This is a genomic window from Verrucosispora sioxanthis, from assembly GCF_010560025.1.
Taxonomy (GTDB): Bacteria; Actinomycetota; Actinomycetes; order Mycobacteriales; family Micromonosporaceae; genus Micromonospora; species Micromonospora palythoicola.
Genome location: NZ_SAIY01000010.1, coordinates 1 through 57118, shown reverse-complemented (window position 1 = coordinate 57118; position 57118 = coordinate 1). Strand labels below are relative to the sequence as shown.

Below are 57118 nucleotides of genomic sequence, written 5' to 3'. Positions count from 1 at the left end.
GTGTAAGGAAGAAATCCTCGGCGCCGTCGGTGCGCCGCTCACCAACGGAGCAGGCGGGTGGCGAGGACCGCCAGGGCGGCCACGCCCGCGGTGGAGGTGCGCAGCACCGCCGGGCCGAGCCGCACCGGGCGGGCACCGGCTTCCTGGAAGGCCGACAGCTCGGTCGGGGTGATGCCGCCCTCCGGGCCCACCACCAGCACGATCTCGCCGTGGTCGGGCAGCTCGACGGTGGTGAGTCGGTCGGTCGCCTCCTCGTGCAGCACGTACCCGGCCGCCGCCCCGGCGATCCGGCGCGTCACCGACGCGGTGCTCTCGTCCGGCGCGCCCGCCACCACCGGCAGCCACGCCCGCCGGGCCTGCTTCGTCGCCTCCCGGGTGGTGGCGAGCCACCTGTCCCGGGCCCGTACGCCCCGGTCGCCGCGCCACTGCACCACCGAGCGGCCCGCCGCCCAGGGGACTATCTCGTCCACGCCCGCCTCGGTCATCGCCTGCACGGCCAGCTCACCCCGGTCGCCCTTGGCGATGCCCTGGACCACCACCAGCCGGGGGTTCGCCGCGTCGACGTACCCCCGGTCGGTGACGTCGAGGTCGAGGGTGCCCCGGCCGACGGCGGTGACCACGGCGGTGGCCGTGCCGCCCCGGCCGTCGCCGAGCAGCACCTGCTCGCCGACGCGCAGCCGTTGCACGGTGGCGGCGTGGTGGCCCTCCGGGCCGTCGAGCACCAGCGAGGCGGCGGTGGGCAGCGACTCGACCAGGAACAGCGGGGCGGACACGTCAGGCGTGGCCGTTGAAGGCGTCGCGCATCCGGGAGAAGAAGCCACCCTGCTTGGTCAGCTCGGCGACCTCCTCGCCGCGGGTCTTGGCGAACTCGCGCAGCATCCGCTCCTGATCGGCGTCGAGCTTGGTGGGGGTACGCACGTCCAGGTGGACGTAGAGGTCGCCCCGCCCGGTGCCGCGCAGGTGCGGTACGCCCCGGGCCCGCAGCCGCAGGGTGCTGCCCGGCTGGGTGCCCGGCTTGACGTCGACCGGTTCCTCGCTGTCGAGCGTCTTGATGGTCAGCCGGGTGCCGAGCGCGGCGGCGGTCATCGGCACGGTGACCCGGCAGTGCAGGTCGTCGCCCTTGCGGGAGAAGACGTCGTGCGGCCGTTCGTGGATCTCCACGTAGAGGTCCCCGGCGGTGCCGCCGCCCGGGCCGACCTCGCCCTGCTGGGCCAGGCGGATCCGCATGCCGTCCTCCACCCCGGCGGGGATCTTGACGGTCAGCGACCGGCGGGTGCGGACCCGGCCGTCACCGGCGCAGGTCGGGCAGGGGCTCGGGATGGTGGTGCCGTAGCCCTGGCAGACGGTGCAGGGCCGGGCGGAGACCACCTGGCCGAGGAAGGTGCGCTGCACCGACTGCACCTCGCCCCGCCCGCCGCACGCCTCGCAGGTGGCCAGGTGGGTGCCGGCGGCGGTGCCGGCACCGGAGCAGGTGGTGCAGAGCACGGCCGTGTCGACGGTGATCGGCGCCTCGACGCCGAAGGCCGTCTCCTGGAGGTCCAGCTCCAGTCGCAGGATCGCGTCGGCACCGGGGCGGGTACGCGGACGCGGACCGCGCCCGGCACCGGTGGCACCGCCGAAGAAGGCGTCCATGATGTCCTGGAAACCGACGAACGGGCCGGCCCCGCCGGGGCCACCCGGACCGCCGGGCCCGCCCCCACCGGGTGCCAGCGGATCCCCGCCCAGGTCGACAATCTGCCGTTTCCGATCGTCCGAGAGGACCTCGTACGCGGCGTTGATGTCCTTGAACTTCTCCTGTGCCTCCGGGTCCGGATTCACGTCCGGATGGAACTGGCGCGCCAGCTTGCGGTAGGCGCGCTTGATCTCGTCATCGGAGGCACCCTTGCTCACGCCGAGAATGCCGTAGTAGTCCCTGGCCACTGCGTTCCGTGTCCTCGTGTTCGTCTCGAGTTACGCCGTTCGGCGGCGGCAGCCTGCCGTCGGCCCTGACTTGTCAGTTCTGGGCCAGCAGCTCGCCCACGTAGCGTGCCACGGCCCTCACCGTGGCGATGGTTCCGGGGTAGTCCATCCGGGTCGGTCCGAGCACGCCCATCCCCCCGACGATGATCGCGCCCGGGCCGTACCCGGTGCTGACCACGGAAGCCGCCCGCAGGTTGTCGTACTCGTTCTCGTCGCCGATGCGCACCCGCAGTGTGCTCGGCTCCACCTCGCCGATGAGCTTGAGCAGCACGACCTCCTCCTCAAGCGCTTCGAGGATCGGCCGCAACGAGCCCTGGAAGTCGAGCAGGCCGCCCCGGGCGAGGTTGGCGGTGCCGGCGAGGGCGAGCCGTTCCTCGTGCCGTTCGACGAGTGTCTCCAGCAGCACCGTGGACAGGGTGGTCATCGCCGGGCGCAGGTGCGGCGCGCAGTCGTCGATGAGGGTCTGCACCAGCGGCGGGGTCTCCGACAGGCGGACACCCACCAGTTTCTCGTTCACCAGCCGGCGCAGGTCCAGCACGTCGTCGGCGGGGACCGGTGCGGGCAGCTCGACCAGTCGCTGCTCGACCCGGCCGGTGTCGGCGATCATCACAAGCATCAGCCGGGTGGTGGAGATCGGCACCAGTTCCAGGTGACGCACCCGGGACCGGGCCAGGCTCGGGTACTGCACGACGGCGACCTGCCGGGTCAGTTGCGCCAGCAGCCGCACCGTGCGGTGCACCACGTCGTCGAGATCCACGGCGCCGGCCAGGAAGCGCTCGATCGCCCGGCGTTCGGCCGGGCTGAGCGGCTTGACCCGGCTCAACCGGTCGACGAAGAGTCGGTAGCCACGGTCGGTGGGCACCCGCCCCGCGCTGGTGTGCGGCTGGCGGATGTAGCCCTCCTCCTCCAGCACGGCCATGTCGTTGCGCACGGTGGCCGGCGAGACGCCGAGCTGGTGCCGCTCGACGAGCGACTTGCTGCCGACCGGCTCCTGGGTGGCGACGTAGTCCTCGACGATCGCCCGGAGCACGGCGAGCTTCCGGTCGTCAAGACCCATCCTTGCCACCTCCTGTCGCAGGTCAGCTCGCGGCGTCACGGCCGCCAGAGGAACACTCTGGCACTCGACTGTAGCGAGTGCCAGTCTACGTCGGCGCCCCCGTCCACGCGATGATCAAGTCAGCACCGGCGTCATCGAGCCGATCGGCGGGTTGACACTCGCCGGTGTCGCTCTGGTGCGCCGTTGCCGCTGGCACCTACCGTGGCCTCCATGACTGAACCACCTCGTCCCCCGGACTCCGGCGACGAACCCACGACACCACTGTCCGGTTCGCCTGGCCAGGGCGGCTATCCTCCGCCCGGCGGCTATCCACCCCCCACCGGCGACCAGCCGCCACCGGCCGGCTACCCCCCACCCGGCGGCTATCCGCCGCCGGGATCACCCGGTGTCGGCTACCCGACCGGCGGCTACGGCGCTCCCGGCGGTGGCTACGCCAACAACGAGGACAAGACCTGGGTGCTGATCGCGCACTTCGGCGGCCCGCTCGGCGTGGTCGTCGGTGGCGGGCTCTTCGGCTGGGTCGCGCCGCTGATCGCGATGATGACCCGTGGCCAGCAGTCGCCGATCGCCCGGGCGCACTCGGTGGCCGCGCTGAACTTCCAGCTCACCTGGGCCATCGTCGGCGTGCTGAGCTGGGTGCTCACCGCGATCACCTGCGGCGTCCTGTTCTTCATCCCGATGCTCGTCTGGATCGTGCCGGTGATCTTCGGCATCATCGGCGGGGTCAAGGCCAACGACGGGACGCTGTACCGCTACCCGATGAGCTACTCGTTCGTGAAGCGCTGACCGCGCCGGCCGGTCTGATGACGGGGATCAGGGCAGCAGGTCGCGGACCACGGCGTCGGCGAGCAATCGGCCGCGCAGGGTGAGCACGGCGCGGCCGGCGGCGTGGGCGGGCTGGTCGAGCAGGCCCTCGGCCAGTGCCCGGGCCGCGCCCGCCCGCCCAGCGTCGGTCAGCACGTCGAGCGGCAGGCCGGCGGCCAGTCGCAAGCGGAGCATGACGTCCTCCATGTGCGCCTCGTCGCCGGTGAGCACCTCCCGGGCCTGCCCGGGCGACTCCCCGGCGGCGAGGCGTTGGGCGTACGCGGCGGGATGTTTGACGTTCCACCAGCGCACTCCGCCGACGTGGCTGTGCGCCCCCGGCCCGAGGCCCCACCAGTCACCGCCGGTCCAGTAGAGCAGGTTGTGCCGGCAGCGCGCCTGCGGCGTGCGGGCCCAGTTGGAGACCTCGTACCAGGAGAAGCCGGCCGCGCCGAGGGCCGACTCGGCGGCCAGGTAACGGTCCGCGGCCACGTCCTCGTCCGGGTACGGAAGCTCGCCCCGGCGCATCCGGGCGGCCAGTCGGGTGCCGTCCTCGACGATCAGGGCGTACGCGCTGACGTGGTCCACGCCCGCGGTCACCACCTGGTCCAGTGAGGCGGCGAAGTCCTCGGCCCGCTCCCCCGGCGTGCCGTAGATCAGGTCGAGATTGACGTGGTCGAAGCCGGCGTCGCGGGCCTCCAGGGCGGCGGCGGTGGCCCGGCCGGCGCTGTGCCGGCGGTCCAGCACGGCGAGCACCCCGGGCGCGGCCGACTGCATGCCCAGCGAGATCCGGGTGAACCCGGCCGCGCGCAGCTCCTTCAGTGAGGTGGGCGTCACCGACTCCGGGTTCGCCTCGGTGGTCACCTCCGCGTCGGCGGCCAGCCCCCAGGTCCGGTCGATCGCGTCGAGGATGCGGGCCAGGTCGTCGGCGGGCAGCAGGGTGGGGGTGCCGCCGCCGACGAAGACCGTCTCCACCCGGGGCGGCGGTGCGTCCGCCAGCACCCGGGCGGCGAGTGCCAGCTCCGCCAGCACGGTGTCGGTGTAGCCCTCCCGGCTCGTGCCACCGCCCAGCTCGTCGGCGGTGTACGTGTTGAAGTCGCAGTAGCCGCACCGGCTCGCGCAGAAGGGCACGTGCACGTACACCCCGAAACCCCGGGCGCCCACGGACGCGCGGGCGGACGCGGGCAGCGACCCGTCGGCCGGGACGGGCTCGCCTGCTGGAAGGACGCCGGGCATGGCCACTAGTGTGCCCTGGCATGACCTCTCCCGACGCGCTCGTGCGGGTCGCCACGGCCCACGGGGTGACCACGCTCACCCTGGACAGTCCGCACAACCGCAACGCGCTCTCCACGCCGCTGATGACCGAACTGCTGGCGGGGCTGGCCGCCGCGGTCGCCGACGACGCGGTCCGGGTGATCGTGCTCGACCACACCGGGCCGGTCTTCTGCTCCGGAGCCGACCTGAAGGAGACCGCGGCGGCGTACGCCAGCGGCACGGTGCCCGCCGGGATGCTGGGTGACGTGCTCGCGGCGGTCCGGGAGTGCCCGAAGCCGGTGCTGGCCAGGGTCGCCGGCCCGGCTCGGGCCGGCGGTCTGGGCCTGATCGCGGCGGCCGACCTGGCGGTCTGCGCGGCCGAGGCCACGTTCGCCTTCACCGAGGTGCGGATCGGGGTGATCCCGGCGGTGATCTCCGCGACGGTGCTGCCCCACCTGACGACCCGGGCGGCAGCCGAGCTGTACCTGACCGGCGACACCTTCGACGGCCGGCGGGCGGCCGAGATCGGCCTGGTCACCGCCGCGGTGCCGACCGAGGAACTGGACGCCGCGGTGCGGCGGTACTGCGACTCGTTGGTGCGTGGCGCCCCGGCGGCGTTGGCCGGCGCGAAGCGACTGCTGCGCCGTCCGCCCGCCGTCGACCTGCGCGCCGAACTTGCCGAACTGGCCGAGCTGTCCACCGCTTACTTCCTGTCGGCCGACGGGGTCGAGGGGGTCACCGCATTCCGGGAGAAGCGGGCACCACGCTGGGTGGCGGAACTCGGTAGGTGAGGTACGGCCGGGACGGGGAACCTCGGGTTGCGCGTGGGTGCCGCGCGAGGACGGAACCGGTCGGACGACACGTACGGGTCGATGCGGGACGTACGCTTGGCGGACCTTGACACAGGAGGTGCGGGTGCGAACTCGGGCTGCCGCGACGGGCTTCGTGGTCCTCGTCCTGATCGCCGCGATCGGGATCATCGTGGTGCTCAGGCAGGCCGGTGACGGGCTACGGCTCCCGCTGGCCGGCCGGGCCTGCACGGTGCAGGCCGACGGCCAGGTGACGCTCGACTCGCAGCAGATGGCGAACGCGGCGACCATCGCGGCGATCGGCGTGCAGCGCGAGATGCCCGAGCGGGCGGTGGTGGTGGCGCTCGCCACCGCGTACCAGGAGTCCGGGCTGCGCAACCTGACCGGCGGTGACCGCGACTCCGTGGGGCTGTTCCAGCAGCGGCCGAGCCAGGGGTGGGGCACAGCGACCCAGATCCGCGACCCACGGTACGCGGCGGGGAAGTTCTACGCGGCGTTGAAGAAGGTGCGCGGCTGGCAGGACATGCGGGTCACCGACGCGGCGCAGAAGGTGCAGCGCTCGGCCTTCCCGGAGGCGTACGAGAAGTGGGCCGACGAGTCGCAGGTGCTCACCCGGGCGCTGCTCGGGCACGCCACCACGGCGGTCACCTGCTCGGTGGGCGGTGATCCGGTGATGCGCGGTGCCGCCGCCATCGCCGCCCTGACCGAGGGGCTGTCGCTCGACTGGGGCCTGGTGGCCCTCACCTCCGACGGCGACCGGCGGGCGGGCCGGGGTTACCTCAGCTCCGCCGTCGACAGCTACGGCAACCCGACCCTGTTGAAGGTGGGGATCAACGACTTCGAGCGGAGCCCCGCCGGCAGCCTGACGACCTCCGCCGAGGGCGTGCGGGCCGGCTGGCGGTACACGCACTGGCTGGTCTCCCACGCGAAGGAGCACGGGGTGAAGCGGGTCGTCTTCGACGGCCGGGAGTGGACCGCCAAGCGCGGCGACTGGAAGCGGTTGCCGGACAGCGACCGGGGTGACACCGAGGTTCTCGCCGAGGTCCACGCCGACGTCTGACCGACCCCGATCTCCTTACCCGCAGTCACCGCAAAAACCGGCAATTACCCACGTAAGGCCCCGTCTCGCCACGTTGGGTGACGTGCGGTAGTCGAGCAACCGCCATCAGTCGCCATGCCCGTGGAAAGGTCACGGGGTGCCCCACGGGCCGTCCGGACGCGCGTTACGATCGGCGGCCTGTGCCAGAAATGGTTTCACCTCTTGGGGAGGGGTACGACGTGGCGTTCGACTACGGCGACCGGACCGGCTACGAACCGATCAGTGACGTCGACCGCAAGGAGTTCCACGAGCAGGGCTTTCTCCTGCTGCGAAACGTCCTGACCGAGGATCACCGAGCCGCTCTCGAGGCCGCGGTCGACCGGGTGTACGAGGAGGAGAAGGCCAAGGGCAACACCACCAAGGACGGAACCCTGCACCTGCTGGGTTTCCTCGAGCGTGACGAGCTCTTCGGCGAGCTGCTCACCCACCCGATCGCGTTTCCCTACATGTGGGGCCTGGCGGGCTGGAACATCTACACCCACCACAACCACCTCGACGTGACGCCGCCGGCGTTGGAGCCCGAGAAGCCGTACTGGGGTTGGCACCAGGACGGGTACCGGCAGAACTCCGACCCGGAGACGATGGACCCGAACCTGCCGCGGCCGATGTTCTCGCTGAAGGTCGCCTACGTGCTCTCCGACCTGTCGGAGAAGGGCCGGGGCGCGACGAAGGTGATCCCCGGCAGCCACCTGTGGAACTCGCTGCCCCGCCCGACGGACCTGAGCGTGCACAACCCGGACCCGGAGGGCACCGTCGAGATCACCGCCAACCCGGGCGACGCCTTCATCTTCGACCGCCGCCAGTGGCACTCCCGGTCGACGAACCTGTCGAACATCACCCGCAAGATGCTGTTCGTCGGCTACACCTACCGGTGGATCCGCCCGCTCGACGAGCTGCACCCCGACAAGGACGGCGAGTGGTACCGCAACCGCACGCCGGTGCAGCGTCAGCTGCTCGGTGAGGGCACCCACACGGCCAACTACTGGGGCATCAACTGGGACGGCTACATCGACGACGAGATCCCGCTGCGCAAGGAACTCAAGCAGCGCGGTCTACTCAACCGCAACATCCCCTGGCTCCGCTGACCGGAGGAGTGACGACAGGCCCCGTGGCCACGCCTGGACGTGGCCGCGGGGCCTGTCGTGTCATCTCCGGACGGACCTGCCGGTCCGTCAGCCGGCCGGCTCGCCGACACGGCGACGCACCTTCTCCCGGATCGGCTCGGGCAGCTCGTCGGCCGCCAGCAGCCCGGGCAGCAACGACGGCTCCAGGCTGAGCGCGCGGAACACCTCGCCGAGGGTCACCCCGTGCGCCGGCCGGTGCACGATCTCGATCGGGTCGCCGGCTCCCACCGCGCCCTCGCGGAGCACCCGCAGGTACGCACCGGGGGTGGCCCGCGCGGTGAACCGTTTGATCAGATCCGGTACGCCCCAGAAGCCGGCGAAGGTCCGGCACGGCGTGCGCGGCATGGTCACCTGGAGCAGCGCCTCGCCGACGGCCCACTGCTCGCCGATCACGGCACCGGTCACGTCGACCGCGTACGTGGTGAGGTTCTCGCCGAAGCCGCCGGGGCGGATGGTTCGCCCGAGGTCGGCCTCCCACCAGGCCGCGTCCTCCCCCGCGTACGCGTAGACGGCCTGGTCCGGGCCACCGTGGTGGGCCCGTTCGCCGATGAAGTCGCCGGCCACGCCGTCGAAGCGCAGGAGCACCGGCGCATCGGCGGGTCGCTTGTCGATGCCGCTGCGCCCGCTCGCCGCACCGGCCCACGCCGCCTCGGTCACGATCCCGACGTTCACCGATGCCACCCTGCCCGTCATGATCACATTCTACGGGGAACGGCCCCGGCGCGCCGCCCTCGCCCACCGTCGGACGCCTCAGGTCGATCCGCCTCCGGGCGTACGCATGCGAAAGGCGCCCGACCTCGACGGTCGGGCGCCTTTCGACAGGTTCAGCGGTTACCGGTGGGTGACACCCCGGCGGTTGCGGCCCACACCGGCGACCAGCGCGACGGCGACGGCGGCCAGCAGCACCTGGAGCAGCAGCTCCCGCCAGTCGATACCGGCGGTCTCGGCGAAGCCGGACGCGCGGGCGATCACGGTGCCGAGCAGCGCGGCACCGACACCGATGAGCATGTGCAGCCAGATCGGCATGTTCTGACGGCCCGGCACCACCAGTCGGCCAAGCGCACCGACGATCAGACCAACGATCAGGGCGGTGATGATGCCCCAGACGGTGAGCTCCATGATCGCTCTCCTTCACGAAAGACGTTCAACGTTTGTGGTGTTCCTGTCGTGACCGCCTAATGCCCGACCCACGAAGATCCCAAACCGGCTTTTCTGGCCGAGAGGTCGCGACCCACCCCGAAAGATCGCGCCACCCGGCCCAACGCGGACGGGCGCCCGGCCGAGGTGGCCGGGCGTCCGTCGGGACGGCGGCGCCCTACGCGCGCCGCCGCGCGATCACTTCTTTGCGCTGCCCTTGCCGTCGGAGTCGGAGGAGAGTGCGGCGATGAACGCCTCCTGCGGGACCTCCACCCGGCCCACCATCTTCATCCGCTTCTTGCCCTCCTTCTGCTTCTCCAGCAGCTTGCGCTTCCGGCTGATGTCGCCGCCGTAGCACTTGGCGAGCACGTCCTTGCGGATCGCGCGGATCGTCTCCCGGGCGATCACCCGGCTGCCGATGGCCGCCTGGATCGGCACCTCGAACTGCTGCCGCGGGATGAGGTTGCGCAGCTTCGCCGCGATGGTGGTGCCGTAGGTGTACGCCTTCTCCTTGTGCACGATCGCGCTGAACGCGTCCACCGGCTCGCCGTGCAGCAGGATGTCGACCTTGACCAGGTCGGACGCCTGCTCGCCGGAGGGCTCGTAGTCCAGCGACGCGTAGCCCTTGGTACGGCTCTTCAACTGGTCGAAGAAGTCGAAGATGATCTCGGCGAGGGGCAGCGTGTAGCGCAGTTCCACCCGGTCGGCGGAGAGGTAGTCCATGCCCAGCAGGCTGCCGCGCCGGCCCTGACACAGCTCCATCACCGCGCCGACGTAGTCGTTGGGGGTGAGCACCGTGGCCCGCACCGTCGGCTCGTACACCTCGGCGATCTTGCCGGTCGGGTACTCACTGGGGTTGGTGACCACGACCTCGTCGCCGTCCTCCTGGATGGCCCGGTAGACCACGTTCGGCGCGGTCGAGATCAGGTCGAGGTTGAACTCCCGCTCCAGCCGCTCCCGGATGATCTCCAGGTGCAGCAGGCCGAGGAAACCGCAGCGGAACCCGAAGCCGAGGGCACCCGAGGTCTCCGGCTCGTAGGTGAGCGCCGCGTCGTTGAGCTTGAGCTTGTCCAGCGCGTCGCGTAGCGCCGGGTAGTCCGACCCGTCGATCGGGTAGAGACCTGAGTACACCATCGGCTTCGGGTCCTTGTAGCCGCCGAGAGCTTCGGTCGCCGGCCGGTTGTTGATGGTGACGGTGTCACCGACCCGGGACTGACGGACATCCTTCACCCCGGTGATCAGGTAGCCGACCTCGCCGACGCCGAGCGCCTCGGCCTTCACCATCTCCGGCGAGATGACCCCGATCTCCAGCAGCTCGTGCACCGCCCCGGTGGACATCATCTTGATCCGGTCCCGGGCGCTGATCCGCCCGTCGATCACCCGCACGTAGGTGACCACGCCCCGGTAGACGTCGTACACCGAGTCGAAGATCATGGCGCGGGCCGGGGCGTCGGCGTCACCGACCGGCGGGGTGAACTGCCGGACGATCTCGTCGAGCAGGTACGGCACGCCCTCGCCGGTCTTGCCGGAGACCCTGATGCAGTCCGCCGGGTCGCCGCCGATCAGGTGGGCCAGTTCCTCGGCGTACTTCTCCGGCTGGGCGGCCGGCAGGTCGATCTTGTTCAGCACCGGGATGATGTGCAGGTCGTTCTCGAGCGCGAGGTAGAGGTTCGCCAGCGTCTGCGCCTCGATGCCCTGGGCGGCGTCGACAAGCAGGATCGCGCCCTCGCAGGCCGCCAGCGACCGGGACACCTCGTAGGTGAAGTCGACGTGACCTGGCGTGTCGATCATGTTGAGCACGGCCTGCTCGCCGGCCCGCTCGCCCTCCCGGATGGTCCACGGCATGCGAACGGCCTGGCTCTTGATGGTGATGCCACGCTCGCGCTCGATGTCCATCCGGTCGAGGTACTGCGCGCGCATCAGCCGCGGATCGACCACACCGGTGAGCTGCAACATCCGGTCAGCCAGGGTCGACTTTCCGTGGTCGATGTGAGCGATGATGCAGAAGTTCCTGATCCGCGCCGGGTCGGTGGCACCAGGAGCGTTCGCGCCGGGATCGAGCGTCGGTGGCACAGCGGTCCGTTCTGGTCGGCTGACGTGAGCGGGCCGGCACGCGCCGGCCCCCTCTATGCTCCCATGTCCCCGGCGGACATCGGCCGGGCGTCCGTCACTCCTGCGGCGGCTCGACGAAGAGGGCGGCGAGCCGGGGCAGTCGACGGCGGGCCTCGTCCTCGTCGTCGAAGTCCCAGAAGTCGTTCAGGTCGGGCTGCCGGATCGCCGCACGCTCCCCCGGCAGGTCGGTCGCGGTCGCCTTGCGGTACGCGTCCCACGGCACCGCGAGCATGTCCTCGCACTCGAACTCCTCGCCGCTGAGCGAGGCGGACCGGATCTGCGGCAGCTCGGCCAGCGAGTCCGGATCGGCGACCGCCCGGGCGAACACCTCCCGTCCCTGGGTCATCAGCCAACCCCGGAAGTACTCGAAGCCGTCGTCGGAGGCACCACCGTTGATCAGGTACGCGGCGCCCCAGAGATCGACCCGGTAGGACGCGGCGAGGACCCGTTGCTGGTGGTGGGCGTATCCGACGATCTCCTCGGGATCACGGGCGGCGAGCAACGCGACGGCCCGGGCGGCGACGGCGTCCGGATCTCCCCCGCCGGTGCGGGCGCGCTCGATCAACTGCCAGAAGTCGTCGGTCCTCATGGCCCGCCAGTCTGGCAGACACCACCCCGGGTGCCCGGATCCGCGCCGGAGGTCGCCGCCCGGCCGGCCACCGGGCAGCATGGTCGGGTGAGCGTTCCGTCTCCGCCAGCCGTGCCGTACCACGCCACCGCCCAGCGACCCGCCTGGTCGGACCTGCCGCAGCGGGTGCGGGCCGCGGTGGCCACCCGGCTGGGCGCCCCGGTGGTCCAGGCCCGGACCGCAGGCGCCGGCTTCACCCGTGGCTTCGCCGCGCTGCTGCGCACCGCCGACGGGCACCGCGCCTTCGTCAAGGCCGCGCCCCACGTTGAGCAGCCGCAGCTGGTCGACTGGTACGCCCGGGAGGCCGCGATCCTGACCCGGCTGCCGGCCGGGCTGCCGGTGCCCCGCCCCCGCTGGACGCTGTGGGAGGCGGGCTGGTTCGTCCTGTGCCTCGACGCCGTCGACGGTCACACCCCACGGCTGCCCTGGAACCAGGTCGAACTGACCGCCACCCTCACCGCGTTCACCGACGTCACCGAGGCGCTCGCCGACCCTCCGGACGAGTTGACCGCCCTCGGCCTGCCCCACCTCGCCGACCTGGCGCGCGAGGACATCCTCTGGTGGGGCGAGGTCGCCGCCGGCCGGGAACCGGTACCGCCGCTGCCCGCACCGGCCCGGGGACGGCTGGCCGAGCTGGTGGCGCTGGAGTCGCGCCTGCCCGGGTACGCCGCCGCCGCGACCGGGCTGACCCACGGCGACCTGCGGGTCGACAACGTACTTGTCGACACCACCGGTGCGGCCTGGTTCTGCGACTGGTCGTGGCTGTGCCACGGGCCGGCCTGGTTCGACCTGGTCACCCTGCTGATCACCGGGTACGCCGACGGGCTGGACGTCGATTCGTTGTTCACCGCTCATCCGGCCGCCGCCGGTGCGCCCGGCGACGCGCTGGACGTCACGCTTGCCGCCCTGGCCGGTTACCACCTCACCGCCGCGACATCGGCGCCACCCACGGCGTCGACTCACCTGCCCGCGCACCAACGGTGGACCGGCGAGCAGGCCCTCGCCTGGCTCTCCCACCGCCAAGCCTGGACCTGACCGCACCCGCCGCCCGCACCCGCCCCGGTTGGCGAGAGGCTGTTTTGGCCCGTTCGAGCCGACCTGGTAACCTGGCTCTTCGCGCAGCGATGACGCATGCTCGTCGCGCGCACAAGCTGACCAACCCGAGCTATCAAGACGAGGCTGTCGCGTGGCGAACATCAAGTCCCAGATCAAGCGCAACCGGCAGAACGAGAAGCGCCGGCTGCGTAACAAGTCGGTCAAGTCGTCGCTGAAGACCGCCATCCGTAAGTTCAACGAGGCTGCTGAGGCCGGTGACGTCGAGAAGGCCACCGCCCTCATGCAGGATGCCTCGCGCAAGCTGGACAAGGCTGCCAGCAAGGGCGTCATCCACGGCAACCAGGCCGCGAACCGCAAGTCCGCGATCGCCAAGCGCGTCGCGTCGCTCGCCTCCTGAGTTAGCGCCCAGTCCTGACGGAAGCCCCGAGGCGATGCCTCGGGGCTTCCGCACGTCCGTCCACGGGTCGTGCTCCGTCCTTCGTCAGGCGATCGCCCGATCAGGACCCGGGCTCGGTGGTGCCCGGTCGAGACCCGGCGTCATCCCGATTCGCTGGCGGCCCACCTCGGTCCGCCGCCTCGGCACCGTGGCCCCCGCCGCGCGCGGCCCCACCCGCGCCGTCCATGGACCGGTCGGGCCCACTGCCGAGAGCAGGCGGACGCTGCCGCGCCGCACCGGGGTGCGCCACCTCCGCCGACTCTGGCCGCACCACGACCCCGGGCACGCTGTGCCGCAGCCAGTCAACCCGGGCACGCCCGACCACCGGCTCCATCTGCTGACGGAACCGGTCGCGTTCCTGCTCGGGTACGGCCGCGGCGGAGCGCACCACCGCGGCGGCCACCAGATCGTTGAGCTTGACCATCACGGCCACCGTGGCGGGTAGCACGAGCACCGCCCACCAGGTCACCAGTTCCGCGAGCGCGAGCAGCGCCGCCAGCGCGATCGCCCCCTCGAAGAAGATGAAGCAGAGCACCCCGCCCGGGTTGACGAACCGCAGGCCGAGCGCCCGCGCGTAGAACGGCCGGTACCGCTCCTCCTCGGCCGGGATCGTGGCCCACGAGCCACGGAGGGCTCCGCTCACCTGGCGCCGCCCCGCCGAGCGGCCGCCACCGAGAAGACCGCCTTCTCCAGCGCGTACGCCCGGTCGTCGGAGCCGCCCTTGACCGCCGCGTTGCACTCCGCCGCCGCCCGCATGGCCAGGACCAGACCGTCGGGGGTCCAGCCACGGGCCTGCCGTTGGGCCCGTTCCACCTTCCAGGGCGGCATGCCCAGGCTGCTGGCGAGTTGGTACGGGCTGCCCCGGCCGGCCGAGGCGACCCGGGCGACCGTACGGATGCCGTCGGCGAGGGCATCGGCGATCGGCACCGGATCCACCCCCACGTGCAACGCCCAGCGCAGCGCCTCCAGGGCACCCGGCAGGTCACCGACCATCGTGGCGTCCGCCACCGTGAAGCCGCTCACCTCCACCCGTCCCCGGTAGTAACGCGCCACCGTGTCGGCGCCGATCCGGCCGTCGGTGTCGGCGATCAGCTGGGAGCAGGCCGCCGCGAGTTCGCGCAGGTCGTTGCCGACCGCGGCGAGCAGCGCCTCAGCGGCGTCGTCGGTGCAGCGCCCGCCGTCCCGGCGGAACTCGTCGCGGACGAAGGCCACCCGATCGCGGTGGCCCTTCAGCTTCGCGGCGGGCACGACGCGGGCACCGGCCGACTTCAGACCGTCGGCGAACGCCTTGCCCTTCGCGCCACCGAGATGCGTCACCACGAGCTGTACCTCGGGGTCGGGATTCTTGGCGTACGCCAGCAGGGCGGCGACCAGGTCCTTGCGAGCGTCCTGACCGGACCGCAGCACCAGCACCCGACGCCCGCCGAACAGCGACGGGCTGAGCATCTCGTCGATCTCACCGACGGTGAGCTGACCGGCCTGGTACTCGCGCACGTCGACGCCGGAGTCGGCGGCCCGGGCGGCGGCTACCGTTTCGGACACCGCGCGCGTGGCGAGCAGCTCCTCGTCGCCGAGGACGAGCACAATAGGAGCGGCACTGGCGGCGGTCACGCCGCCCATATTCGCACGCTCGGCCGGTCGGTCCAGTCTGCTCGTCCAGACTCTGCCGGTAGACCCCGCACTCAGCGCAAATCCAGACATAGAACTTATCTCCGGCTTTATGCCGTGAATTGCTGTCGATTCATGGTGGGCGGATCCGGTCGACGCCGGCGCTGACCACCGCCAGCCCTCGGGGCGACCGCACCACCGCCACGTCACCGCCGACGTCGGTACGCAGCACCCGCGCCCCACCCCGGGCCAGCCGGGCCAGCACCGCCTCGTTGGGGTGGCCGTAGCTGTTTCCCGCGCCGACCGGCACCAACGCCACCGCCGGCCGCACCACGTCCAGAAAGGCCGGATCCTGGTACGCGCTGCCATGGTGGGCGACCTTCAGCACATCGGCCCGCAGCCCATCCGGCGGCAGCCGTTCCCGCAGCGCCCGCTGTTCCTCCACCTCGGCGTCACCGGTCAGCAGGATCCGCACCCGGTCGACGGTGGCGATCAGCACCAGCGAGTTGTTGTTCGGATCCGAACGGGTGCCGCGCATCGGATACGGCGGGCCGAGCACGGTCAGGTCGACCGCCCCGGCCCGGTAGCGCCATCCCTGCGGTGCGGCGACCACCGGCGTGCCATGAGTCGCGGCGGTGCCGCGCACCAGATCCCGGCCGGCCACCGGCTCCGACCACTGCGGAACCAGCACCGTGTCCACCCGCCTGTCCCGGAAGATCCCGGCCACCCCGCCGGTGTGGTCCACGTGGAAGTGGCTGACCACCAACAGCGGCACCCGACGCACACCGAGCCGACGCAGGCAGGCGTCCGCCGCCGCCGGATCCGGACCGGCGTCGACCACGACCGCCCGCCCGGCCGCCACCGGCAGCAGTACCGTGTCGCCCTGACCCACCGCACAGGCCGTGACGACCCAACCGTCCGGCGGCCACCCGGGCGCGACCACCCGCACCGGCAGCGCGCCCAGCACGACCGCGACGGCGCAGACCGCCACCAGGCGGCGCACCACCGGGCGCCGGGCCGCGACCACCAACGCCACGGTCAGCACCGCCAGCAGCAGCGCCCCGGACACCCCGCCCGGCCAGGGCAGGTTGCCCGCCGGCAGCCGGGCACCGTACCGGGCGACCAGCACCAGCCACCACGCCGGCCAGTGCGCCAGCCAGGCGAGCAACTCCGCCCCGCCGGGCCAGATCGGCGAGAGCGTCGCCGCCGCCACGCCAAGCACCGTCGCGGGCGCGATCGCCGGCACCGCGAGAAGGTTCGCCGGCACGGCGACCAGACTGACCGTGCCTGTCAGGCCGGCGACCACCGGCGCACAGGCGAGTTGTGCGGCGGCCGGCACCGCGAGCGCCTCGGCCACCCCCGGCGGTACGCCCCGCCGACGCAGACCGTCCCGCCAACCCGGCGCGAGCAGCAGCAGACCGCCGGTGGCCAGAACGGACAACGCGAAACCGGGATCACCGGCCAGATCCGGATCCACCAGCACCAGCACCGCCACGGCGGCGGCCAACGCGGGCACCGCCGCCCGAGGGCGACCGGCCGCCAGCGCGGCGAGCCCGATCGCGCCCATGGTGGCGGCGCGTACCACGCTCGGCGACGGCCGGACCAGGATGACGAAGCCCACCAGGGCCAGCCCGCAAAGACCGACGGCCAGCACCGGACCGGCTCGGGCCCAGCGGGCCAGCAACAGCACCGCCCCCACGACGATGGCGACATTCGATCCGGACACGGCGTTCAGGTGAGTCATCCCGGTGGCGCGGAAGTCCTCCTCCACCGCATCGGGCAGCCGGCTGGTGTCCCCGACGACAAGGCCGGGCAACAGGCCGCCCGGCTCGTCCGGCAGCGGTGCGCACGCCTGCTGGAGGCCGGCGCGGAGCCGACCGGCCGCGCGTTGCAGCGCCGAGGAGCACCCAGCCGAACCGGTGCGCCCACGGCCATCAGGACCGCACCGGTGAGGTCGCCGCCGCGCGGCTCGGCCAGCCGCCCGTCGGCGGTGAGCCGTTGCCCGGGCAACAGCCCGCGCCACGCCGGATCGTCGGCGAGCACCAGTACCCGCGCCGGTACGGCGATCCGCTGGCCCTGCGGCCCGGTCAGGGTCACCAGCCTGGCCGGCACCAGCAGGGTCGGTGGACGACCCACGATGCCGCCGCGCACCGGCCGGGGATCGTCCCGGACGACCAGTTCGGCGGTGACCCGGGCCCGTTCGTTGACCAGGGCAAGCAGCGGACCCGCGTCCCGTACGGTCAGTCGCGCCGAGGTGGCCGCGCCGCCACAGACCACGCCGATCAGGATCGCCACCACCACCCAGCCGTGGCGACGCACGGTCGGGCCGGGTCGCCCGGCGAGACCGAGCAGGTGCAGGGTCGCCACCCCGGCGAGACCTGCCGCGACGGCGGCAAGCAGCAGCGTCCGTCGGGCATCGAGATGCAGCCCCGCCAACGCGGTGAGCCAGGCCGCCACCGCCAGCCCCGCCGTGCGGAGGTCGGGTGCTCCCCCACCGGTCACGACTCCGGAGGTTCCGGCCGACATGGCGACCGGGGCGGGCGACGCCTTCACACCGTCACCAGGTCCTTGAGTTGCTCGTACCGGGCGTCGCCGATCCCGGTCACCTGACGCAGGTCGCCGACGGACCGGAAGCCGCCGTGCTGATCGCGGTACTCGATGATCCGCTGGGCGAGCACCGGACCCACGCCGGGCAGCGTTTCGAGCTGCGCCGAGGTCGCGGTGTTCAGGTTGACCCGCCCACCCGTGCCGGGTCCACCACCCGGAAGCGGGCCGGCCCCCGGACCTGCCGCGCCCGAGGGTGCCGGTACGCCGACCAGGATCAGCTCGCCGTCGCTGACCCGGCGGGCCGGATTCAGCAGCGCCACGTCCACTCCCGGCAACGCGCCTCCGGCGGCGTCGAGGGCGTCGGCCACCCGCGCGCCGGCCGCCAACCGCACCAACCCGGGCCGGCGGACCTTTCCGGCGACGGCGACCACCAGCTCACCGGTCGACTCCGTCGCCGGCCTGCCCGGCTCGTGGCCGGCCTCGACGGAGGGATCCGGTGTCCCGGCGGTGCCGGTCTCGGCGACCACCGGCTCCACCTGAGGACGGGACCGCCAGGTCCAGACGCCCGCGACCAGCACCACGAGCACGGCGACGGCCGCCAGCGCCCGCACTCCCCGCCGCCCCGGATCGAAGGCACTCGGCCCCGGAAGAAGGCTCGGCGACGCCTCGTCGACCCGCCGTCCTCGTCCGACGTCGACCGGTGAATCGTCGCTGGCCCGAACCGGACCACCGGCCCGAACCGGACCAGTGTCACCGGCCCGGTCTGCGGCGGCCTGGACCGGCAGCAGCACGGTCGGCCACTGCGTCACCGGCGGCGGCACCTCGCCGGCAGCCTCGGCGAGCGGTGGCCGCACGGACAGAGGCAGATCAACAGGCGGAGGCCACCCGACGGGCGGAGGCAGGTCAACAGGCGGAGGGAGCCCTACGGACGGAGACCACCCGGCGAAGGCTGGCGTCCGGTCGTCACCCGGCCACGGCGGTGCCGCGTCGTCCGCCGGCCGGTCCAGCGCGCCGGGCATCAGGTGCCACAGTCGCCGCCGAACCGCCATCTCCTCGTCCTCGTCCTTCGACACGGCGCGAGGCTAGGGCGGCGAGGCACCGCCAGGCGCACCGAGCCGGTCTGCCTGTGGACAACGCGAGGCTCTGTGGACAGGGCCCTGATCATGCATCGGATCTGCTAAGACCTCCGCCTTGTCGACCCCTCGGTCCGCGTCGCCGACACCCGCACCCTCCCGGCCGCCACCAGGGCGGACCGCCAGGCGCGTGGCCGGTCCCGACGCGCTCGGGTCAGTCCGTGAGCGCCTGCGGGTCCAGACCGAGGACGGCGCGCCCGCCGTCGACCGGCAGGGTCACCCCGTTGACGAAGCCCGCCGCCGGCGAGAGCAGGTACGCGACCGCCTCCGCCACGTCCTGCGGCTGCCCGATCCGACCCACCGGGTGCAGCCGGGCCAGCTCCGCCTCGATCCGCCGCGCCTGGTCCGGCTCGGACTCGGCGAGGAACGCCTCGTGTCGTTCGGTGGCCACCGAGCCGAGCGCTACCGCGTTGGCTCGGATGCCGTGCCGGCCGTACTCGACGGCGAGCGCCCGGGTCAGCCCCTCCACCGCCGCCTTGGCCGTGGCGTACGGCAGGCAGCCCGGCACCGGCCGGCTCGCCTGGTGGGACGAGACGTTGACCACGGCACCAGCGGTGCCGGCGGCGAGGAAGCGGCGGACCGCGGTGGCGGCACCGACCACGGCGGGACGCAGGTTGCGGGTGATCAGATCGACGACCTCACCGACCGGCGCGTCGTGCACCGAGGCGTCGCGGAACACGGCCGCGTTGTTCACCCAACCGGTCAGCGGGTCGAAGCGCTCCGCCAGGTCGGCGGCCCGCCCGGCGACGCCCTCGTCACCGGCGTCACCGACCACCGCCGCGAGGCGGTCGGCCCGTGCGTGCCCCTCCACCCAGGACAGTGCCCCCGGATCGCGGTCGCACACAACGACCGTCCAGCCGTGGGCGAGCAGGCTCTCCACGATGCCCCGCCCGACCCCGCGCCCCCCACCGGTCACCACACAGGACATCCGTCCCACCTCCCCAACCCGGGCCCACGGTCGATCCTCGCCCACCGAAGCCACCGGCGGCGAAGCGGGTCGCCGTCACCGGGCCGCGCCGATTCGCCCGCCGGCGACGAGCGCCGGAGGCCCGCTCGACGGCTTGGCGGTCAGTGCCCCTGACGTCCAGGAAGGTCCGACACACGATGGATCACCACGCAGGCGAGACCGGGACCGACATGCACCGCGACGGCGGCACCGGCCTCGGAGACGTAGCTGTCGCGCAGCCGGTCACCGAGCCGGGCGGTGAGCGTGTCGACGAGCTGCTCGGCCCGCTGCGGCGCGTCGAGGTGGTGTGCGGCCAGGTCCACCGGCCCGTCGCCGGCCGCCTCGACGGCGAGGTCCACCAGCCGCGCCATGCCCCGACTGGCGGTGCGGACCTTGTCCCGCAGCACGATGCGTCCCTCGGGCATGTGCAGGATGGGCTTGACCGACAGTGCGGTGCCGAGCAACGCCTCAGCCGCGTTGATCCGTCCGCCACGACGGAGGAACTCCAGCGTGTCGACGTAGAAGTGGATGCTGGTGCGGCCGATCGCGGAGTCTGCCGCGGCGCGTACGCCGGCCAGGTCGGCGCCGCGCGCGGCGGCCCGGGCGGCGGCGATCGCCGGGAAGCCGAGACCCATCCCGCAGGAGCGGCTGTCGACCACGCTGACCCGGTCACCCAGGTCGGCGGCGGCCAGTTCGGCGGCCTCGACCGTGCCGGAGAGCCCGGCCGACAGGTGCACCGAGACGACGCCCTCCGCCCCGGCGTCGAGCAGTTCGCGGTATATCCGCCCGAACTGCTCCGGCGACGGCCGTGACGTGCTCACCGACACCCGCCGAGCGCGAAGCGCCCGGGTGGCGTCAACCGGAAGGGTCTCGACGCCCTCCAGCCCTTCGACGCCGGCCAACACCACGGTCAGCGGCACCACGGTCAGCCGGTGCTCCCGCACCAGCTCGGGTGGCAGGTAAGCGGTGGAGTCGGTGACGACCGCGACTGGCATGCGGGCACCGTAGCGGATCAAGCTGGGCGACGGCCTGACCGCGTCCGCTCAGACCGGTTCGGCGGAGACCGGGACGGCCGCCGCGCCGGTGCCGGTCCCCGGGGCGGGCACGTCCATCGGGCCGACGTTGTGGGCGCGCAGGTGCCAGCCACGCTCGACGTCGTGGCGCAGCTCCGTCCAGTGGCAGTTGCGCAGGGAGCCGACGGTACGCAGCACGGCGTGCTCCCAGCCGAGCAGCTGGCCGCAGCCCTGGCGGGCGGCGCCGCCGTGGGTGGCGATCACCACGGTGCCCCCAGGCAGTTGGTCGGCGGCCTCCTGCAACGCGGTGCCGATGCGTTTGCCCAGCTCGTCCAGCGGTTCGACGTCCGCCCCCGGGTCGGGGTCCCCGGTCCGCCAGCGGGTGTACTCCGCCGGGAACCGCTCCGCCACCTCGGTCAGCAACAGTCCCTGCCAGCGGCCGAAGTGCCGCTCCCGCAGTCGGGCGTCGGAGCGTACCGGCAGGCCGGTCAGCGCGGACAGCGCGGCGGCGGTCTCCGCGGCGCGACTCAGGTCGCTGGCGACCAGGGCGTCCGGACGCAGCGCGGCCAGCAGCGGGGCCGCCGTGCGCGCCTGTTCCCGACCGCGATCGTTCAGCGGTACGTCGGTCTGTCCCTGGACCCTGCTGGCGGCGTTCCAGTCGGTGTTGCCGTGCCGCCAGATGATCAGCCTGGTCACTCGCCCGATCCGGCGCCGGCCTCCGCGCTGGCGAGGTCCCGGTCCACGAACGGGATGGTCGGGCAGTCCTTCCAGAGCCGGTCGAGGGCGTAGAACTCGCGTTCCTCGGTGTGCTGCACGTGCACCACGACGTCGACGTAGTCGAGCAGCACCCAACGGCCGCCGCGTTCGCCCTCCCGCCGCACCGGCTTCGCCTTCTCCGGCAGGTCGAGCAGGGCTTCCTCGATGGCGTCGACGATGGCCAGCACCTGGCGTTCGTTCGGGGCGGCGGCGAGCAGGAACGCGTCGGTGATGGCGAGTTGGTCACCCACGTCGATGATGACGATGTCCTGCGCCTTCTTGTCGGCCGCGGCCTGGGCGGCGACGATCGCCAGCTGGTGAGCGCGTTCGGAAACTGTCACCGTTCTCCTTCGATCAACCGTGCGATGCCTCCAGCCTCTCACACGGCCCGGATTCCCGACTCACCAGTTTCAGCCGGAAAGAGGCACGAAACGGTCAAACCACTACCGGTACAGGCGTCGTTTCGCGATGTACTGCACCACACCGTCGGGCACCAGATACCACACTGGTTCGCCCCGGGCGACCCGCGCCCGGCAGTCGGTGGAGGAGATGGCCATGGCCGGGACCTGCACCAGACTGACCGTGTCGGCGGGCAGGTGCGCGGCGGTCAGCTGGAAGCCCGGCCGGGTGACCCCGATGAAGTGGGCCAGCTCGAAGATCTCGTCGAGGTTCTTCCAGCTCAGGATGCGCTCCAGGGCGTCCGCGCCGGTGATGAAGAACAGCTGCGCCTTGGTCCCGTACTGGGAGCGCAGGTCACGCAGGGTGTCGACGGTGTAGGTGGGCCCGCCCCGGTCGATGTCGACCCGGCTGACCTGGAACCGGGGGTTGGACGCGGTGGCGATCACGGTCATCAGGTAGCGGTCCTCGGCCGAGCTGACCGGCACGTCGGCCTTCTGCCACGGCTGCCCGGTGGGCACGAAGATCACCTCGTCGAGGCCGAACCGGTCCGCCACCTCGCTCGCGGCCACGAGGTGCCCGTGATGGATCGGATCGAACGTCCCGCCCATGATCCCGATCCGCCGGATGTCTTCCTCCACCCCATGATCCTAGGGCGTGCCCGAGCGGAGCCGGGCCGGGCCGGCGCTCTACGGCCCGGCCCGGCTCCTGGGGTCACGCGGTCGTGGCGGCCACCGCCGTGCGCGCCACCAGGGCGCGACGCAGGTCGTCGTCGGCGTCGGTGACCACCCGACGCAGCCCCGGCGTGAGGTCGTCGCGGGCCAGCAGCGCCGCCGCCGCCTCCCGGGTCGGCTGGGACACCGCGTGGCGGGGGAAGGCCAGCTTGGCAACCTCGTCGGCCACCCAGGGCGTACGCAGCCGCGCGGCGGCCGGCATGTCGGCGAAGTAGCTGCCGACGTAGGCGCTTGTCAGCTCCAGCTGCTCGGGCTGCCAGAAGCCCTCCGCCGTCGCCTCGACCAGCCGATTCGACAACTCCGTGTTCGACACGATGATTTCCCACGCGGCCTGCTTGGCACCGGGTTCGGGCAGGGCGGCCCGGCACCTGGCGGCCCGCTCGGCACCGGTGGCGCTCGGGTCGGCCGCCGCCTCGGCCGCGATCTCGGCCGCACCGGCGGCACCGAGGACCACCAACCGGCCCAGCAGCGTCCACCGCAGCTCGGCGTCGACGGCCAGCCCGGCGGGTACGGCCCGGCCGGCGAGCCAACCGGAGAGCAACTCCGCGTCGGTGCTCGCGGCGATCAGCCCCCGAGCGGCCGCCAGTTGCAACGACTCCCCCGGCGCGGCGTCGTCCAGCAACCGCCGGCAGGATTCGGCGACGCGGGCCAGGGCGGACTGTCGCGCCAGCGGATCGAGATAGCGGTCGACGAGCGAGCGACTCATCGCCAGCACGTCCTCGACGATGATCACTTCCGTCTCGGTGGGCAACGCCGCGACGATCAGATCGACAAGTCCGGCGACCGGCCGTTCCCCGTCGGTCGCGGCGTCCACCGCCTCACCCCAGAGCAGGGCGCGGGCCAACGGGTCGGCCAGACGGGGCAGCAGCAGTGGCACCGCGTCGGCCGAGGCGGCGTCGAGGCGGATCTTGGCGAAGGTCAGGTCGCCGTCGTTGGGCAGCAGAACGGCCGCCGCCGGTTCCCCGACCAACCCGTCGAGCCGGGTCCGACCGTCGTCGGTCTTCGGATCGAGGTCGACCTCGATCCGCTCGGCGGTGCCGTCCACGGCGTACCGGCCCACGCCGATGCGGTGCGGGCGCAGCACCGGATGCGTCGGCGGCGCGGTCTGCGCGATCACGACCTCGTCGTACCGACCGTCGGCGTCCACCGCCACCTCGGCCCGCAGCGTGTTCACCTGCGCGGTCCGCAGCCAGGCTTCCGCCCAGTCGGTCAGCTCCCGGCCGCTGCTGGCGGCCAGGCTCTCGAGCAGGTCGGCGAGGGTGGCGTTGCCGAAGCGGTGCCGGGCGAAGTGGTCGTTGAGGCCGGCCAGGAACGCCTCGTCACCGAGCCACGCCACCAGCTGCCGCAGCACGCTGGCCCCCTTGGCGTACGAGATGCCGTCGAAGTTGAGCAGACCCTCCGCGGCGTCGATCACCCGCTCGGGTGCCACCGGATGGGTGGAGGGGCGCTGGTCGGCGGCGTACCCCCACGCCTTGCGGCGCAGCGCGAACGTCGTCCACGCCCGGTCGAACCGGGTCGCCTCGGCCGTGACCCGGGTGCCCAGGTATTCCGCGAACGACTCGTTCAACCACAGGTCGTCCCACCAACGCATGGTGACCAGGTCACCGAACCACATGTGCGCCATCTCGTGGGCGATCGTGGTGGCCCGCAGCTCGCGCTGGCTGTCGGTGACCGCCGAGCGGAACACGTAGTCGTCGCGGAAGGTGACCAGGCCCGGATTCTCCATGGCACCCGCGTTGAACTCGGGCACGAACGCCTGGTCGTACTTGCCGAACGGATAGCGCTCGTCGAACAGCTGATGAAACCGGTCGAGACACTGCTTCGTGACGGTGAGGATCTCCGCCGCGTCGGCGTCGAGATGCTCGGCGAGTGAGCGCCGGCAGTACACACCGAGCGGAATTCCGTCGTGGGTGTCCCGGCGGACGTGCCAGGGACCGGCGATCAGGGTGAAGAAGTACGTGGCGATCGGCAGGGTGGGGGCGAACTCCCAACGACCCGGCTCGGGGTTGGCCGCCAGTTCGGCGTTGGCCGCCACCGTCCAGTGCTCCGGCGCGGTCACCGACAGCGTGACCGGTGCCTTCAGGTCCGGCTGGTCGAAGGCGGCGAAGACCCGCTGCACGTCGTCCAGGAACGACATCACGTAGAGGTAGGTCTCGCCGTCGGCGGGGTCGACGAAGCGGTGCATTCCCTCGCCGGTGTTGGTGTACGCCATCTCGGCCTCGACGACCAGCGTGTTCCGCGCCGCCAGGCCGGTCAGCGGCAGCCGGTTGTCGTCAAGTGTCGCGGGATCGAGGTCGGTGTCGTTGAGGCGTACGGCGCGCAGGTGCGCCGGCTTGACCTCGACGAACGTATCGGTGCCGGTGGCCCGGAACCTGATCGTGACGTGGGACCGGAACCGCTCACCGCCCCCGGTCAGGTCGAGGTCCACCTGGTAGGACTCGACGGTGATCGACGCGCCACGCGCGGTCGCCTCTGCACGGCTCAGGCTCGGCATCCGCTTATCCTGCCCGATGAGGGAACGAACCGGCTTCCCCATTTCCCCTGGTACTGGAGGACGGGACCATGACAGCGCACCCCAAGGGTGACTTCGACCTCTCCCGGGCGGTCTGGCAGCGGGCCGAGGGCGACACCTCGGAGGCCGCGGTGGAGGTCGCCTTCGTCGACGATCTGATCGGCATGCGCAACTCCGCCGAGCCGGACGGCCCGGTGCTGGTGTTCACCCAGGCCGAGTGGGACGCCTTCGTCGCGGGCGCCCAGGACGGCGAGTTCGACCTGGACTGAGCGCGCGGGCGGGGTCCAGGGATGTTCGTCCGGCCCGGTGTTCCTGGACCCCGCGCTATCCACGGTCACCATCGCCCCAACCGAGGCCACCGGGGCCGGGCGCGTGATGGAAACCGGCGTGGCCGGCGACATCGACACACCGTTCGGCGTCCGGCCCGAGGGCCCCGCAGAACAGCCGCTCGGCACGCTGCCAGGCGTCGGCCGGCGACAGCGCGGAGGCACCGATCGCCAGCTCGGGCCGGAGCACGCTCAGCGCCTCGGCGTACCCGACCGCCACCTCGCGCGCGGTGACGAGGTCGGCGGCGGTGAAGCCGAGATGCACGGTGAAATGACGGTCGGGACGTGGGGGCCGGGGCGGCGGCGCCACCAGCGGCGGCCGATCCCCGCCGAACCTCCCGGCCTTCCACCGACGCCAGTACGCCGCACGGTTGTCCCGCATCCGTCCTCCCCGTGGCACGCCGAACCGCCTGGCCGACGACGCGTCGACCGGTCGGCCCGGCGGCCGGTTGACCACCGGCCAGGTCGACGACGACGCCGAACTCAGCAAACCAGGATTTCCCGGCCCTGGGAGGGGCCAGCGACCGGCCCGTCGACACCGCCGCCCGGCTGCGCGGTTCATCGCCCGTGACCTGGGTAGGTACGCACTCTGCGACGATTGGACGGCCGGTCGGCGACGGCCGCGCCCCGGCAACAGGGAATCCGATGGCGACCATTCCGACGGACCGCGCTCCGGACAGCACCCTGGCCTTCCTGCGGGCCGGCTACCGGTTCGTCGGGCAGCGGTGCGACCGGTACGGCACCGACATATTCCAGACCCGGCTGCTGCTGGAACCGACGATCTGCCTACGCGGCCGGGCCGCCACCGAACTCTTCTACGACGCCGACCGGTTCATGCGCGAGGGTGCCATGCCGGCTCGCGGTCAGCGGACGCTCACCGGCCGAGGCGGCGTCCAGGGGCTCGACGGCGACGCCCACCACGACCGCAAGGCAATGTTCATGTCACTCATGAGCCCGGCCGCGGTCCGGCGACTCGGGCAGCTCTTCGCCGACGAGTGGCAGGCCCGGTTGCCCGCCTGGGAACTGTCCGGCACGGTGACCCTGCACACCGAGGTCGCGTCGATGCTGACCCGGGCGGTGTGCGCCTGGGCGGGGGTGCCGCTGAGCGGCGGCGAGTTGGACCGGCGGACCGCCGACCTCCAAGCCATGATTGACAGTGCCGCGGCGATCGGTCCCCGGCACTGGCGCGGTCGGCTGGGCCGCTACCGCAGTGAGTACTGGGGTGCTGACCTCGTCGAACAGGTACGCCACGGGAAGCTGTCGCCGCCCGAGGGCACTGCCCTGCGCGTGATCGCGGAGCACCGCGACGGCGAGGGACGCCGGTTGCCCCGCCGCATCGCGGCGGTGGAGTTGCTCAACGTGCTCCGCCCGACCATCGCGGTGGCCCGGTTCGTGGTCTTCGCCGCGCTGGCCCTGCACGACCATCCCGCCTGGCGGCAACGGGTACGCGACGACGACGCCGAGGCCGGGCAGTTCGTGCAGGAGGTGCGCCGCTACTACCCGTTCTTCCCGGTGGCCGCGGCCCGGGTCCGGCGGGACTTCGACTGGCAGGGCTACCACTTCCCGCAGGGCCGACGGGTGCTGCTGGATCTCTACGGCACCAATCATCACCCCGAGGTGTGGCCGGAGCCGGAGCGGTTCCGGCCGGAGCGCTTCGCCGGTTGGCCGGGTGACCCGTTCACGCTGGTACCGCAGGGCGGCGGAGACCATGTCGCCGGACACCGCTGCGCCGGAGAGTGGATCACGATCGAGCTGATGAAGCGGGCGGTCACGCTGCTGACCGAGGTCATCCGCTACGACGTACCGCCGCAGGACCTTGCGGTGGATCTGAGCCGGATGCCGGCGCTGCCGGCCAGCGGGTTCGTGGTCACCGCCGTACGGCGCACCGGCTGAGCCGGCCCGTCCGGGCGCCGCCAGCCTGGCGCCGCGCCGCCGGGCCAGGCCGACGGCGCGGCCTTGATCAGGCCGGATGCAGCACCGTACGCAGGCAGCCGTCCTCCTTCTTCTCGAAGATCTCGTAGCCGCGCGCGCCCTGGTCCAGCGGTAGCGGGTGGGTGGCCAGGTAGCCGGGGTCGATCTCGCCGGCGGCGAGTCGGTCGAGCAGCATCGGGATGTAGCGCTGGGCGTGCATCTGCCCCATCCGCAGCACCAGGGCCTTGTTCATCGCCGCGCCCAGCGGAAACTTGTCCACCAGGCCGGCGTAGACACCGACGATGCTGACCGTGCCACCCTTGCGGGCCGCCATGATGGCCTGCCGGACGCACGTCGGCCGGTCGGTCTGCAAGCGGGCGGTCTGCTTCGCCTTGTCGTACGCGTACCCCGGGCCGACGTCGTGGGACTCCATGCCGACCGCGTCGATACAGGCGTCCGGTCCGCGACCGGCGGTCATCTCGCGCAGCGCCTCGAGCACGTCGGTGTCGGCGTAGTTGACCGTCTCCACTCCCAGCCGGTCGGCGGCCACGGCCAGCCGCTCCGGCAGCCGGTCGACCATGATGACCCGCTCCGCGCCGAGCAGCTGCGCCGCCCGGGCGGCCATCTGCCCCACTCCACCGGCACCCCACACCGCGACCACCTCACCGCCGGTCAGGCCGCAGAAGTCGGCCGCCATCCAGCCGGTGGGCATGGCGTCGGAGGCGAAGACCACCGCGTCGTCGGGTACCCCGTCGGGCACCTTGAACGCCCCGACGTCGCCGAACGGCACCCGTACGTACTCGGCGTGGCTGCCGGAGTAGCCCCCGGCGGCGTGTGAGTAGCCGACGATGCCGGCCGGCGAGTGCCCCCACAGCTTCTCCGCGAAGACCGGCTGCGGGTTCGAGTTGTCGCACAGCGAGTACTGCTCGGTCCGGCAGTACCAGCAGCCGCCGCAGGCCACCACCGAGCCGACCACCACCCGGTCGCCGACGGCCAACCGCCGTACCCCGGGCCCGACCTCGACCACCTCGCCGGTGAACTCGTGGCCCAGGATGTCACCCTCCCGCATCGCCGGGATGAAGCCGTTGATCAGATGCAGGTCGGAACCGCAGACGCTGCTGGCGCGGACCCGGACGATGATGTCGCCGGCGGCGCGCACCCGCGGCTCCGGCACGTCGCGTACCTTGAGCTTGCCGACCCCCTCCCAGCACAGCGCCTTCACGCCCGTCCTCCCGTCGTCAACCGCTGCCGAATCTCATCGGTGCGTCGTTCCTGTGCCGGACTCCGTCCGGACGGGTCCCGCCGGGTGTCGATGAGCTGACCGCACTCGATCAGGGACTTGACCCGGCGCAGCGTGTCGCGCAGCCGTAGGTCCGGCTCGTCACCGGCCGCCAGCCCCAGGGCGCGGCGCAGTGGGCCGGAGCGGTATCTCAGCTCCGCGCGGATCTCCGTACCCCGGCCCTGTGGTGCGGGCACCAGTTCGACCGTGCCCTGTTGCTCCGGCCCGCCGGTGACCTGCCAGCGCAGCCGGCCGGGACCGGTGACGGTGATCTCGGCGCGCCACTCGGTGGCGCCGGTGTCGGGATCACGCGACACGCACCGCCAGCGGTTCCCGTCGATCTGCTCCAGGGTCGCCCACTCCGCCAGGGCCCGGTCGAGCCGCTCCCGCTCGGTCCAGAAGCTGATCACCGCCGCTACCGGCCGGTCGACCGTGACCGCACGCCGGACCACGTACCAGCCATCCTCCCGCTGGGGCTGGTGCCGACGCCGTCGGCGGGTCACCGCCCGGCCGACGCCGACCGCGGTCACGGTCGCGGCGCCCACCAGAGCCAGTCTCGTCGCGTTGCTTCTCATCACGCCTCCTCCGCCCGGACGTCCGGTGCCCGGCCGCCGTAGTGGCCGCTACCCGGCACGCAGACCGTGAAACGGGGCAAAAGGCAAGGGCTCCTCCGCTCGGATCGCCCGAGGAGGAGCCCTCGCCCATCTCACGGCCTACGCGTAGGACGGACCGCCGCCAGCAGCGGCTGGGTTCGTCGACCGGTCAGGGACGCACCTGGTCCCGGGAGTGCCGCGCCTGCCCCTTCAGATCCTGGGCTGCGGACCGGGTGTCATCGGTCACCGTCTGTGCGGCGTCCTGCGCGGTGGCCTTGACCGACTCGGCGGCCTGCTGCGCCGGCTCACGCAGCTCCTGCTTCATCTCGCTCGCCACCCGGCTGAGCTTGTCGGTCACCGCCGAGCCGTGCTCACCGGCCTTCTCCCGGGCCTGGGTGGCCAGCTGCTGCTCACGCTGGGTGGGCGGAACGAGGGAGGAGACGAGCATGCCGACGCCGAAGGCGATGAGGCCGGCGGCCAGCGGGTTCCCCTCGGACCTGCGCCTGATGACCTGCGGGGCGCGGTGTGCCGCGTCGCCGACCGCCGAGGCGGCCGAGTGCGCCGCGTCGCCCACCGCGGAGGCCGTCGCGGCGGCACGATCGCCGGCCGCGTGGGCGCCATGGCTGGTCTGATGGCCCAGATCGGATGCGGTTCCCATTACGCTGTCCCTCACATTCCGCAGCGTGGTACGGACCCGCTGCTTACGATCTTCGACGATGCGGCCCGGGCTGACCTTGTACGCCAGGGCGTCCACATCGGAACTCAGGTTGTCGCGGGTGGTTTCGATCTCCCGGCGGATCTGGACGGGGTCGGTGCTCATCGGGTCACTCCCTCCGGGTGTGGCTTGAGCGCGTCGGGGATGCGCTGCACGCTGTCGTTGGTCTGCTTGAGCCCGCGGATGCGCTCCGCGTTCCGTCGGCCCATCGTGTAGAGAAGCGCCGCGATCGCCGCCCATAGGACGGCCACGATCAGCCCTGCCCAACCGGCGTCCATCACGTTGGACAGGCCGCCCCAGAGGGCGAGGGAGAGGAACAGGGCGACCATGTACGCGCCGAAGCCGGCACCGCCGAACAGGCCGGCGGCCTTGCCCGCCTTCTTCCCCTCCTGACGGATCTCGGCCTTCGCCAGCTCCACCTCCTGCCGCATCAGCGTCGACAGGTCGCTGGTGACCTGGCGCATCAGCTCCCCGATGGAGCTACCCCGGACCTCCTCCGCCGAAGGCGGGTGATGGTTGCGGGCATCCGCTGCGGAACTCTGTGTCGGCGTCGTCATTCCGTCGCCTCCCTTCGGATGACTCGGGTCCTCACGGCCGGGTGGTCCCGCTCGACGGCACGCCCGGCAGCGGATCGGTCCGCTCCACCGGGGGCAGCGGCGTGCCCGTGCCGGAGTACCCCTCCTCGATCGGCCGCAGGTCGACGGGCTGGGTGCGAGGGTCGCGGTTTCCTCCACCGGGCGCACCCGTCGAGCCGACCGGCGGGGCCTGCGTCGGCAAGGCCACCGTCCGGTCGGGATCGCCGTACGGGTCTTCCATGGCGGAGTTGGCGGGGCGGTCGTCGCCGCTCGCGGAGAGGTTGCGGGTCAGCCGGCCGGCCACCGCACCGAGCAGGGCCGCACCGACCAGAAAGGTGCCGGGGTTGCGGCGCGCGTAGTCGCGTACCTCGGTGAGCAGGTCGCCGGGCTCGCGCTGCTCCAGCCAACCGGCCACACCGTGCACCCGGTCGGAGGCCTGGCGGGCGAGTTCGCTCACCGGGCCGGCCTGGCCACCGTTGTCGGCCATCGAACGCATCTCGTCGGCCAGCGAGCGCAGCCCGCCGGCCGCGCGCCGCTGCTGCTCACCAGCCTGGCCGGCGAGCTGCGTCCGGGCCTCGCCGTACAGGTCCCGGGCCTGGCGGGCGGCCTCCCGGCCAACCTCGCGACCCTGTTCGCGGGCGGTATCGGCCACCGCTCCACCGGCGTGCGCAGCCTCCGCGCCCATCTGGTGGGCCTGCTCGCGGACGCCGCCGCCGTTCGGCGAATCGGGCTCGTGGGTCCTGGGGGTCGATGACAGATCGTAGGTCATGATGTCCCTTCCGCTGCGGGATCGTCGCGGGTGTTGGGGGTGCGGCGGCCGATGTCGCCGCTGCCACTGATTGACCTACCCTGCGATCGGCCACCCATGCTCGATCGGGCATTTCCCTGCGGATCGCCCGGCGCGGGCAACAAGATGAAGGATCGGCGGGACCACGTCACCTCACGGAGTGTCGCGTCGACCTGCCAGACCGTTGCGGGGCTCTCGCGGATCCACGGAGGTGACATCGATGGCGCGTCGGTCAGCGGGTGGCCGCACCTCACGTACCCGGGTACAGCTCGCCGCCCTGGTCGTGGCGGGAGTGTTCCTGCTGCTCGGGGTGCTCGGGTTCGTGCCCGGTATCACCACCGACTACGGCGACATGACCTTCGCGGGGCACCACTCCGGTGCCCGGCTCCTCGGTCTCTTCCAGGTCTCGGTCCTGCACAACCTGTTGCACCTCGGCTTCGCCGTGGCCGGACTGGTGCTGGCCCGCGGCGTGGCCGGTGCCCGGCTCTACCTCGTCGCCGGCGGTGCGCTCTACCTCGGGTTGTGGATCTACGGGCTGGCCGTCGGTGAGGACAGCGCGGCGAACTTCGTCCCGCTCAACGACGCGGACAACTGGCTGCACCTGGGGCTCGGCCTCGGGATGCTCCTGCTCGGGCTGCTGCTTTCGGCGCGGGCCGGCGGCAGCGGCAGCCGTCTCGACCGCCCGTTCGACCGTCCCTGACGCCGCGACGCCGAGGCCGCCGCCACCTCGGACCCGGCCGGGAGCCTCGGGCTCAGGCCGGCACCGGGAGCCGTTTGGCGAAGCACTCCCGATACGGCGCGCCGCCACTGGGCGCACCGGCAGCGGAGATCGGCTCGTAACCGCAGGCCCGGAAGAGCGCCGCCGCCGGACGGTGCGGACCGGCCTCCACCCGCACCATCGAGTATCCCCGCTGGTACGCCAGCTCCTCCAGCGCGGCGACCAGCTGGCGGGCGATGCCCCGGCGTCGGTAGGCCGGACGCACGTACAACTGCTCCAGCTCACCGGTGTCGTCGTCGCACACCCGCATCCCGCCGCACGCCACCGCACGGCCGGCGATCACGACCGTCAACCAGCAGGTGTCCCCGCGCGTCCCGAAGTCGCGCCCGGCGGCCTCACCGACGGCCTCACGCAGCTCGCGCTGCCCGGCCGTGGCGAGTGCGGCGACCTCCGGATCCGTCAGCGGGCGGGACTCGATAAGCATCAGGCCACGCTAGGGCGACGAAATTTCGCGAAGGTTTCCAGCAGTCGTCCCCATTTCGGAGCGCATCGAGCTATTCGGCGTCATTCCCGTCGGCGGGTGCCGGCTCGACCTCGTCGGCCGGTCGCTGCCGGCGTGCCTTGCGGGCCGCCAGCCGTTCGGCCGCGTTGGCCCGGGTCGGCTTCTCCTCCAGCCGGACGTCACGGCCCCGGGCGCCCGGGACGAACTCGGCACCGGCGTAGAGGGTGGGTTGCCAGTCGAACTCCCGGTCGCCGATCCGGACCAGGTCACCGGGTTGGGCGCCCGCCTTGGCCAACTGCTCCTCGACGCCGAGTCGGGCCAGCCGGTCGGCGAGGTAGCCGACCGCCTCGTCGTTGTCGAAGTTCGTCTGGCGCACCCAGCGCTGCGGACGGACACCGCGCACGGTGTACGAGCCGTCGTCCTCGGCCTCGATGGTGAAGCCTGCGTCGTCGACCGCCTTCGGTCGGATCACGATCCGCGTCGGCTCGGCCGGTGGTGCCGCCGCCCGCGACTGTTCGACCAGTTCCGCCATCGCGTACATGAGTTCCTTGAGCCCCTCGCGGGTGGCCGCGGAGACCTCGAAGACCCGCAGACCACGCGCTTCCAGGTCGGGTCGGACGATCTCGGCGAGGTCGCGGCCGTCCGGCACGTCGACCTTGTTCAGCGCGACCAGCCGGGGCCGGTCGGCCAACCCGCCGTACTCGGCCAACTCCGCCTCGATGGTGTCGATGTCGGCCAGCGGGTCCCGCCCCGGCTCCAGGGTGGCGGTGTCGATGACGTGCACCAGGACCGCACAGCGCTCGACGTGCCGGAGGAACTCCAGCCCCAACCCCTTGCCGGTGGCCGCGCCCGGGATCAGCCCGGGCACGTCGGCGACGGTGAAGGTGTGGTTGTCGAGCCGGACGACGCCCAGGTTCGGCACCAGCGTGGTGAACGGGTAGTCGGCGATCTTGGGTTTGGCGGCGGAGATGACCGAGATGAGCGACGACTTCCCGGCCGACGGGAAACCCACCAGCCCGACGTCGGCGACGCTCTTCAGCTCCAGCACCACGTCAAGTTGCTCGCCCGGCTCACCCAGCTCGGCGAAGCCGGGCGCCTTACGGCGCGCGTTGGCCAGCGAGGCGTTGCCCCGGCCACCCCGACCGCCCCGGGCCACCTCGAAGGTGGTGCCGGCGCCGACCATGTCGGCCAGCACGGTGCCGTCGCTGGTCTGCACGACCGTGCCGTCGGGCACCTTGAGCACCAGGTCGGCACCGTTGCCGCCGTCCCGGTTCGAGCCCGCGCCGCCCCGGCCGTTCTCCGCCTTGACGTGCGGTCGGAAATGAAAGTCCAGCAGCGTGTGCACCTGCGGGTCGACCACCAGGGAGACGCTGCCGCCGTGCCCGCCGTTGCCTCCGTCCGGGCCGCCGAACGGCTTGAACTTCTCCCGGTGGATCGAGACACAGCCGTGCCCGCCGTCGCCGGCCTGCAGATGCAGGACGACCCGGTCAACGAACGTCGTCACGACGTCATCCTTCCAGCGGGGCCCGGCCCCGCGCGAGAAAAGGCGAAGCGGGCCGGGACATCAGGTCCACGGCCCGCTTACGCCGGACAGCTACTGCTGCGGCACGATGCTCACGGTCTTGCGACCGCGCCGGGTGCCGAACTGGACCGCACCGGCGGCCAGCGCGAAGAGCGTGTCGTCTCCGCCGCGGCCGACCAGGTCACCGGGGTGGAACTTGGTGCCACGCTGACGGATGAGGATCTCACCCGCGCTGACGACCTGACCACCGAAGCGCTTCACGCCGAGTCGCTGGGCCGCGGAGTCACGACCGTTACGCGAGCTGGACGCACCCTTTTTGTGAGCCATTGGAGGACGACCTACTTCCCGCTGGAGATGCCGGTCACCTTGACCTGGGTCAGCGGCTGACGGTGACCCTGGCGCTTGTGGTAGCCGGTCTTGTTCTTGAACTTGTGGATCCGGATCTTCGGGCCCTTGGTGTGCGCGGCGATCTCGCCGGACACCTCGACCTGAGCGAGCTTCGCCGCGTCGGTCACCAGGTCGTCACCGTCGACGAGGAGCACCGCGGCGAGCTTCACCGCGTCACCGGGGGCACCGGTGAGCTTCTCGACCTCGATCACGTCGCCCTCGGCGACCTTGTACTGCTTGCCGCCGGTCTTGACGATCGCGTACATCGGAGGCGGACTCCCTGTCGTTGAGGCTGCTGACTGGTCGTCCCCACGGCGGCTCGCCGGGCAGCAGAAGCACGGCGGCGCGGGCACGCGGGAACTCGGCACACCAAAGTGCGCCGCAGGCTAGCGTACGCCATCCTCGGGCCGGGACCCAAACCGGGCCGGGCCGGTCAGCGGGCGCAGAGCTGGTCGAGGCGCTGCTGCAACCGGTCGAGCGAAGCGCCCTCGAGCGCCTCGATGTCGGTGCCGAGCCGGCCGACCTCGGTCGACAGCTCCGTCAGCAGGTCCTTGAGCTGCCGGTCGTCGGCGCGGGTCGCCTGCGCTCTGAGCGCCTTCTCCCAGTCGGACAGGGCCGCCTCGGCCCGCCGGCCGGCGGCCTGCGCGTCGGCGGTGTCACCCGCGCCGGTCGCCGTGACCATCGCGGCGAGGTGCTCGACGTACTTCTTGCCCGCCGCACCGCTCGCCTGTTGCGCGGCGGCGCAGACCTCCGGGCCGTTCCCGCCCGCCGCCCCCGGAGCGGGGGTCGCCACCGGCTGCTCCGGGGTGGGCGTCGCCGGGCCGGCGGTGACCTCGACGCGAGTCGAGGTCGGGGCGGTCGGTTCGGCCGGGTCGCCGCGCTCGGCCGAGCAGGCCGTGCCGACGAGCAGCGCGGCGGCGGCCACGGTGACGGCGAGCGGTCGGCGCATCGACTCCTCCTTCGGCGGCCGGGTCGACCCGCCCGGCGCCCGGGCACCCGACGGGCCAGCCAGGCCCGGACCGGCCGGGCGGCCGCCCATCGACGATACGCCGACGGCCCCACCCGGCGGACATCACCACCGGGCGGGGCTCGTTGACCGTCAGGCGCCCGTCACCGGGCGAAGCTGGCCCTACCGGCCACCGTCAGGGCCGGGTACGGCGACGCGCGCCGCCACGACGGGAACGACGCCGGCCGGTGCCACTCTCGCCACCGTCGTCCTCGTCGTTCTCGCCGAGCGCGTCCGGGTCGTCCGGGGCGGCGAGCCGTGCCGACTCACCCTGCTGGCTGTCGGCGACGTCCACCGCGGCCGGAGTCTCCGTCTCGTAACGCGACAGGTCGTAACCCATGGTGTCGTGGTAGTCGGCGTCGGCGGTGCTCGTCGTGTCGGTCTCGGTGACCTCCACCACGGTCCGCTCCGCCGAGGCGGCGCCCTTGCGCGCTCGGCGCCGGGACGAACCAGTCGTCTGCTCGGCCGCCGGGGCACCCGCCGAGGCGACCGCCTTGACCTTGTCCCCGCCGCCGGAGCGCGTCTTCTCCGGCACCGGTTCGGTGTGGATGACCAGGCCCCGGCCCTTGCAGCACTCGCAGGTCTCGCTGAACGCCTCCAGCAGCCCGGCGCCGATCCGCTTACGGGTCATCTGCACCAGACCGAGTGACGTGATCTCGGTGACCTGGTGCTTGGTACGGTCGCGGCCCAGGCACTCGGTCAGCCGACGCAGCACGAGTTCCCGGTTCGACTCCAGCACCATGTCGATGAAGTCGATCACCACGATTCCGCCGATGTCCCGCAGCCGCAGCTGCCGGACGATCTCCTCGGCCGCCTCCAGGTTGTTGCGGGTGACCGTCTCCTCCAGGTTGCCCCCGGCACCTGTGTACTTGCCGGTGTTCACGTCGACCACGGTCATCGCCTCGGTCCGGTCGATCACCAGGTGGCCACCGGAGGGCAGGAAGACCTTGCGGTCGAGGCCCTTGAGGATCTGCTCGTCGATGCGGTACTCGGCGAACACGTCCGTGGTGCCGACGTGCCGCCGCAACCGCGCGACCAGGTCCGGCGACACGTGCGACAGGTACGACTCGACCATGTCGTACGCCTCGTCGCCCTCCATGACCAGCTCGCGGAAGTCCTCGTTGAACAGGTCGCGGACCACCCGGATCACGAGGTCGGGCTCCTGGTAGAGGAGCACCGGCGCACCGCCCTCGGCGGCCTTCGCCTGGATGTCCTCCCACTGCGCCTGGAGGCGCTTGACGTCCCGGGCCAACTCATCCTCGCTGGCGCCCTCGGCCGCGGTCCGGACGATCACACCGGCACCGTCGGGCACGAGCTTCTTCAGCACGTCACGCAGTCGCTTACGCTCGGTGTCCGGCAGCTTGCGGCTGATCCCGGAGGCGTTGCCACCGGGTACGTAGACCAGGTGCCGGCCGGAGAGCGCGACGTGGCTGGTCAACCGGGCCCCCTTGTGCCCGATCGGATCCTTGGTGACCTGCACCAGCACCGAGTCACCGGACCTGAGGGCCTGCTCGATCGAACGGGCTCTCCCCTCCAGGCCGGTGGAGTCCCAGTTGACCTCGCCGGCGTACAGGACCGCGTTGCGTCCTCGGCCGATGTCGACGAACGCCGCCTCCATGCTCGGCAGCACGTTCTGCACCTTGCCGAGGTAGACGTTGCCGGCCATGGTCCCGGCGGAACTGCGGGTGACGTAGTGCTCGACCAGGACGCCGTCCTCGAGCACGGCGATCTGGGTCCGGTCGCCGCGCTGGCGCACCGCCATGACCCGGTCGACCGCCTCGCGGCGGGCCAGGAACTCCGACTCGCTGAGGATCGGCGGGCGGGTCCGGCGCTGCTCTCGGCCGTCCCGACGGCGCTGCCGCTTGGCCTCCAACCGGGTCGAGCCGGAGACACCCTGCACCTCGTCGACCGTCCGGCGCGGCTCCCTGATCTTCACCACGGTGGGCACACCGTCGTCGTCGGCGCCGTCGGTGTCGCCGGCCCCCCGCCGACGCCGCCGACGGCGTCGACGGGTCATCCCGTCGCCCTCGGCCTCGTCGCCCTCCTCGGACTCGTCCGTCTCGGCCTGGACGGTCTCCTCGGCCGCGCCCTCCTCGGCGTCCTCGGCGTCCTCGGCGCCACCCTTGCCTCGGCCCCGGCCCCGGCGACCGCGTCGGCGGCGACGCCGGCCGCTCGCGGTCTCCTCGTCGTCCTCCTCCTCGGAGACCTCCTCGGCCTCGGCGGCGGGTTCCTCCTCGGGCTCGGTCACCACCGTCGGCTCGGCCTCCCGCCGGCCCCGGCGACGCCGCCGCGACGGCTCGGCCGGCTCCTCGGCGGCTTCCTCCTCGGCAGGCTGGGCGGCGGCAGCGCGGGCGGCGATCACCTCTTCCGGTGCCATGAACAGCACCGTCGGCGCGGTGAGGGCAGCCTTGCGACGGCGGGACCGGCCCTCCGGCTCGGCCGGCGCTGTCGTCTGGGCAGCGGCGTCAGGTTCGACGGCAGCCACCGGTTCGGTGGTCTCGGCCGGCTGTGCCGGATCGGCGGCCCCTCGGTGGGCAACGCGGCGGAGCCGAAGTCGGTGCCGGCCGCCGGCGCGAGATCGGCGTCGGCGGGCGGCTGTGTCGGCTCGGCCTGGGCGGGCGGCTCGGTCACGGCCTCGGCGGGCTCGGTCGTGGACTTCCGACGCCGGGTACGGGTCACCTTGACCGGCGGCACCACGTCACTGTCGGCGGCCTCCGCCTCGGCCGCGGCCAACGGCTCCTCCACGGACTTCTGCCCGGTGGTCGCCTTGCGTCGGCGGCGCGGCGTCTTCGCGGCCGGGTCGAGGTCACCGGAGACCGGGGCGAAGACCTCGGCCTGGGGTGCTTCGCCGCTGCCCACCGCCGCGGCTCCGGTCGCCTCCACCGGCGCGTCGGTCTGCTCGGGCCGGCTGACCGAGGTGGCCCGGCGGCGGGTCGTCCGGCGCCGAGGGGCCGGCTCGGCGTTCGGCGCACCAGCCAGGTCGGCGACGCCACCCAGGTCGGCGGTGCCACTCACGGCACCGGCGATCTCCTCCGGCGGGTCGGCGACCGGTTCGGGCTCGGTCGCGTCCGGCGGCGGGGTTGCGGCGGTCACCTCCGCGGTGCTGTCCTCGGCGGTCTGGTCGGCCGGGTTGATGCCGGCCCGTTCGCTGCCCTCGGGCTCGTTCTCGAGCATGGACGTTCTCCAGTTCTGGCTTCCCCGGGCGCGGGTGAGCGCTGCCACGCAGGGTTGCCGCAAAAGGTGTTTCCCCGGGCGCACGGAGTGCGCGCCGGCGAAGTCTGCCTGCCTGGACGCCGACCGTCGGTCAGCGCCCGCCGATGGTTGCCCCGTCGCGGTCCGCGTCGAGCGGGTCCACGATCGCGCCCTGCGCGGTCAGCGTGCCCTGAGCCAGCCGGATCACCTTCGGGGCCACCGGCGGCTCCAGGCCGGCCACCACGCGGAAGCCGGAAAGGACGTCATCGGGCCGCACGGACGGGGTGACCTGCCGCACGACCAGTTCGAGTATCGCACACGGTACGACCGGGTCCCCGGAAGGCGTCGCCGAAGCGGCGATCACATCGATGTCGACGACTGCGGCGCGGGCGTCGAAGGTGCGCCGCCCCTGCTTGGTCATCCGCTCGACAAGCACCTCGTCGGCGGCGGTGAAGACGGCCACGGCCTTGGCCAGCACGTCGGGATCCACCTGCGGTAGCTCGATCCGCCAGCGGGACGCCTCGATCCGGTCGGGCAGGCTCGCACCGCTGGCCACCACGGCGTCGAGCACGTCGAGGCCGGGCGAGAGCGCCGCGTCCAGCGCCATCCGCAGCTGCTCAGGATCGACCTGCTCACGCAGGCCGATCTCCAGGTACTCCGCCTCGCTGGCCACCCCGGTCGGTGCCGCGCTGGCGTACGAGATCTTCGGGTGCGGGGTGAAGCCCTGGGAGAAGGCGACCGGTACGCCGGCCCGGCGCAGTGCCCGCTCGAAGGCGCGGGCGAAGTCCCGGTGCGAGGTGAACCGCAGCGGGCCACGCTTGGCGTACCGGATCCGGACGCGCTGGACGACCGGTGCCTGGCCGCCCTCGGGCTGTGGTTTCCTACTGATCGTCGTGCTCCTCGGTGTCGGGCCCCACCCGTGCGCCGGACTACTGCTGGGCGCCGGCGGACAGCTTCAAGCCGTTGACCGGGGTCAACGGAAGCAGCTTCCGGCCGGTCGGGCCGATCTGGATCTCGGTGTCCATCGCCGGACAGACGCCGCAGTCGAAGCAGGGCGTCCACCGGCAGTCGTCCTGCTCGTACTCGCCGAGCGCGTCCTGCCAGTCCTGCCAGAGCCAGTCCTTGTCCAGGCCCGAGTCCAGGTGGTCCCAGGGCAGGACCTCCAGTTCGTCGCGCTCCCGGGTGGTGTACCAGTCGAGGTCCACCCCGAAACCGGGCAGCACCTCGGCCGCCGCGTCGACCCAGCGCTGGTACGAGAAGTGTTCGCTCCAGCCGTCGAACCGTCCGCCGTTCTCCCAGACCCGACGGATCACCGCGCCGACCCGACGGTCACCCCGGGACAGCAGGCCCTCGATCAGCGACGGCTCACCGTCGTGGTAGCGGTACCCGATGGCCCGCCCGAGCGAACGGTCGGCGTTGATGGCCTGCTTGAGCAGCCGGAGCCGGTGATCGATGACCTCGGGTCGCTGCATGGCCGCCCACTGGAACGGGGTGTGCGGCTTGGGCACGAACCCGCCGATGGAGACGGTGCACCGGATGTCCTTGGAGCCGGTGGCGGCGCGCCCGGACCGGATCACCTCGTGCGCCATGTCGGCGATCTCCAGGACGTCGGCGTCCGTCTCGGTGGGCAGACCGCACATGAAGTAGAGCTTCACCTGACGCCAACCGTTGGTGTACGCGGTGACCACCGTACGGATCAGGTCGTCCTTGGACACCATCTTGTTGATCACCTTGCGGATCCGCTCCGACCCGCCCTCCGGGGCGAAGGTCAGGCCGGTCCGCCGGCCGTTGCGGGACAGCTCCTGGGCCAGCTCGATGTTGAAGGCGTCCACCCGGGTCGACGGCAACGAGAGCGAGACATTGGTGCCCTGGTACTGCTCGGCCAGGCCGGAGCACATGTCACCGATCTCGGAGTGGTCGGCCGACGACAGCGACAACAGCCCCACCTCGTGGAAGCCGGAGAACTCCAGCCCCTGCTGCACCATCTGCCCGACCGTGGTGATCGAGCGTTCCCGCACCGGACGGGTGATCATGCCGGCCTGACAGAACCGGCAACCCCGGGTGCAGCCCCGGAAGATCTCCACCGCGTACCGCTCGTGCACCGTCTCGGCCAACGGCACGAGCGGCTTCTTCGGGTACGGCCAGGCGTCCAGGTCCATCGTGGTGCGCTTGTGCACCCGGAACGGCACGTCCGCCCGGTTCGGCACGACCCGCTGGATCCGGCCGTCCGGCAGGTAGTCCACGTCGTAGAAGCGCGGCACGTAGACGCTCTCGGTGCGGGCCAGCCGCAGCAGCAGCTCGTCCCGGCCGCCCGGACAGCCCTCGGCCTTCCACTCCCGGACGATCCCGGTGATCTCCAGGACCGCCTCCTCGCCGTCGCCGAGCACGGCGGCGTCGACGAAGTCGGCGATGGGCTCGGGGTTGAACGCGGCGTGCCCGCCGGCCACGATCACCGGGTCGGCGTCGGTGCGGTCGGCGGCGAGCAGCGGGATGCCGGCCAGGTCGATCGCGGCGAGCAGGTTGGTGTAGCCCAGCTCGGTGGCGAACGACACGCCGAACAGGTCGAAGTCGCGGACCGGGCGGTGGGCGTCGACGGTGAACTGCGGCACGCCGTGGGCGCGCATCAGCTTCTCCAGGTCCGGCCAGACCGCGTACGTGCGCTCGGCGAGGGTGTCCGGCAGCTCGTTGAGCACCTCGTAGAGGATCTGCACACCCTGGTTGGGCAGTCCCACCTCGTACGCGTCCGGGTACATCAGCGCCCACCGTACGGTCGCTGCCTCCCACTCCTTGACCACCGCGCCCAGCTCGCCGCCGACGTACTGGATGGGCTTGGTCACCTGGGGCAGCAGCGGCTCCAGGCGGGGCCACACGGAGTTGGCCGCCACGGGACGCGAAGTGGTGGACGGGACGCTCATGATGCCCAAGGGTACGCGGTGCTCCACCGCCAGCCGCGCCGACGGGGCGAGCGCAACCGGTCAGGTTGTCGTACGCAGACGTGACCGCCCCCGCCGGACACCCTCGCTCGTCACCGCGTGGAAGAAGATCATGACGCCGATGCCGACCAATCCGATGACCGGGCTGACGAACCAGCCCAGCGCCCCACCGATGAGATAGAGCGCCATGCCGACCACCGGCCGGATCCGCTGGCTGGACACGAAGGCCCGACCGATCCCCTCACCGAGCAACATCGGGTGCCGACGGAGGTAGGCGAAGAAGGCGAGCCAGGGTGCGGACATCGCGGCGGCGACGAGGGCATAGAACAGCACGGCGACCCGGCGGTCGCGGTCGGTGCCGGCGTGGGCGAAGGCCTCGGCGAGCACCGAGGTCGGGAACGGGATGATCACCACGCCGAGCAACAGCCAAAGGTTGATCCAGTTGAGGCCGAGCGTGGTTCCGCGGATGAGGCGCAACAGGGTGTGGTGGTTGAGCCAGAGCACGCCGACGTACCCGAAGGAGAGCAGGAAGGCCAGGTACGCAGCAGCCTGTTCGAACAGGGCGTGGAGCAGTTCTCCCGGCGCATGGTCGGGAACCTGGAGTTCGATCACCAGCAGGGTGATCACGATGGCGAAGACCCCGGCGCTGAAGCCAGTCATCCGGCCGATATCGCTCACCGGTGACGTACCGGGCTTCGCCTGCGATTCGGACATAGACCGAGACTAAGGGTAGCCATCCGAGCACCGTTGGCGAACGACACCTGCCGGCGCACCCGCTCGGATCGGCCGTCCCCTCATCCCGGGTCGGTCCCGGTGGCACACCGGTACTAACCTCGGACCGGCGCGAGAGGAGATTGCCGCGATGCCGGAGCCGCAGCCGGGAGCCGACCGGCCGGTCGACGGGAGCCGTCCGGATCAACACCGGGACGGGGAGCCGGCGGTCACCCACGAACTGCCCAACGACCCCGCAGCGGGCGACGGTCGGTCGGCCAGCTCGGACGAGACCAAGCAGGCCGACACCGGGCCCGCCGACGTCGCACCCACCGAGGCGGGCCCGCCCGCCGACGTGGCGGCACCCACCCGGGTTGACCCACCCGCCGACGCCGAGCCGGACGACAGGCCGCCCGCCGTCCCGCCGGAACCGCCTGTCGGCCCGCAGGGCACCCGCGTGCTGCCCGAGTCCGCGCCCGAGACGGCGACCCCGCGCTGGAGCGGCTCGGCACCGGTACCGCCGGCGACACCGCGCCGACCGGGCTGGGGCGAGTCGGCCGAACCCACCCCGCCGCCGGCACCCCGGTGCCGCAGCCGGAGCACCAGACGCCTGTCGATCCGTGGGCCGGCGTCGACACGAGCGGCTGGGATCTCCTCCACCGATTTTCCCGCCCTGCCGCCGACGCTGTCCTACCCGAGCCCACCGCCGACCCGGCCCTACTCCGGCCCCCGGCACCGGTCTCGCCGATTCCGCCGCCCCCGCCCGCGCCGCAGCACCAGCCCACGCCGCAGCACCAGCCCCTGCCCGGGGTCGGGCCGCAGCAGCGGCCACAACCACCCGGCCCCTACCCGCCCGGCCCGGCCGGCCCACCGGCGTCACCACCGCCGCGTGGTCGGCGGGGCAAGCGGAAGGCCGCACCTGTGGCGCCGCCGCCCGGCTGGCAGCCGCCCGCGGGGTACGTCCCGGTGCCGGTCCGCAAGCGTCGCCGCTGGCCCTGGCTGCTGCTGCTGCTGACCCTGGCCTGCTGCTGCGGCTGTCCCGCCTACTACGGCATGCCGATGGCCAGCCAGTACCCGGCCAAGGCCGCGTTGCCCCAGCAGGTGGCCGACCTGCGGCTGCGCGAGGACCCGCGCAGCACCCGCGACGCGCGGCAGTTGGAGACCCAGATGCGCCAGTCACACTGGCTCGCCGAGGACACCTTCGCCGGGATCTACCACACCAGCAACGGCAAGCGGGTGACCGTCTTCGGCGGCACCGGTTTCCGGTTCACCCCGTCGGCGGACGCCGATGCCGAGATCGAGCGCCTCAAAGACCAGTACGCCCTCGGCGAGAAGCAGATCATGGAGACCGGTGTCCGGGGCCGTCACGAGCGCTGCGCCGTGGGCCGCACCGACGGGGTCGGCGCGGTGGTGTGCACCTCGGTCGACCACGGCAGCATCACCACGGGTGTCTTCACCGGGCTCTCCGTGGACGACAGCTCCCGGCTGCTGGGCACCCTACGGGACCAGATCGTCACCACCGACGGTTGACCGGGGCCGCCGGCCACCCGCCCCAGCCATGCGTCAACGGGCGGGACGCGGCTCGGGCGCCGTCGGCTCAGCCGGCGTCGGTCTCTCCGCTGACCGGCGGGTGGGCCCGCGGCGGGGCGTAGCGAGGCACGTACTCCTGGCCGGTGAGCTTCTGGATCTCACCCATCATCTCGTCGGTCAACTGTCGCAGCGACAGCCGGTCGTCCGGCCGGCCGGTGAAGTCGAGCGGCTTGCCGAACCTGATGGTGATCTTCCCGGTGAAGGGACGCGGCACCCGGGCACCGATCGGCTGTACCTTCTCGGTGCCGATCATGCCCACCGGGATGATCGGCACGCCGGCCGCGATGGCGAGCCGGACCGCCCCGGTACGTCCCCGGTACAGTCGCCCGTCCGGCGAACGGGTGCCCTCCGGGTACACGACCACCAGGTCACCGCCCTTGAGTGCCGGGATGGCGGCGTCGAACGCGGCGAGCGCGGCCCGGCCGCCGGCCCGCTCCACCGGGATCGCGCCGAGACCGGTGAGGACGAACTTGGAGAAGCGGCCCTTGACGCCGGTGCCGGTGAAGTACTCGGACTTGGCCCAGAACGCCAGGTGCCGGGGCACCACCGTGCCGAGGAACAGCTCGTCGGCCACCGACAGGTGGTTGCCGGCGAAGATCGCGCCGCCCTGGTCCGGGATGTGCTCCAGCCCCTCCACCGTCGGACGGAACGCCAGCCGCATCGCCGGCCCCACGGTGAGCTTGCCGATGGTGTAGAGCAGCGGCACTGGTCCTCCGGCGGATCGAGTGAGGTAAGAGGCGGTGTCACCGTAGCGGACCGCCGCACGACGGCATGCGTGAGGTCGGGCCCGTCCGCTGGCTGGGTGCGGGGGCCCTTCCCGGCCGGAAGGGCCCCCTTCGGGCAACTCAGACCCGACGGACCACCACGGTCACGGGCACGCCCTCGCCGACCTCACCGGCGAAGCCGTCGATCCCCTCGGCGAAGTCGACGCTGTCGGCCAACACCTCCCGGACCACGAAGTCGCGGTAGCCGGCCACCGCCGCCCGGACCTCGTCGGAACCCGACGCCGTCACCACGATCCGGTCGGACACGTCGAGGTCGGCGTCCCGGCGCGCCTGCTGCACCACCCGAACGAAGTCCCGGGCCAGCCCCTCGGCGGCAAGTTCGGCGGTGACCGTGGTGTCCAGCACCACCACCCCCTCGCCGCCGGGCAGCGGCGCCGAGTGCTCGGCGTCGGCGGCGACCAGGCGCAGCTCGTACTCGCCCTCGGTCAGGGTGACGCCGGCGGCCACCGGGGCACCGTCGACCAGCTCCCACTCCCCCGCCTTGACCGCCTTGATCACCTGCTGCACCTGCTTGCCGACCCGGGGCCCGAGCGCCCGCGGCACCACCGTCAACACCTGCTGGCAGTACGCCGACACCTCGTCGGTGACGTCGACCTCCTTCACGTTGACCTCGTCGGCGACCAGGTCGGCGAAGGGCCGCAGCTGCCCGGCCGCCGGGCTGGCCACGGTGAGCTTCGCCAGCGGCAGCCGTACCCGCAGCCCCTTGGTCTTGCGCAGCGACAGCGTCGCGGAGGCCACCGCCCGCACCGCGTCCATCGCGGCGACCAGCTCGTGGTCGGCCGGGAACTCCTCGGCCACCGGCCAGTCGGTCAGGTGCACCGACCGCTCGCCGGTCAGCCCCCGCCAGATCTCCTCGGCGGTGAGCGGCGCCAGCGGCGCCACCACCCGGCAGAGCGTCTCCAGCACGGTCCACAGCGTGTCGAAGGCATCCGCGTCGCCCGCCCAGAACCGGTCCCGGGAACGACGCACGTACCAGTTGGTCAGCGCGTCCAGGTAGGACCGGACGGTGGCGCAGGCCCCCGAGATGTCGTACGCGTCCAACTGCGCGCCGACCGTCGACACCAGTTCGTTCGTCTTCGCCAGCACGTACCGGTCGAGCAGGTGCGTCGAGTCGGTCCTCCGCCTCGCCTGGTACGAGTCGGCGTTGGCGTAGAGCGAGAAGAAGTACCAGACGTTCCACAACGGCAGCAGCACCTGCCGCACGGCGTCACGCACGCTCGACTCGGTGACCGGCATGTCCCCGCCCCGCAGCACCGGTGAGGACATCAGCATCCAGCGCATGGCGTCCGAGCCGTACGAGTCGAAGACGTGGTAGACGTCCGGATAGTTGCGCAGGCTCTTGGACATCTTGCGCCCGTCGGAGCCGAGCAGGATGCCGTGGCTGATGCAGTTACGGAACGCCGGCCGGTCGAACAGCGCGGTGGCCAGCACGTGCATGGTGTAGAACCAGCCCCGGGTCTGCCCGATGTACTCCACGATGAAGTCACCCGGGTAGTGGTGCTCGAACCAGTCGGCGTTCTCGAACGGGTAGTGCACCTGGGCGAACGGCATCGAGCCGGACTCGAACCAGCAGTCCAGCACCTCCGGCACCCGCCGCATCATCGAACGCCCGGTCGGGTCGTCCGGGTTGGGGCGAACCAGATCGTCCACCGCCGGCCGGTGCAGGTCCGTCAGCCGGACCCCGAAGTCGCGCTCGATCTCGGCCAGCGACCCGTACACGTCGACCCGGGGGTGGTTCGGGTCGTCGGACTTCCACACCGGGATCGGCGAGCCCCAGAACCGGTTGCGGCTGATCGACCAGTCCCGGGCGTTGGCCAGCCACTTGCCGAACGAGCCGTCCTTGATGTGCCCCGGCGTCCAGTTGATCTGCTGGTTCAGCTCGACCATCCGGTCCTTGAACGTGGTCACCGCGACGAACCACGAGGACACCGCCTTGTAGACGAGCGGGGTGTCGCAGCGCCAGCAGTGCGGGTACGAGTGGGTGTAGGTGTCCTGCTTGAGCACCACCCCCCGCTCCTTGAGCTGACGGATCACCGGCTTGTTGACGTCGAAGACCTGCTCACCCTCGAAGGGCGGGACCAGCGAGGTGAACCGGGTGTGATCGTCCACCGTGACGATGGTCGGGATGCCGGCCGCGTTGCACACGTTCTGGTCGTCCTCGCCGAACGCGGGGGCCAGGTGCACGATCCCGGTGCCGTCCTCGGTGGTCACGAAGTCCGCGCCGAGCACCTGGTACGCGTTGTCACCGGCGTGGGCGACCAGGAAGTCGAACAGCGGGGTATACCGGCGACCGACCAGGTCCGCGCCGCGCACCGTGCCGACCTGCTGGTACCCGTCGAGTTCCTTGGCGTACGCGCCGAGTCGAGCCGCGCCCACCAGGTGACGGACGCCGTCGCGCTCCAGCACCGCGTACTCGATGTCCGGACCGACGGCGAGGGCCAGGTTCGACGGCAGCGTCCACGGGGTGGTGGTCCAGACACCCAGCCGCACCGGCCCCCGGAGCAGTTCCGGTGCCGAGTCGTCGGGGGTCAGTTCGAACCACACCGACAGCGTCGGGTCGTGCCGGTCGCGGTAGACGTCGTCCATCCGGGTCTCGGTGTTCGACAGTGGCGTCTCGCACCGCCAGCAGTACGCCAGCACCCGGAAACCCTCGTAGACCAGCCCCTTGTCGTGCAGGGTCTTGAAGGCCCACATGACGCTTTCCATGTAGTCCAGGTCGAGGGTCTTGTAGTCGTTGGTGAAGTCGACCCAGCGGGCCTGGCGGGTGACGTAGCGTTCCCAGTCCTGGGTGAACTCCAGCACCGAGGAACGGCACGCGTCGTTGAAGCGGGCCACGCCGAGGTCGAGGATCTCCGCCTTGCTGGTGATGCCGAGCTGCTTCTCGGCGACCACCTCGGCGGGCAGGCCGTGGCAGTCCCAGCCGAAGCGCCGCTCCACCCGCCTTCCACGCATGGTCTGGTAACGCGGCACCACGTCCTTGACGTACCCGGTGAACAGGTGCCCGTAGTGGGGCAGGCCGTTGGCGAACGGCGGGCCGTCGTAGAAGACGTACTCGTTCTTCCCCTCGTCGCCGGCCGGGCGGGCGTCGACGGACGCCTCGAAGGTCTTGTCGGCCGTCCAGTGCTCCAGGACCCGGCGCTCGACCGCGGGCAGGTCCGGGCTCGCCGGTACGCCGCCGGCGGTCGGGTCGTGCAACGGATAGGCCATCGCCGGTCGCTCTCCTCGCTGACGCTCACTGTCGTGGGTCTGCGAGGACGAGCCTTGCCGGGTACGCCGTCACCGGCGCGCCGGGCCAAGCCCGCGGTACCACCCCGCTTGACGGTCAGGTTCGACCGCCCGCTCGTTGGCCGGCTGTGACGGGCCGGACCCGCCCGGTTCTACTGAGCCGGTCACCCGGCCGTTCTTCCGGAAGCTCCCCGGTGATAGCCGGATCATCGCCCTGCCCGCCCATGATACCCACCCCGCCTCCCACCCCTCGCCCCAATAACCCCCCACACCCCTCCCGCCGATCATGAAGTTGTTGTCGGCCCGCCTCGGCGTGTCGCGACAACAACTTCATGATCGTCCCGGGGTGCCGGCGGGGACGGGGGCATGAGCGGGGTCACATGGGCTAGTGGTCACGCGGGAAGGCCGGCGATCCGTCGAGGGGGTGTCGGACCGAATCATCGGGAGGTTGTCAATGCAGCGGATCAACGTGGCCGAGGTGGCGCCGGAGGCGTTCGGCGCCGTGCTGGGGCTGGAGAAGTACGTCCGGGCCAACGTCGAGCACACCGTGCTGGAACTGGTGAAACTGCGCGCGTCGATGCTGAACGGCTGCACGTACTGCGTCGACATGCACAGCCGGGAGGCGCTCGGCGCCGGCGAGTCGAGCCGGCGACTGTTCGCGGTGGCCGCCTGGCGGGAGGCGCCCTTCTTCGACGAGCGGGAACGCGCCGCGCTCGCGTTGACCGACGCGGTCACGAAGCTGGGCGAGCACGGCGTACCCGACGACGTCTGGGACGCCGCGTCGAAGGTCTGGTCGGAGAAGGCCCTCGCCGACCTGGTTCTGGCCATTGCCACAATCAACGTGTGGAACCGGATCGCGGTGACCTTCCGCAACGAGTTGCCGACGGACGTGTGAGTCCGGTCGACGCGGCGCAGGCGGCCGGTGCGCTCGATGCGCACCGGCCGATGCTGCTCGGGCTGGCCTACCGGTTGCTGGGTAGCCGCCACGACGCCGAGGACGTCCTCCAGGAGGCGTACCTGCGCTGGTTACGGGTCGACCGCGCCGAGGTGAGCGAGCCGCGTCGCTACCTGTCCCGGGTGGTGACCCACCTGTCGATGGACCGGCTACGGGCCCGACAGGCCGCCCGCGAGACGTACGTCGGGTCGTGGTTGCCGGAGCCGGTGCCGACCGCGCCGTCGCCGTTCGGGCCGCTGGAGCGTGCCGAACTGCGCGACTCGCTCTCCACCGCGCTGCTGCACCTGCTGGAACGGCTCACCCCGCCGGAGCGCGCCGTCTACGTGCTGCACACCGCCTTCGAGCTGCCCTACGCGGAGATCGCCGAGCTGCTGGACCGCTCCGCCGAGGACTGCCGTCAGTTGCACCACCGGGCGAGCCTGCGGATCGGGCGCGACAAGCGCCGGTTCACCGCCGACCGGGCCGAGCAGGAACGGCTGCTGGAGGCGTTCATCGCCGCCGCCACCGAGGGTGACCTGGCCGCGCTCACCGACCTGGTCGCCTCGGACGCGACCGCGTGGAGCGACGGCGGCGGTCGGGTACGGGCCGCCCGAAACCCGATCACCGGTGCCGACCGGGTGGTCCGGTTCCTGCTGGGCATCCGGGCGAAGGGCTGGCCGCTCGCGGTGCGGCGCACGGAGCTCAACGGCCAGCCGGCCGCCGTGGTGACCACCGCGGCCGGTGTCGCGTACGCGGTCACCCTCGGCACGGCCGCCGGCCGGATCACCGACATCTTCCTGGTGGCCAACCCGGACAAGCTGCCCTGGGCGGCCTGAGCCGACCTGCTGGCTCAGCCCAGCTCGGGGAACCAGAGCGCCAGCTCGCGCTTGGCGCTGTCGGCCGAGTCGGAGGCGTGCACCAGGTTCTCCCGGTTGGACAGGGACAGGTCACCGCGGATGGTGCCGGCGGCGGCCCTGCGCCCGTCGGTGGCCCCGATCAGGCCACGTACCACCTCGATGACCTGGTCGCCGGAGAGCACCAGCGCGACGAGCGGACCACCGGTCATGAACGCCTTCAGCGGCGGGTAGAACGCCTTGTCGACGTGCTCGGCGTAGTGCTCGTCGGCCAGCGCGGCGTCCATCGTCCGGGACACCATCGCGTCGATCCGCAGCCCCTTGCGCTCGAACCGGGAGATGATCTCGCCCACCAGTCCTCGGCGCACCGCGTCGGGCTTGATCAGGACGAGCGTGCGGTCGTCCGGGCTGCTGCTGGACACGCTGGGTTCCTCCTCAGAGCGGAAGCCGGTCAGGCTGGGTACGGTCAGCCTAGCGACCCGGTCCCGGCGCCGGCGCGGTGGCCGGCCTTCCCCCGGCCCCCGATCCGGCCTAGCCTGGCCCTGACCCCCGGGAGGTCCACTGTGGCGAATGGTGGCGGCAACCGACCCATCGCACCGGTACGCAAGTTGATCGCCGCGGTGCTCGGCACCGTGGCCACCTTCGTCATCCTCTTCGGCCTGGGCATGACCAGCTGGGCGATCGTCGCGCTCGGTGTCGCCCTGCTCGCCCTGGCGATCGCGCTGGCCACCGTGCGCGGCGGCGGTCGCACCTGGGTCGTCGGCGCCGGCCACGTGCACAGCGCCTCCGAGCCACCGACCCAGTACGCGTTCGGTCGCTGCGAACTCCAGCTGGTGATCGACGCTCCCGGGCTGCCACCCCGCTCGAAGAAGATCATCGAGCCGCGGGTTCCGGTGTCGAAGTGGCCGTCGCTGGGGCAGACCCTGCCGATCCGGGTGGCGTTGGACGACCCGCGACACGTCCGGGTGCTCTGGGACGAGGTGCTCACCCACACCGAGGCCGGCAGCACCGCCGACCTGCCCCCCGAGTTCGCCACGGTGCCGCCGGACGAGGTACTGATCGGGCAGGAGGCGCCGCCCTGGGCCGGCCGGATGCCGGAGGAGGACTTCCACGAACCTTCGGGCGAGGCACCTGACGGTCCACTCGGCGGTCCGTCGGACAGCCGGCCGCACGACGCCGTCGTCGAAACCGTCGAGCACGTGGAGCACCACGAGACGGTGCGGGTACGCCAGCGCCCGGGCCGGCCGGTCGTGCTGGAGGGGACCGTGGTGGAACGCTCCGACGAGCATCGGCTGCCCCGCCGAGCCACGCCCGCCCCACGGACACCGGCCGAGGAACGGTTCACCGAGCCACAACCGACCGAGGAACGACTCACCACCTCGGCGACCTCCGCCGGGGACGAACCTGCTGACCAGGTGGCCGATCCGGTGGCCTCGGGGCGAGTCACGCAGCCGTCGACCGGCCCGGCCGCCGGCCTGACCGACCCGATGGATCCGCTCGACCCGCTCGACCTGCCGCTCGACGACCCGGAGCCGGGGCCGGTGGTCACCGCCGATCGCCCGCCGGCAGGCGACCGCCCGGCGGTCGACGACCAGCCGCAGCCGGCTGCCGATCGGACGGGCGCGGTCGACGCGGAGGAACTGGACGAGGCGATCTTCGGCTTCGACCCGGACGCCGCCGACCTGGCGGCCCCGATCAGCGGGGTGGGCATCACCCTGCTGGTCACAGAGTTGTCCCGCTCCCTGGAGTTCTACCGGGACCGGCTCGGGTTCACCGAGGTCGACCGGGGTGCCGCCAACGCGGTGCTCTCCTCGGGGACGACCCGCCTGGTGCTCCGCGAGGTGACCGGGGCCCAGCCGATCAGTCGCCGGCTGGTCCACGTCAACCTGGACGTGGACGACATCCAGTCGGCGTACCAGCGGCTGCGCGAGTCCGGCGTGCGGTTCACCTATCCGCCCCGGGTGGTCAACCGTGGCAGCAAGCTGGAGGTGTGGGCGGCGGCGTTCCGCGATCCCGACGGGCACGGCATCGCGCTGACCCAGTGGCGGGAACTCGCCGAGGCGTGACCGAGGCCCCGGGCCGTCGTTGACCTGACGCGCCCGTCGCGGTAGCCCTCAGCCCAGGATCACCCGACGCACGTGCAGCGCGTACGCCCACACCAGCGCGAACATCACGCCCAGCACGAACAGCGACCAGTGCAGCAGGCCGGACAGCAGCAACAGCCCCTGCAACACGGTGCCGGCGTGCCAGGCCCACGGGCGGCGCATCATGCCGGCGAGCCCGGCGGCGACCACGGCCAGCGTCACGACCACCGCGATCGCCGCGCCACCGAGATCAGCACCGACCGCCCGGATCGGCTGGATCGCCAGCAGCAGCACCAACGCCTCCAGGGCGAGCGCAGCCGCCCCGAGCCCGCGTACCGCCCGCTGCGGATTGCGCAGGCCCGATCGGCGGGGCTGGCCGTCGCCGTCGCCGGTCATCGCTTCAGCAGCCGTCGGGCGTCGGCCACGGTCACCACGGAGCCGGTGATGAGCACCCCGACGCCGGCCAGCTCGCCCGGCACGTCCTCCTCGGCCAGCGCAACCGCCGCCTCGATGGCGTCCGGCATCTCCTCGGCCACCTCGACCCGGTCCGGGCCGAACACCTCCGCGGCCAGCGCCGCCAGCTCCTTGACCGGCAGTGCCCGGGGTGAACTGTTCCGCGTCACCACCAGTTGGTCGACCACCGGCTCCAGCAGCTCCAACATGCTGGCGGCGTCCTTGTCGGCGAGGGTACCCACGACGGCGACCAGCTTGCTGAACGCGAACTCCTCCTGCAACGCGGTGACCGTGGCCGCCATGCCCTGCGGGTTGTGTGCCCCGTCGAGCAGGATCGTCGGCGCGGAACGCACCCGCTCCAACCGCCCCGGGGAGCTGGCGGCGGCGAAGCCTTCCCGCACCGCCTCCACGTCGAGCTGCCGGCGGGCGCCCGCACCGAGGAACGCCTCGACGGCCGCCAGCGCCACCGCCGCGTTCTGCGCCTGGTGGGCGCCGTGCAGCGGGACGAAGACCTCCTCGTACACCCCGCCCAGCCCTTGCAGGGTGAGCACCTGGCCGCCGACGGCGACAGCCCGGCGCAGTACGCCGAACTCCGAGCCCTCCCGGGCCACGGTCGCGCCCACCTCCGCGCAGCGTTGCAGGATCGGCCGGGCGGCCTCCTCGTCCTGGGCGGCGCAGATCACCGTGGCACCCGGGTGGATGATGCCGGCCTTGGCCACCGCGATGTCCTGGAGCGTGTCACCGAGCCACTCGGTGTGGTCGAGCCCGACCGGGGTCAGGACGCACACCCCCGCCTGGATGACGTTCGTGGCGTCCTCGGCCCCACCGAGACCCACCTCGACCACGGCCACGTCCACCGGGGCGTCGGCGAAGGTGGCGAAGGCCAGCGCCGTGGTCATGTCGAAGTAGGTCAGCGGCTCGGCCGAACGGTCGTCGACCAGTTCGGCGAGCGGCTTCACCTCCTGGTACACGGCGGTGAACCGGGCCTCGTCCACCGGTTCGCCGTCGAGGCTGATCCGCTCCCGCACCGTCTCCAGATGCGGGCTGGTGTACCGCCCGGTGTGCAGCCCGAGGGCCCGCAGCAGCGAGTCGATCATCCGGGCCGTGGAGGTCTTGCCGTTGGTCCCGGTCAGGTGGATCGACGGGTAGGCCCGCTGCGGGCTGCCCAGCAGGTCCAGCAGGGACGTGATGCGGTCCAGCTCGAAGACCATCCGGGTGAAGCCGCGCCCGGCCAGTTCGGCCTCCACCTGCGCGAAGGCGGCCCGGTCGGCCCGGCTGGCCCGTTCGCCCCGGTCGCCGCCCGCCCGATCGCCGGTACGGGCGCGGTCGGTTCGTTCGCCGGCTGCTGCGCCATCCCGCTCGTCACGGAGGCGATCGGTGCCATCGGTGCGGTCGGTCACGAGGGAAGCGCCTCCAGGGCGGCGTCGATGCGGGCCAGGTCCGCCTCGGCGACCGCCAACCGTTCGCGGATCTTGGAAACGACGTGCTCGGGGGCCTTGCCGACGAACGCCGGGTTGCCCAGCTTCGCCCGGGCCTGGCCCGCCTCCTTCTCCGCCGCCGCGCGGTCCTTGGTCAACCGGGCCCGCTCGGCGGCGACGTCGATCGAGCCCCGGGTGTCCAACGCGACACTGACCTCGCCCGGCATGGCCAGCGTCGCACTGGCCTGGAAATCGTCGCCGGCCGGGTCCAGCCGGGCCAGTGACCGGATCAGCGGCTCGTGCGCCGACACACCGGCACCGGACAGCCCGTCCAGTCGGGCCGCGACCCGCTGGGTCGGCCGCAGGCCCTGGTCGGAGCGGAACCGGCGGACCTCGGTCACCACCCGCTGAAGGGTGGCCACCTCCGTCTCAGCCGCGTCGTCGACAAGTGCCCGGTCGGCCGTGGGCCAGGCCGCCGTCAGCACCGTCCCGCCGCCGGTGAGTGCCGTCCACAGCTCCTCCGTGACGAACGGGATCACCGGGTGCAGCAGCCGCAGCAGTTGGTCCAGCACGTGGCCGAGGACACGGCGGCTGACCTCGGCCGGTTCGCCGCCACCGGCCAGCACCGGCTTGCTCAGCTCCACGTACCAGTCGCAGACGTCGTCCCAGGCGAAGTGGTACAGCAGGTCACAGACCTTGGCGAACTCGTACGCCTCGAACTGCTCGTCGACCTCGGCGATAACGTGGGCCAGCCGGGACAGGATCCACCTGTCGATCGTCGACAACGTGTCGGCGGCCGGCATCGGACCGTTGGTGTGGGCACCGTTGATCAACGCGAACCGGGTGGCGTTCCACAGTTTGTTGCAGAAGTTGCGCGAGCCTTGGCACCACTCCTCGCTGACCGGCACGTCACCGCCGGGGTTGGCGCCCCGGGCCAGGGTGAACCGGGTGGCGTCGGCGCCGTACCGGTCGATCCAGTCCAGCGGGTCGACCACGTTGCCGAACGACTTGGACATCTTCTTGCCGTGCTCGTCGCGGACCATCCCGTGCAGGGCGATCACGTCGAACGGCTGCCGGCCGTCCATCGCGTACAGGCCGAACATCATCATCCGGGCAACCCAGAAGAACAGGATGTCGTACCCGGTGACCAGCACACTCGTCGGATAGAACTTCGCCAGCTCCGGGGTCTGCTCCGGCCAGCCCAGCGTGGAGAACGGCCAGAGGCCGCTGGAGAACCAGGTGTCCAGCACGTCCTCGTCCTGGTGCCAACCCTCGCCGGCAGGCGGTTCTTCATCGGGCCCGACGCAGACCACCTCGCCGGCTGGGCCGTACCAGACCGGGATCCGGTGGCCCCACCAGAGCTGCCGGGAGATGCACCAGTCGTGCATGTTGTCGACCCAGGCGAAGTAGCGCTTGGCCAGCTCCGCCGGCTCGATGCGCACCCGACCGTCGCGTACCGCGTCGCCGGCCGCCTTGGCCAGCGGCGAGGTGTTGACGAACCACTGCAACGACAGCCGGGGCTCGACGGTGGTGCGGCACCGGGAGCAGTGGCCGACGGCGTGCACGTACGGCCGCTTCTCGGCCACGACGCGTCCCTCGGCGCGCAGGGCGGCGACGATCGCCGGGCGGGCCTCGAACCGGTCCAGCCCCTCGAACGGACCGGGCGCGGTGATCACCCCCCGCTCGTCCATGATCGTCAGGGTGGGCAGGTCGTGCCGCTGCCCGATCTCGAAGTCGTTCGGGTCGTGCGCCGGGGTCACCTTCACCATGCCGGTGCCGAACGACGGGTCGACATGCGCGTCGCCCACGATCGGGATGCGCCGCCCGGTCAACGGCAGCTCGACCTCGGTGCCGATCAGGTGGCGGTACCGTTCGTCGTCCGGGTGCACAGCGACCGCCGTGTCGCCCAGCATCGTCTCCGCCCGGGTGGTGGCCACCACCACCTCGTCGCTGTAGCGGATCGACACCAGCTCGCCGTCGTCGTCGGTGTGCTCGACCTCGATGTCGGACAGGGCGGTCAGGCAGCGCGGGCACCAGTTGATGATCCGGTTCGCCCGGTAGATCAGGCCGTCGTCGTACAGCTTCTTGAACATGGTCTGGACGGCGCGGGACAGGCCCTCGTCCATGGTGAAGCGTTCCCGGTCCCAGTCGACCGAGTCACCGAGCCGGCGCATCTGGCCGAGGATCGCGCCGCCGGAGGAGGCCTTCCACTCCCACACCCGCTCGACGAACTTCTCCCGACCCAGGTCGTGGCGGGAGAGCCCCTGCGCGGCGAGCTGCCGCTCGACCACGTTCTGGGTGGCGATGCCGGCATGGTCCATGCCCGGCAGCCAGAGCGCCTCGTAGCCCTGCATCCGCTTGCGCCGCACCAGGGCGTCCTGCACCGTGTGGTCCAGCGCGTGACCCATGTGCAGCGAACCGGTGACGTTCGGCGGCGGGATCACGATGGTGAAGGGCTCCCGGTCACTGTCCGCGGAGGCCCGGAATCGACCGTCGGCTACCCACTGCTCGTACCGTCGCTGCTCTACCTCACCCGGCTGGTACTGGCCGGCGAGGGTCGGGGCGTCGGGGCGTCGGGCATCCAGTCTCTCGGTCACCCTGAAAGTCTACGGAGCGCTTCGACGGACCCGACGTGCGCCACCTGTCGTTCGCGTACGGTGTCGGCTATGTCCGACGCACATCTCAGCGCCCGCCAACTCGACGAGGGCGATTCGCCGGTCGACCTGACCGACGAGCCGATCGAGCTGAGCGACCGCGAGCCGCCGGCCGGCGCCGACCGGCCCGACGTACGGTCCCGGCGGCGGCGCCTGGCCGTGGTGGTGGTGCTCGCGATCGTCGCGCTGGTCGGTGTCGGTGCGCTCGGCTCCTGGGGCTGGCGGATCGTTCAGCAGAAGGACGCCCGGCTCGCCCTGCCCGAGCAGGTCTCCGGTCTTCGGCTGGACAGCAGCGACCGGGCCGCCAGCACCGCCGACTATCTGCGCAGTGGGCTGGCCGCCGACATCGAGCTGGACAGCAGCTTCGGTGCGGTCTACCAGGATCCGGCAGAGGCGCGGCGATCGGTACTGATCTTCGGGGGGACGACCCTGCTGTGGCAGCCCGAGCGGGATCTGGAGAGTCTGTTCGAGCTGATGGCCGACGAGACCGCGGCCGTGACCGGGCTCCGCGGCGTGTCACCGGGTCGGCTGGGCGGCGTGATGAAGTGCGGCAGCACCGGCGGCGAGGGTGGCGATTTCGCGGTCTGCGGCTGGGCCGACCACGGCAGCGTAGTGCTGGCCATGTTCCCCGGCCGTTCGATCGACGAATCCGCCGGCCTGCTCCGGCAGCTCCGGGAGAGCATGCAGAGCCGCGACTGATCTCGTCTATTGAGTTGCGGCGCTGCCGGTCGGCCAGCGCAGAAGCCGATCCGTCGCGAGCCGATCCGTCGCGGGGCCGTGACGGGCACCGCAATAACTGCTGAAACGCGTTCAGGGCCACCCTGTGGGTGGCCCTGAACGGGAAGAA

51 protein-coding genes and 2 pseudogenes are annotated in these 57118 nt (G+C 72.1%); 14 read left to right on the top strand and 39 right to left on the bottom strand.

The window, feature by feature from the left end:
* Positions 1-38: 38 nt before the first annotated feature.
* The 3 genes from ENC19_RS24440 to hrcA all read right to left on the bottom strand — a co-directional run bounded on the left by ENC19_RS24440 (position 39) and on the right by hrcA (position 3016).
* Positions 39-773, bottom strand: a complete 735-nt coding sequence (locus tag ENC19_RS24440; RefSeq protein ID WP_164449414.1) for a 16S rRNA (uracil(1498)-N(3))-methyltransferase — start codon at positions 771-773, stop codon at positions 39-41.
* A 1-nt stretch (position 774) separates the two neighbouring features.
* A complete protein-coding gene (dnaJ, locus tag ENC19_RS24435) occupies positions 775-1920 on the bottom strand; it encodes a molecular chaperone DnaJ (RefSeq protein ID WP_164449413.1) in 1146 nt (381 codons plus the stop codon).
* Between the two features lie 73 nt (positions 1921-1993).
* Positions 1994-3016, bottom strand: a complete 1023-nt coding sequence (gene hrcA, locus ENC19_RS24430; protein ID WP_164449412.1) for a heat-inducible transcriptional repressor HrcA — start codon at positions 3014-3016, stop codon at positions 1994-1996.
* A gap of 210 nt (positions 3017-3226) precedes the next feature.
* On the opposite strand from hrcA, the gene ENC19_RS24425 reads away from it, so the two are divergent.
* Complete coding sequence (locus tag ENC19_RS24425; protein WP_164449411.1) at positions 3227-3802, top strand: DUF4870 domain-containing protein; 576 nt, start codon at positions 3227-3229, stop codon at positions 3800-3802.
* 27 nt (positions 3803-3829) lie between these two features.
* Here the strand turns inward: ENC19_RS24425 and hemW are convergent, their stop codons facing one another.
* Complete coding sequence (gene hemW / locus ENC19_RS24420; RefSeq protein WP_164449410.1) at positions 3830-5053, bottom strand: radical SAM family heme chaperone HemW; 1224 nt, start codon at positions 5051-5053, stop codon at positions 3830-3832.
* Between the two features lie 20 nt (positions 5054-5073).
* On the opposite strand from hemW, the gene ENC19_RS24415 reads away from it, so the two are divergent.
* From ENC19_RS24415 to ENC19_RS24405, 3 genes are all read left to right on the top strand, one after another.
* Positions 5074-5862, top strand: coding sequence for an enoyl-CoA hydratase-related protein (locus tag ENC19_RS24415; RefSeq protein ID WP_164449409.1), 789 nt, complete (start codon positions 5074-5076; stop codon positions 5860-5862).
* A 118-nt stretch (positions 5863-5980) separates the two neighbouring features.
* The gene (locus ENC19_RS24410) at positions 5981-6940 is read left to right on the top strand and encodes a hypothetical protein (RefSeq protein ID WP_164449547.1); all 960 of its coding nucleotides are present in this window, start codon (positions 5981-5983) and stop codon (positions 6938-6940) included.
* Between the two features lie 188 nt (positions 6941-7128).
* The gene (locus ENC19_RS24405; protein ID WP_164449546.1) at positions 7129-8064 is read left to right on the top strand and encodes a phytanoyl-CoA dioxygenase family protein; all 936 of its coding nucleotides are present in this window, start codon (positions 7129-7131) and stop codon (positions 8062-8064) included.
* 87 nt (positions 8065-8151) lie between these two features.
* Here the strand turns inward: ENC19_RS24405 and ENC19_RS24400 are convergent, their stop codons facing one another.
* The 4 genes from ENC19_RS24400 to ENC19_RS24385 form a co-directional block, all read right to left on the bottom strand.
* The gene (locus tag ENC19_RS24400) at positions 8152-8796 is read right to left on the bottom strand and encodes an MOSC domain-containing protein (RefSeq protein WP_164449408.1); all 645 of its coding nucleotides are present in this window, start codon (positions 8794-8796) and stop codon (positions 8152-8154) included.
* Positions 8797-8934: 138 nt separating this feature from the next.
* Entirely contained in the window at positions 8935-9222 is a 288-nt protein-coding gene (locus ENC19_RS24395; protein WP_164449407.1) for a GlsB/YeaQ/YmgE family stress response membrane protein, read from the bottom strand.
* A 216-nt stretch (positions 9223-9438) separates the two neighbouring features.
* Complete coding sequence (gene lepA, locus ENC19_RS24390; protein WP_164449406.1) at positions 9439-11313, bottom strand: translation elongation factor 4; 1875 nt, start codon at positions 11311-11313, stop codon at positions 9439-9441.
* Positions 11314-11407: 94 nt separating this feature from the next.
* Positions 11408-11941, bottom strand: coding sequence for a DUF4240 domain-containing protein (locus tag ENC19_RS24385; protein WP_164449405.1), 534 nt, complete (start codon positions 11939-11941; stop codon positions 11408-11410).
* On the opposite strand from ENC19_RS24385, the gene ENC19_RS24380 reads away from it, so the two are divergent.
* Together ENC19_RS24380 and rpsT are read left to right on the top strand one after the other, a co-directional pair.
* Complete coding sequence (locus ENC19_RS24380; RefSeq protein WP_166459095.1) at positions 11918-13015, top strand: phosphotransferase; 1098 nt, start codon at positions 11918-11920, stop codon at positions 13013-13015. The genes ENC19_RS24385 and ENC19_RS24380 overlap by 24 nt on opposite strands.
* 151 nt (positions 13016-13166) lie before the next feature.
* A complete protein-coding gene (rpsT, locus tag ENC19_RS24375; RefSeq protein WP_164449404.1) occupies positions 13167-13433 on the top strand; it encodes a 30S ribosomal protein S20 in 267 nt (88 codons plus the stop codon).
* A gap of 100 nt (positions 13434-13533) precedes the next feature.
* On the opposite strand, the gene ENC19_RS30605 is transcribed toward rpsT, so the two are convergent.
* The 10 genes and pseudogenes from ENC19_RS30605 to pepN form a co-directional block, all read right to left on the bottom strand.
* A complete protein-coding gene (locus ENC19_RS30605; RefSeq protein WP_281603239.1) occupies positions 13534-14115 on the bottom strand; it encodes a hypothetical protein in 582 nt (193 codons plus the stop codon).
* On the bottom strand, positions 14112-15092 hold the full coding sequence (holA, locus tag ENC19_RS24365) for a DNA polymerase III subunit delta (RefSeq protein ID WP_164449403.1): 981 nt from the start codon (positions 15090-15092) through the stop codon (positions 14112-14114). Before holA ends, ENC19_RS30605 begins: the two co-directional genes overlap by 4 nt.
* A 121-nt stretch (positions 15093-15213) precedes the next feature.
* Positions 15214-17606: pseudogene (locus tag ENC19_RS24360) on the bottom strand (ComEC/Rec2 family competence protein).
* 23 nt (positions 17607-17629) lie between these two features.
* The gene (locus ENC19_RS24355) at positions 17630-18418 is read right to left on the bottom strand and encodes a ComEA family DNA-binding protein (RefSeq protein ID WP_408058107.1); all 789 of its coding nucleotides are present in this window, start codon (positions 18416-18418) and stop codon (positions 17630-17632) included.
* Between the two features lie 496 nt (positions 18419-18914).
* Entirely contained in the window at positions 18915-19688 is a 774-nt protein-coding gene (locus tag ENC19_RS24350) for an SDR family NAD(P)-dependent oxidoreductase (protein WP_164449402.1), read from the bottom strand.
* 140 nt (positions 19689-19828) lie between these two features.
* A complete protein-coding gene (locus ENC19_RS24345; protein WP_164449401.1) occupies positions 19829-20701 on the bottom strand; it encodes a DegV family protein in 873 nt (290 codons plus the stop codon).
* 48 nt (positions 20702-20749) lie between these two features.
* Positions 20750-21415 carry a histidine phosphatase family protein gene (locus ENC19_RS24340; protein ID WP_164449400.1) on the bottom strand — a complete coding sequence of 222 codons (666 nt, stop codon included), beginning with the start codon at positions 21413-21415 and terminating at the stop codon, positions 20750-20752.
* Positions 21412-21816: a ribosome silencing factor gene (rsfS, locus tag ENC19_RS24335; RefSeq protein WP_164449399.1), complete on the bottom strand. Its 405-nt coding sequence runs from the start codon at positions 21814-21816 to the stop codon at positions 21412-21414. The genes ENC19_RS24340 and rsfS overlap by 4 nt, the downstream gene beginning before the upstream one ends.
* Positions 21817-21918: 102 nt before the next feature.
* Positions 21919-22512: a nicotinate-nucleotide adenylyltransferase gene (gene nadD, locus ENC19_RS24330; protein ID WP_164449398.1), complete on the bottom strand. Its 594-nt coding sequence runs from the start codon at positions 22510-22512 to the stop codon at positions 21919-21921.
* Positions 22513-22585: 73 nt separating this feature from the next.
* On the bottom strand, positions 22586-25099 hold the full coding sequence (pepN, locus tag ENC19_RS24325) for an aminopeptidase N (protein ID WP_164449397.1): 2514 nt from the start codon (positions 25097-25099) through the stop codon (positions 22586-22588).
* Between the two features lie 68 nt (positions 25100-25167).
* Here pepN and ENC19_RS24320 point away from each other — a divergent pair, with 68 nt between their 5' ends.
* Complete coding sequence (locus ENC19_RS24320; RefSeq protein WP_093407559.1) at positions 25168-25386, top strand: DUF397 domain-containing protein; 219 nt, start codon at positions 25168-25170, stop codon at positions 25384-25386.
* A gap of 55 nt (positions 25387-25441) precedes the next feature.
* Here ENC19_RS24320 and ENC19_RS24315 read toward each other — a convergent pair whose 3' ends face one another.
* Positions 25442-25825 carry a hypothetical protein gene (locus ENC19_RS24315; RefSeq protein WP_164449396.1) on the bottom strand — a complete coding sequence of 128 codons (384 nt, stop codon included), beginning with the start codon at positions 25823-25825 and terminating at the stop codon, positions 25442-25444.
* A 263-nt stretch (positions 25826-26088) separates the two neighbouring features.
* Here ENC19_RS24315 and ENC19_RS24310 point away from each other — a divergent pair, with 263 nt between their 5' ends.
* Complete coding sequence (locus ENC19_RS24310) at positions 26089-27336, top strand: cytochrome P450 (RefSeq protein ID WP_164449395.1); 1248 nt, start codon at positions 26089-26091, stop codon at positions 27334-27336.
* Between the two features lie 67 nt (positions 27337-27403).
* Here the strand turns inward: ENC19_RS24310 and ENC19_RS24305 are convergent, their stop codons facing one another.
* From ENC19_RS24305 to ENC19_RS24285, 5 genes are all read right to left on the bottom strand, one after another.
* Positions 27404-28576 (bottom strand): zinc-dependent alcohol dehydrogenase, encoded by a 1173-nt coding sequence (locus ENC19_RS24305; RefSeq protein WP_164449394.1) that lies wholly within the window; start codon positions 28574-28576, stop codon positions 27404-27406.
* Positions 28573-29208 (bottom strand): SRPBCC family protein, encoded by a 636-nt coding sequence (locus ENC19_RS24300; RefSeq protein WP_164449393.1) that lies wholly within the window; start codon positions 29206-29208, stop codon positions 28573-28575. The genes ENC19_RS24305 and ENC19_RS24300 overlap by 4 nt, the downstream gene beginning before the upstream one ends.
* Positions 29209-29395: 187 nt before the next feature.
* Complete coding sequence (locus tag ENC19_RS24295; protein WP_164449392.1) at positions 29396-30046, bottom strand: DUF3618 domain-containing protein; 651 nt, start codon at positions 30044-30046, stop codon at positions 29396-29398.
* A complete protein-coding gene (locus ENC19_RS24290) occupies positions 30043-30498 on the bottom strand; it encodes a phage holin family protein (RefSeq protein ID WP_164449391.1) in 456 nt (151 codons plus the stop codon). Before ENC19_RS24290 ends, ENC19_RS24295 begins: the two co-directional genes overlap by 4 nt.
* A gap of 31 nt (positions 30499-30529) precedes the next feature.
* Positions 30530-31285 (bottom strand): hypothetical protein, encoded by a 756-nt coding sequence (locus tag ENC19_RS24285; RefSeq protein WP_164449390.1) that lies wholly within the window; start codon positions 31283-31285, stop codon positions 30530-30532.
* 238 nt (positions 31286-31523) lie between these two features.
* Here ENC19_RS24285 and ENC19_RS24280 point away from each other — a divergent pair, with 238 nt between their 5' ends.
* Positions 31524-32003 (top strand): DUF4383 domain-containing protein, encoded by a 480-nt coding sequence (locus tag ENC19_RS24280; RefSeq protein WP_164449389.1) that lies wholly within the window; start codon positions 31524-31526, stop codon positions 32001-32003.
* Positions 32004-32055: 52 nt separating this feature from the next.
* Here the strand turns inward: ENC19_RS24280 and ENC19_RS24275 are convergent, their stop codons facing one another.
* The 9 genes and pseudogenes from ENC19_RS24275 to ENC19_RS24235 all read right to left on the bottom strand — a co-directional run bounded on the left by ENC19_RS24275 (position 32056) and on the right by ENC19_RS24235 (position 42223).
* Positions 32056-32505: a GNAT family N-acetyltransferase gene (locus ENC19_RS24275; RefSeq protein ID WP_164449388.1), complete on the bottom strand. Its 450-nt coding sequence runs from the start codon at positions 32503-32505 to the stop codon at positions 32056-32058.
* Between the two features lie 70 nt (positions 32506-32575).
* Complete coding sequence (gene obgE, locus ENC19_RS24270; RefSeq protein ID WP_164449387.1) at positions 32576-34027, bottom strand: GTPase ObgE; 1452 nt, start codon at positions 34025-34027, stop codon at positions 32576-32578.
* A gap of 90 nt (positions 34028-34117) precedes the next feature.
* Positions 34118-34372 carry a 50S ribosomal protein L27 gene (gene rpmA, locus ENC19_RS24265; protein ID WP_091197044.1) on the bottom strand — a complete coding sequence of 85 codons (255 nt, stop codon included), beginning with the start codon at positions 34370-34372 and terminating at the stop codon, positions 34118-34120.
* 11 nt (positions 34373-34383) lie between these two features.
* Positions 34384-34698, bottom strand: coding sequence for a 50S ribosomal protein L21 (gene rplU, locus ENC19_RS24260; RefSeq protein WP_093407572.1), 315 nt, complete (start codon positions 34696-34698; stop codon positions 34384-34386).
* Positions 34699-34865: 167 nt separating this feature from the next.
* Positions 34866-35381, bottom strand: a complete 516-nt coding sequence (locus ENC19_RS24255) for a hypothetical protein (RefSeq protein WP_164449386.1) — start codon at positions 35379-35381, stop codon at positions 34866-34868.
* Positions 35382-35574: 193 nt separating this feature from the next.
* A pseudogene (locus ENC19_RS24250) lies at positions 35575-38612 on the bottom strand (Rne/Rng family ribonuclease).
* 130 nt (positions 38613-38742) lie between these two features.
* On the bottom strand, positions 38743-39462 hold the full coding sequence (locus ENC19_RS24245; protein WP_164449543.1) for a TIGR03936 family radical SAM-associated protein: 720 nt from the start codon (positions 39460-39462) through the stop codon (positions 38743-38745).
* Between the two features lie 97 nt (positions 39463-39559).
* On the bottom strand, positions 39560-41545 hold the full coding sequence (locus ENC19_RS24240) for a TIGR03960 family B12-binding radical SAM protein (RefSeq protein ID WP_164449385.1): 1986 nt from the start codon (positions 41543-41545) through the stop codon (positions 39560-39562).
* A gap of 60 nt (positions 41546-41605) precedes the next feature.
* Positions 41606-42223, bottom strand: a complete 618-nt coding sequence (locus ENC19_RS24235) for a TMEM175 family protein (protein ID WP_164449384.1) — start codon at positions 42221-42223, stop codon at positions 41606-41608.
* A gap of 972 nt (positions 42224-43195) precedes the next feature.
* Here ENC19_RS24235 and ENC19_RS24230 point away from each other — a divergent pair.
* Entirely contained in the window at positions 43196-43804 is a 609-nt protein-coding gene (locus ENC19_RS24230) for a hypothetical protein (protein WP_328824366.1), read from the top strand.
* Positions 43805-43871: 67 nt separating this feature from the next.
* Here ENC19_RS24230 and ENC19_RS24225 read toward each other — a convergent pair whose 3' ends face one another.
* Together ENC19_RS24225 and ileS are read right to left on the bottom strand one after the other, a co-directional pair.
* On the bottom strand, positions 43872-44570 hold the full coding sequence (locus ENC19_RS24225) for a lysophospholipid acyltransferase family protein (protein ID WP_164449383.1): 699 nt from the start codon (positions 44568-44570) through the stop codon (positions 43872-43874).
* A 139-nt stretch (positions 44571-44709) separates the two neighbouring features.
* Complete coding sequence (ileS, locus tag ENC19_RS24220; RefSeq protein ID WP_164449382.1) at positions 44710-47856, bottom strand: isoleucine--tRNA ligase; 3147 nt, start codon at positions 47854-47856, stop codon at positions 44710-44712.
* 472 nt (positions 47857-48328) lie between these two features.
* Between ileS and ENC19_RS24215 the strand changes: the two genes are divergently transcribed.
* Both ENC19_RS24215 and sigJ read left to right on the top strand, forming a co-directional pair.
* Positions 48329-48769, top strand: coding sequence for a carboxymuconolactone decarboxylase family protein (locus ENC19_RS24215; protein WP_164449381.1), 441 nt, complete (start codon positions 48329-48331; stop codon positions 48767-48769).
* Complete coding sequence (gene sigJ / locus ENC19_RS24210; protein ID WP_164449380.1) at positions 48766-49644, top strand: RNA polymerase sigma factor SigJ; 879 nt, start codon at positions 48766-48768, stop codon at positions 49642-49644. Before ENC19_RS24215 ends, sigJ begins: the two co-directional genes overlap by 4 nt.
* A 14-nt stretch (positions 49645-49658) precedes the next feature.
* Here sigJ and ndk read toward each other — a convergent pair whose 3' ends face one another.
* Positions 49659-50084 (bottom strand): nucleoside-diphosphate kinase, encoded by a 426-nt coding sequence (gene ndk, locus ENC19_RS24205; protein ID WP_164449379.1) that lies wholly within the window; start codon positions 50082-50084, stop codon positions 49659-49661.
* Between the two features lie 141 nt (positions 50085-50225).
* On the opposite strand from ndk, the gene ENC19_RS24200 reads away from it, so the two are divergent.
* Positions 50226-51728 (top strand): VOC family protein, encoded by a 1503-nt coding sequence (locus ENC19_RS24200; protein WP_164449378.1) that lies wholly within the window; start codon positions 50226-50228, stop codon positions 51726-51728.
* A 48-nt stretch (positions 51729-51776) separates the two neighbouring features.
* Here the strand turns inward: ENC19_RS24200 and ENC19_RS24195 are convergent, their stop codons facing one another.
* The 3 genes from ENC19_RS24195 to ENC19_RS24185 form a co-directional block, all read right to left on the bottom strand.
* Complete coding sequence (locus tag ENC19_RS24195) at positions 51777-52142, bottom strand: DUF4233 domain-containing protein (protein WP_164449377.1); 366 nt, start codon at positions 52140-52142, stop codon at positions 51777-51779.
* Entirely contained in the window at positions 52139-53410 is a 1272-nt protein-coding gene (locus ENC19_RS24190; protein WP_235945093.1) for a bifunctional folylpolyglutamate synthase/dihydrofolate synthase, read from the bottom strand. The genes ENC19_RS24195 and ENC19_RS24190 overlap by 4 nt, the downstream gene beginning before the upstream one ends.
* A 185-nt stretch (positions 53411-53595) precedes the next feature.
* Positions 53596-56214: a valine--tRNA ligase gene (locus ENC19_RS24185; protein WP_164449376.1), complete on the bottom strand. Its 2619-nt coding sequence runs from the start codon at positions 56212-56214 to the stop codon at positions 53596-53598.
* Positions 56215-56283: 69 nt separating this feature from the next.
* On the opposite strand from ENC19_RS24185, the gene ENC19_RS24180 reads away from it, so the two are divergent.
* Positions 56284-56970: a hypothetical protein gene (locus ENC19_RS24180; protein WP_164449375.1), complete on the top strand. Its 687-nt coding sequence runs from the start codon at positions 56284-56286 to the stop codon at positions 56968-56970.
* Positions 56971-57118: the final 148 nt, after the last annotated feature.

Coding starts and splice junctions, on each gene's coding strand:
- rplU (WP_093407572.1), bottom strand. CDS start 34,698: ATGTACGCGATCGTCAAGACCGGCGGCAAGCAGTACAAGGTCGCCGAG.
- ENC19_RS24405 (WP_164449546.1), top strand. CDS start 7,129: ATGGTTTCACCTCTTGGGGAGGGGTACGACGTGGCGTTCGACTACGGC.
- ENC19_RS24295 (WP_164449392.1), bottom strand. CDS start 30,046: ATGAGCACCGACCCCGTCCAGATCCGCCGGGAGATCGAAACCACCCGC.
- ENC19_RS24300 (WP_164449393.1), bottom strand. CDS start 29,208: ATGAGAAGCAACGCGACGAGACTGGCTCTGGTGGGCGCCGCGACCGTG.
- ENC19_RS24280 (WP_164449389.1), top strand. CDS start 31,524: ATGGCGCGTCGGTCAGCGGGTGGCCGCACCTCACGTACCCGGGTACAG.
- ENC19_RS24180 (WP_164449375.1), top strand. CDS start 56,284: ATGTCCGACGCACATCTCAGCGCCCGCCAACTCGACGAGGGCGATTCG.
- ENC19_RS24255 (WP_164449386.1), bottom strand. CDS start 35,381: ATGCGCCGACCGCTCGCCGTCACCGTGGCCGCCGCCGCGCTGCTCGTC.
- ENC19_RS24385 (WP_164449405.1), bottom strand. CDS start 11,941: ATGAGGACCGACGACTTCTGGCAGTTGATCGAGCGCGCCCGCACCGGC.
- ENC19_RS24285 (WP_164449390.1), bottom strand. CDS start 31,285: ATGACCTACGATCTGTCATCGACCCCCAGGACCCACGAGCCCGATTCG.
- ENC19_RS24275 (WP_164449388.1), bottom strand. CDS start 32,505: ATGCTTATCGAGTCCCGCCCGCTGACGGATCCGGAGGTCGCCGCACTC.
- ENC19_RS24195 (WP_164449377.1), bottom strand. CDS start 52,142: ATGACCGGCGACGGCGACGGCCAGCCCCGCCGATCGGGCCTGCGCAAT.
- pepN (WP_164449397.1), bottom strand. CDS start 25,099: ATGCCGAGCCTGAGCCGTGCAGAGGCGACCGCGCGTGGCGCGTCGATC.
- ENC19_RS24215 (WP_164449381.1), top strand. CDS start 48,329: ATGCAGCGGATCAACGTGGCCGAGGTGGCGCCGGAGGCGTTCGGCGCC.
- rpmA (WP_091197044.1), bottom strand. CDS start 34,372: ATGGCTCACAAAAAGGGTGCGTCCAGCTCGCGTAACGGTCGTGACTCC.
- ENC19_RS24350 (WP_164449402.1), bottom strand. CDS start 19,688: ATGTCCTGTGTGGTGACCGGTGGGGGGCGCGGGGTCGGGCGGGGCATC.
- ENC19_RS24235 (WP_164449384.1), bottom strand. CDS start 42,223: ATGACTGGCTTCAGCGCCGGGGTCTTCGCCATCGTGATCACCCTGCTG.
- ENC19_RS24240 (WP_164449385.1), bottom strand. CDS start 41,545: ATGAGCGTCCCGTCCACCACTTCGCGTCCCGTGGCGGCCAACTCCGTG.
- ENC19_RS24415 (WP_164449409.1), top strand. CDS start 5,074: ATGACCTCTCCCGACGCGCTCGTGCGGGTCGCCACGGCCCACGGGGTG.
- hemW (WP_164449410.1), bottom strand. CDS start 5,053: ATGCCCGGCGTCCTTCCAGCAGGCGAGCCCGTCCCGGCCGACGGGTCG.
- ENC19_RS24315 (WP_164449396.1), bottom strand. CDS start 25,825: ATGCGGGACAACCGTGCGGCGTACTGGCGTCGGTGGAAGGCCGGGAGG.
- ENC19_RS24310 (WP_164449395.1), top strand. CDS start 26,089: ATGGCGACCATTCCGACGGACCGCGCTCCGGACAGCACCCTGGCCTTC.
- ileS (WP_164449382.1), bottom strand. CDS start 47,856: ATGGCCTATCCGTTGCACGACCCGACCGCCGGCGGCGTACCGGCGAGC.
- ENC19_RS24190 (WP_235945093.1), bottom strand. CDS start 53,410: ATGGTCTTCGAGCTGGACCGCATCACGTCCCTGCTGGACCTGCTGGGC.
- holA (WP_164449403.1), bottom strand. CDS start 15,092: ATGGGCGGCGTGACCGCCGCCAGTGCCGCTCCTATTGTGCTCGTCCTC.
- ENC19_RS24290 (WP_164449391.1), bottom strand. CDS start 30,498: ATGACGACGCCGACACAGAGTTCCGCAGCGGATGCCCGCAACCATCAC.
- ENC19_RS24395 (WP_164449407.1), bottom strand. CDS start 9,222: ATGGAGCTCACCGTCTGGGGCATCATCACCGCCCTGATCGTTGGTCTG.
- ENC19_RS24425 (WP_164449411.1), top strand. CDS start 3,227: ATGACTGAACCACCTCGTCCCCCGGACTCCGGCGACGAACCCACGACA.
- hrcA (WP_164449412.1), bottom strand. CDS start 3,016: ATGGGTCTTGACGACCGGAAGCTCGCCGTGCTCCGGGCGATCGTCGAG.
- ENC19_RS24345 (WP_164449401.1), bottom strand. CDS start 20,701: ATGCCAGTCGCGGTCGTCACCGACTCCACCGCTTACCTGCCACCCGAG.
- ENC19_RS24320 (WP_093407559.1), top strand. CDS start 25,168: ATGACAGCGCACCCCAAGGGTGACTTCGACCTCTCCCGGGCGGTCTGG.
- ENC19_RS24400 (WP_164449408.1), bottom strand. CDS start 8,796: ATGACGGGCAGGGTGGCATCGGTGAACGTCGGGATCGTGACCGAGGCG.